At 46.2% G+C, this 57,179-nt stretch carries 57 protein-coding genes, 1 pseudogene and 2 riboswitches (1 of these 60 running past the window's edge); of the genes and pseudogenes, 42 read left to right on the top strand and 16 right to left on the bottom strand.

The annotated features are described in order from the left end of the window. The 5 genes in view from AC6EJC_RS00290 to AC6EJC_RS00270 are tightly spaced (at most 44 nt apart) and all read left to right on the top strand, a layout consistent with a single transcriptional unit that may run on beyond the window. Positions 1-828 carry the 3' portion of an N-acetylglucosaminidase gene (locus AC6EJC_RS00290; protein WP_444952214.1) on the top strand. It extends 528 nt beyond the left edge of the window, so only the last 828 of its 1,356 coding nucleotides appear in the window; the start codon falls outside the window, past its left edge; its stop codon occupies positions 826-828. Positions 829-872: 44 nt separating this feature from the next. Beyond that, positions 873-1,913, top strand: coding sequence for a hypothetical protein (locus AC6EJC_RS00285; RefSeq protein WP_444952213.1), 1,041 nt, complete (start codon positions 873-875; stop codon positions 1,911-1,913). A 17-nt stretch (positions 1,914-1,930) separates the two neighbouring features. After that, the gene (locus AC6EJC_RS00280) at positions 1,931-3,952 is read left to right on the top strand and encodes a polysaccharide deacetylase family protein (RefSeq protein ID WP_444952212.1); all 2,022 of its coding nucleotides are present in this window, start codon (positions 1,931-1,933) and stop codon (positions 3,950-3,952) included. A 21-nt stretch (positions 3,953-3,973) separates the two neighbouring features. After that, on the top strand, positions 3,974-5,368 hold the full coding sequence (locus AC6EJC_RS00275) for a hypothetical protein (protein WP_444952211.1): 1,395 nt from the start codon (positions 3,974-3,976) through the stop codon (positions 5,366-5,368). Positions 5,369-5,395: 27 nt separating this feature from the next. Continuing rightward, entirely contained in the window at positions 5,396-5,551 is a 156-nt protein-coding gene (locus tag AC6EJC_RS00270; RefSeq protein WP_444952210.1) for a hypothetical protein, read from the top strand. Positions 5,552-5,809: 258 nt separating this feature from the next. Here the strand turns inward: AC6EJC_RS00270 and AC6EJC_RS00265 are convergent, their stop codons facing one another. From AC6EJC_RS00265 to AC6EJC_RS00255, 3 genes are all read right to left on the bottom strand, one after another. After that, a complete protein-coding gene (locus tag AC6EJC_RS00265; RefSeq protein ID WP_254328177.1) occupies positions 5,810-6,154 on the bottom strand; it encodes a hypothetical protein in 345 nt (114 codons plus the stop codon). 194 nt (positions 6,155-6,348) lie between these two features. Next, entirely contained in the window at positions 6,349-6,705 is a 357-nt protein-coding gene (locus AC6EJC_RS00260; protein WP_444952209.1) for a hypothetical protein, read from the bottom strand. Between the two features lie 356 nt (positions 6,706-7,061). Beyond that, positions 7,062-7,349 (bottom strand): hypothetical protein, encoded by a 288-nt coding sequence (locus AC6EJC_RS00255; RefSeq protein WP_230585058.1) that lies wholly within the window; start codon positions 7,347-7,349, stop codon positions 7,062-7,064. Positions 7,350-7,579: 230 nt separating this feature from the next. Here AC6EJC_RS00255 and AC6EJC_RS00250 point away from each other — a divergent pair. From AC6EJC_RS00250 to AC6EJC_RS00200, 11 genes and pseudogenes are all read left to right on the top strand, one after another. Then, a pseudogene (locus tag AC6EJC_RS00250) lies at positions 7,580-8,338 on the top strand (lipase family protein); the annotation flags it as partial. Between the two features lie 37 nt (positions 8,339-8,375). Next, a complete protein-coding gene (locus tag AC6EJC_RS00245) occupies positions 8,376-8,672 on the top strand; it encodes a WXG100 family type VII secretion target (RefSeq protein WP_014278615.1) in 297 nt (98 codons plus the stop codon). 417 nt (positions 8,673-9,089) lie between these two features. Next, complete coding sequence (locus AC6EJC_RS00240; RefSeq protein WP_444952208.1) at positions 9,090-9,434, top strand: DUF2294 domain-containing protein; 345 nt, start codon at positions 9,090-9,092, stop codon at positions 9,432-9,434. 174 nt (positions 9,435-9,608) lie between these two features. Next, complete coding sequence (locus tag AC6EJC_RS00235) at positions 9,609-10,682, top strand: ABC transporter substrate-binding protein (protein WP_444952207.1); 1,074 nt, start codon at positions 9,609-9,611, stop codon at positions 10,680-10,682. Further along, the gene (locus AC6EJC_RS00230; protein ID WP_444952206.1) at positions 10,682-11,611 is read left to right on the top strand and encodes a nucleoside hydrolase; all 930 of its coding nucleotides are present in this window, start codon (positions 10,682-10,684) and stop codon (positions 11,609-11,611) included. Before AC6EJC_RS00235 ends, AC6EJC_RS00230 begins: the two co-directional genes overlap by 1 nt. Positions 11,612-11,638: 27 nt before the next feature. Then, complete coding sequence (locus tag AC6EJC_RS00225) at positions 11,639-12,460, top strand: ABC transporter permease (protein WP_013312457.1); 822 nt, start codon at positions 11,639-11,641, stop codon at positions 12,458-12,460. A gap of 6 nt (positions 12,461-12,466) precedes the next feature. Beyond that, positions 12,467-13,255, top strand: a complete 789-nt coding sequence (locus AC6EJC_RS00220; RefSeq protein WP_013312456.1) for an ABC transporter permease — start codon at positions 12,467-12,469, stop codon at positions 13,253-13,255. 16 nt (positions 13,256-13,271) lie between these two features. After that, positions 13,272-14,330 (top strand): ABC transporter ATP-binding protein, encoded by a 1,059-nt coding sequence (locus AC6EJC_RS00215; protein WP_444952205.1) that lies wholly within the window; start codon positions 13,272-13,274, stop codon positions 14,328-14,330. 29 nt (positions 14,331-14,359) lie between these two features. Beyond that, positions 14,360-16,084 (top strand): adenine deaminase C-terminal domain-containing protein, encoded by a 1,725-nt coding sequence (locus AC6EJC_RS00210; RefSeq protein ID WP_444952204.1) that lies wholly within the window; start codon positions 14,360-14,362, stop codon positions 16,082-16,084. Between the two features lie 578 nt (positions 16,085-16,662). Continuing rightward, positions 16,663-17,139 carry a Dps family protein gene (locus AC6EJC_RS00205; protein WP_444952203.1) on the top strand — a complete coding sequence of 159 codons (477 nt, stop codon included), beginning with the start codon at positions 16,663-16,665 and terminating at the stop codon, positions 17,137-17,139. Between the two features lie 149 nt (positions 17,140-17,288). After that, entirely contained in the window at positions 17,289-18,452 is a 1,164-nt protein-coding gene (locus tag AC6EJC_RS00200; RefSeq protein ID WP_444952202.1) for a nitric oxide synthase oxygenase, read from the top strand. A gap of 25 nt (positions 18,453-18,477) precedes the next feature. Here the strand turns inward: AC6EJC_RS00200 and AC6EJC_RS00195 are convergent, their stop codons facing one another. Beyond that, positions 18,478-18,639 (bottom strand): hypothetical protein, encoded by a 162-nt coding sequence (locus AC6EJC_RS00195; protein WP_444952201.1) that lies wholly within the window; start codon positions 18,637-18,639, stop codon positions 18,478-18,480. Between the two features lie 120 nt (positions 18,640-18,759). On the opposite strand from AC6EJC_RS00195, the gene AC6EJC_RS00190 reads away from it, so the two are divergent. Continuing rightward, entirely contained in the window at positions 18,760-19,218 is a 459-nt protein-coding gene (locus AC6EJC_RS00190; RefSeq protein WP_444952200.1) for a hypothetical protein, read from the top strand. Positions 19,219-19,287: 69 nt separating this feature from the next. Here the strand turns inward: AC6EJC_RS00190 and AC6EJC_RS00185 are convergent, their stop codons facing one another. From AC6EJC_RS00185 to AC6EJC_RS00165, 5 genes are all read right to left on the bottom strand, one after another. Beyond that, entirely contained in the window at positions 19,288-19,725 is a 438-nt protein-coding gene (locus tag AC6EJC_RS00185; protein WP_444952504.1) for an AbrB/MazE/SpoVT family DNA-binding domain-containing protein, read from the bottom strand. A gap of 186 nt (positions 19,726-19,911) precedes the next feature. Beyond that, on the bottom strand, positions 19,912-20,631 hold the full coding sequence (locus AC6EJC_RS00180) for a 3-ketoacyl-ACP reductase (protein ID WP_444952199.1): 720 nt from the start codon (positions 20,629-20,631) through the stop codon (positions 19,912-19,914). Positions 20,632-20,751: 120 nt separating this feature from the next. Next, on the bottom strand, positions 20,752-21,603 hold the full coding sequence (locus tag AC6EJC_RS00175) for a DUF4097 family beta strand repeat-containing protein (RefSeq protein WP_444952198.1): 852 nt from the start codon (positions 21,601-21,603) through the stop codon (positions 20,752-20,754). A 4-nt stretch (positions 21,604-21,607) separates the two neighbouring features. Then, positions 21,608-22,162: a DUF1700 domain-containing protein gene (locus tag AC6EJC_RS00170; protein WP_444952197.1), complete on the bottom strand. Its 555-nt coding sequence runs from the start codon at positions 22,160-22,162 to the stop codon at positions 21,608-21,610. Continuing rightward, positions 22,155-22,484, bottom strand: coding sequence for a PadR family transcriptional regulator (locus AC6EJC_RS00165; protein ID WP_444952196.1), 330 nt, complete (start codon positions 22,482-22,484; stop codon positions 22,155-22,157). The genes AC6EJC_RS00170 and AC6EJC_RS00165 overlap by 8 nt, the downstream gene beginning before the upstream one ends. 381 nt (positions 22,485-22,865) lie before the next feature. Here AC6EJC_RS00165 and AC6EJC_RS00160 point away from each other — a divergent pair, with 381 nt between their 5' ends. Then, entirely contained in the window at positions 22,866-23,399 is a 534-nt protein-coding gene (locus AC6EJC_RS00160; protein WP_444952195.1) for a DUF6985 domain-containing protein, read from the top strand. A gap of 84 nt (positions 23,400-23,483) precedes the next feature. Here AC6EJC_RS00160 and metE read toward each other — a convergent pair whose 3' ends face one another. The 4 genes from metE to AC6EJC_RS00140 all read right to left on the bottom strand — a co-directional run bounded on the left by metE (position 23,484) and on the right by AC6EJC_RS00140 (position 29,538). Further along, on the bottom strand, positions 23,484-25,802 hold the full coding sequence (gene metE / locus AC6EJC_RS00155; protein WP_444952194.1) for a 5-methyltetrahydropteroyltriglutamate--homocysteine S-methyltransferase: 2,319 nt from the start codon (positions 25,800-25,802) through the stop codon (positions 23,484-23,486). A 161-nt stretch (positions 25,803-25,963) separates the two neighbouring features. Continuing rightward, positions 25,964-26,159: riboswitch (cobalamin riboswitch) on the bottom strand. A gap of 173 nt (positions 26,160-26,332) precedes the next feature. Beyond that, on the bottom strand, positions 26,333-26,830 hold the full coding sequence (gene nrdG / locus AC6EJC_RS00150; protein WP_444952193.1) for an anaerobic ribonucleoside-triphosphate reductase activating protein: 498 nt from the start codon (positions 26,828-26,830) through the stop codon (positions 26,333-26,335). After that, positions 26,827-28,776, bottom strand: a complete 1,950-nt coding sequence (locus AC6EJC_RS00145) for an anaerobic ribonucleoside triphosphate reductase (RefSeq protein ID WP_444952192.1) — start codon at positions 28,774-28,776, stop codon at positions 26,827-26,829. Before AC6EJC_RS00145 ends, nrdG begins: the two co-directional genes overlap by 4 nt. A 291-nt stretch (positions 28,777-29,067) precedes the next feature. After that, positions 29,068-29,538 carry an AbrB/MazE/SpoVT family DNA-binding domain-containing protein gene (locus tag AC6EJC_RS00140; RefSeq protein WP_444952191.1) on the bottom strand — a complete coding sequence of 157 codons (471 nt, stop codon included), beginning with the start codon at positions 29,536-29,538 and terminating at the stop codon, positions 29,068-29,070. A 223-nt stretch (positions 29,539-29,761) separates the two neighbouring features. On the opposite strand from AC6EJC_RS00140, the gene AC6EJC_RS00135 reads away from it, so the two are divergent. From AC6EJC_RS00135 to AC6EJC_RS00125, 3 genes are all read left to right on the top strand, one after another. Then, the gene (locus AC6EJC_RS00135) at positions 29,762-30,772 is read left to right on the top strand and encodes a LacI family DNA-binding transcriptional regulator (protein WP_444952190.1); all 1,011 of its coding nucleotides are present in this window, start codon (positions 29,762-29,764) and stop codon (positions 30,770-30,772) included. A 129-nt stretch (positions 30,773-30,901) separates the two neighbouring features. Beyond that, positions 30,902-33,856 carry a glycoside hydrolase family 3 C-terminal domain-containing protein gene (locus AC6EJC_RS00130; RefSeq protein WP_444952189.1) on the top strand — a complete coding sequence of 985 codons (2,955 nt, stop codon included), beginning with the start codon at positions 30,902-30,904 and terminating at the stop codon, positions 33,854-33,856. Between the two features lie 66 nt (positions 33,857-33,922). Further along, positions 33,923-34,420: an Rrf2 family transcriptional regulator gene (locus tag AC6EJC_RS00125; RefSeq protein WP_444952188.1), complete on the top strand. Its 498-nt coding sequence runs from the start codon at positions 33,923-33,925 to the stop codon at positions 34,418-34,420. Positions 34,421-34,507: 87 nt separating this feature from the next. Here the strand turns inward: AC6EJC_RS00125 and AC6EJC_RS00120 are convergent, their stop codons facing one another. Beyond that, the gene (locus tag AC6EJC_RS00120) at positions 34,508-35,599 is read right to left on the bottom strand and encodes a diguanylate cyclase (protein WP_444952187.1); all 1,092 of its coding nucleotides are present in this window, start codon (positions 35,597-35,599) and stop codon (positions 34,508-34,510) included. A gap of 224 nt (positions 35,600-35,823) precedes the next feature. On the opposite strand from AC6EJC_RS00120, the gene AC6EJC_RS00115 reads away from it, so the two are divergent. From AC6EJC_RS00115 to AC6EJC_RS00095, 5 genes are read left to right on the top strand one after another with little or no spacing between them, the layout of a single operon-like run. Beyond that, positions 35,824-37,458 carry a spore germination protein gene (locus tag AC6EJC_RS00115; protein WP_444952186.1) on the top strand — a complete coding sequence of 545 codons (1,635 nt, stop codon included), beginning with the start codon at positions 35,824-35,826 and terminating at the stop codon, positions 37,456-37,458. Beyond that, positions 37,436-38,677: a Ger(x)C family spore germination protein gene (locus AC6EJC_RS00110; RefSeq protein WP_444952185.1), complete on the top strand. Its 1,242-nt coding sequence runs from the start codon at positions 37,436-37,438 to the stop codon at positions 38,675-38,677. The genes AC6EJC_RS00115 and AC6EJC_RS00110 overlap by 23 nt, the downstream gene beginning before the upstream one ends. 26 nt (positions 38,678-38,703) lie before the next feature. Further along, complete coding sequence (locus AC6EJC_RS00105; protein ID WP_444952184.1) at positions 38,704-39,813, top strand: GerAB/ArcD/ProY family transporter; 1,110 nt, start codon at positions 38,704-38,706, stop codon at positions 39,811-39,813. Further along, complete coding sequence (locus AC6EJC_RS00100; protein ID WP_444952183.1) at positions 39,810-40,031, top strand: GerAB/ArcD/ProY family transporter; 222 nt, start codon at positions 39,810-39,812, stop codon at positions 40,029-40,031. The genes AC6EJC_RS00105 and AC6EJC_RS00100 overlap by 4 nt, the downstream gene beginning before the upstream one ends. Continuing rightward, on the top strand, positions 39,937-40,452 hold the full coding sequence (locus AC6EJC_RS00095) for a GerAB/ArcD/ProY family transporter (protein WP_444952182.1): 516 nt from the start codon (positions 39,937-39,939) through the stop codon (positions 40,450-40,452). Before AC6EJC_RS00100 ends, AC6EJC_RS00095 begins: the two co-directional genes overlap by 95 nt. On the opposite strand, the gene AC6EJC_RS00090 is transcribed toward AC6EJC_RS00095, so the two are convergent. Then, positions 40,363-40,680, bottom strand: a complete 318-nt coding sequence (locus AC6EJC_RS00090; protein WP_444952181.1) for a YczF family membrane protein — start codon at positions 40,678-40,680, stop codon at positions 40,363-40,365. The genes AC6EJC_RS00095 and AC6EJC_RS00090 overlap by 90 nt on opposite strands. Before the next feature lie 186 nt (positions 40,681-40,866). On the opposite strand from AC6EJC_RS00090, the gene AC6EJC_RS00085 reads away from it, so the two are divergent. The 6 genes from AC6EJC_RS00085 to AC6EJC_RS00060 all read left to right on the top strand — a co-directional run bounded on the left by AC6EJC_RS00085 (position 40,867) and on the right by AC6EJC_RS00060 (position 46,170). Next, the gene (locus AC6EJC_RS00085) at positions 40,867-41,262 is read left to right on the top strand and encodes a Fur family transcriptional regulator (RefSeq protein ID WP_354450173.1); all 396 of its coding nucleotides are present in this window, start codon (positions 40,867-40,869) and stop codon (positions 41,260-41,262) included. Further along, entirely contained in the window at positions 41,238-42,077 is an 840-nt protein-coding gene (locus AC6EJC_RS00080) for a winged helix-turn-helix domain-containing protein (RefSeq protein ID WP_444952180.1), read from the top strand. Before AC6EJC_RS00085 ends, AC6EJC_RS00080 begins: the two co-directional genes overlap by 25 nt. 146 nt (positions 42,078-42,223) lie before the next feature. Beyond that, complete coding sequence (locus tag AC6EJC_RS00075; RefSeq protein WP_444952179.1) at positions 42,224-42,637, top strand: BlaI/MecI/CopY family transcriptional regulator; 414 nt, start codon at positions 42,224-42,226, stop codon at positions 42,635-42,637. A 3-nt stretch (positions 42,638-42,640) separates the two neighbouring features. Beyond that, entirely contained in the window at positions 42,641-43,501 is an 861-nt protein-coding gene (locus AC6EJC_RS00070) for a M56 family metallopeptidase (protein WP_444952178.1), read from the top strand. A 118-nt stretch (positions 43,502-43,619) separates the two neighbouring features. Beyond that, positions 43,620-44,027: a DoxX family protein gene (locus tag AC6EJC_RS00065; protein ID WP_444952177.1), complete on the top strand. Its 408-nt coding sequence runs from the start codon at positions 43,620-43,622 to the stop codon at positions 44,025-44,027. A gap of 154 nt (positions 44,028-44,181) precedes the next feature. Then, entirely contained in the window at positions 44,182-46,170 is a 1,989-nt protein-coding gene (locus AC6EJC_RS00060; RefSeq protein ID WP_444952176.1) for a methyl-accepting chemotaxis protein, read from the top strand. Positions 46,171-46,386: 216 nt separating this feature from the next. Here AC6EJC_RS00060 and AC6EJC_RS00055 read toward each other — a convergent pair whose 3' ends face one another. Next, positions 46,387-47,367, bottom strand: coding sequence for a DMT family transporter (locus AC6EJC_RS00055; RefSeq protein WP_444952175.1), 981 nt, complete (start codon positions 47,365-47,367; stop codon positions 46,387-46,389). A gap of 180 nt (positions 47,368-47,547) precedes the next feature. On the opposite strand from AC6EJC_RS00055, the gene AC6EJC_RS00050 reads away from it, so the two are divergent. The 10 genes from AC6EJC_RS00050 to cobJ form a co-directional block, all read left to right on the top strand. Further along, on the top strand, positions 47,548-48,405 hold the full coding sequence (locus AC6EJC_RS00050) for a LysR family transcriptional regulator (RefSeq protein WP_444952174.1): 858 nt from the start codon (positions 47,548-47,550) through the stop codon (positions 48,403-48,405). 68 nt (positions 48,406-48,473) lie between these two features. Further along, on the top strand, positions 48,474-49,187 hold the full coding sequence (locus tag AC6EJC_RS00045; RefSeq protein ID WP_444952173.1) for a pirin family protein: 714 nt from the start codon (positions 48,474-48,476) through the stop codon (positions 49,185-49,187). Positions 49,188-49,202: 15 nt separating this feature from the next. Then, positions 49,203-49,541, top strand: a complete 339-nt coding sequence (locus tag AC6EJC_RS00040; protein ID WP_444952172.1) for a hypothetical protein — start codon at positions 49,203-49,205, stop codon at positions 49,539-49,541. 179 nt (positions 49,542-49,720) lie between these two features. Beyond that, the gene (locus AC6EJC_RS00035) at positions 49,721-51,346 is read left to right on the top strand and encodes a spore germination protein (protein ID WP_444952171.1); all 1,626 of its coding nucleotides are present in this window, start codon (positions 49,721-49,723) and stop codon (positions 51,344-51,346) included. Further along, entirely contained in the window at positions 51,346-52,566 is a 1,221-nt protein-coding gene (locus AC6EJC_RS00030) for a Ger(x)C family spore germination protein (RefSeq protein ID WP_444952170.1), read from the top strand. The genes AC6EJC_RS00035 and AC6EJC_RS00030 overlap by 1 nt, the downstream gene beginning before the upstream one ends. After that, positions 52,559-52,783, top strand: coding sequence for a hypothetical protein (locus AC6EJC_RS00025; RefSeq protein ID WP_444952169.1), 225 nt, complete (start codon positions 52,559-52,561; stop codon positions 52,781-52,783). The genes AC6EJC_RS00030 and AC6EJC_RS00025 overlap by 8 nt, the downstream gene beginning before the upstream one ends. Positions 52,784-52,824: 41 nt before the next feature. Then, entirely contained in the window at positions 52,825-53,973 is a 1,149-nt protein-coding gene (locus AC6EJC_RS00020) for a GerAB/ArcD/ProY family transporter (RefSeq protein ID WP_444952168.1), read from the top strand. A gap of 101 nt (positions 53,974-54,074) precedes the next feature. Beyond that, entirely contained in the window at positions 54,075-54,932 is an 858-nt protein-coding gene (locus tag AC6EJC_RS00015) for a uroporphyrinogen-III synthase (protein WP_444952167.1), read from the top strand. A gap of 197 nt (positions 54,933-55,129) precedes the next feature. Beyond that, positions 55,130-55,684, top strand: a complete 555-nt coding sequence (locus AC6EJC_RS00010; protein WP_444952166.1) for an LOG family protein — start codon at positions 55,130-55,132, stop codon at positions 55,682-55,684. A 57-nt stretch (positions 55,685-55,741) separates the two neighbouring features. Further along, positions 55,742-55,926, top strand: a riboswitch (cobalamin riboswitch). 310 nt (positions 55,927-56,236) lie between these two features. Beyond that, on the top strand, positions 56,237-57,179 hold a 943-nt coding region (gene cobJ / locus AC6EJC_RS00005; protein WP_444952165.1), incomplete at its 3' end, for a precorrin-3B C(17)-methyltransferase.

Here is a 57,179-nt window from a genome sequence, read left to right as displayed (position 1 = left end):
CTGTTAAAATTACACAAGCAGCATCCTTCTTGGCGTTTTATAGCGGAAGAAACGAATGTAGATTTTAATAGTTTTCTCAAGGCAGAAATGAAAAATGGACTGGTATGTACCGAAGTGAGCAAATATGGATACTCACCGCCTTGGAGGGACTCGAAGCTTAAATATGATAATGATTATAACGCCGCTTCCCCTAAAGCAGTTTCATATTTTTTAGATCCACGTAACTTTCTGACTGAATCTCGTGTATTTCAATTTTTATCTGGAAAGTATGATAAGAACACCCAAAATAAAGAGGCAGTTAATAAAGTGTTAAGCAAAAGTCTAGCTAATAAAGGAGATGTATTTCTAAAGGCAGGAGGAAATGAGGCGAGTGCAGTATTTTTAGCGGCAAAAGCCATGGTCGAATCAGGAGGTGGGACTTCAACTTTAGGAAGAGGACAGGTTCCAGGATATATCGGATGGTACAATATGTATGGTATTGGTGCGAATGATGGAAATGCACGTATAAAGGGTGCGAAAAAAGCCAAGTCAGAGAACTGGAACTCTGTAGATAGTGCGATAATTGGTGGAGGTAAGTGGATTAATGAGAATTATATTCAAAAGGGACAAGATACTCTCTATAGCTTAAAGTGGAATGTAAATTCATTCAAGAAGAACGGAACTATTAGTAAACAATATGCTACGAATATTATGGATGCTTATACGAAAGCTGACCGTTTTTCAAAAGGTCTTAAAACTGTTGATGCACCTCTTAGTTTTAGGATCCCGATTTATAAAAATATGTCGGACACTGCTTTCCCTGAGCCTACACAACCTTTGTCGAGGTAATCAGGTTATAAAAAATTTATGTTTCGAAAGAAGAGGGAGTGTAATTGAAGAAGCTATTTGTGCTTGTTTTAGTTGTTCTAATTTTTAGTGGTTGTGGTCTGAAGAAAGAAGTTGAGGTAAAGGGCACAGTTTCTAAATCAGCTATATCGACTGCTAGTAGCCATGAGCTAACGTATGATTCAAGCAAAGCTATTGTGCAAGAATCGAATAAATTAGATTTGTTTATTAAGAAAATTCAACCCGCTAATATGAAATTACAAAAATTAATAAAACAGGATATTGATAAGGAAGGTACTTTAGAATTTGTGATTGCTTTTGGGAAAAAATCGGATCATTTAGAATCTATATATGTAGTAAGAAATAAGGATGACCACCTTAAAATAATTGGAAAATTGGATGATCCGATAGTTACAGAGCATATTAATAAGGACGTTAAGGTTATGCATTTAGACCAAACTAAGCGTGATTTCATCGTAGTATATTCCACTAGCGAAGTGGATGAGGCAGAAGGATTCTCTATATTTACTTTAGACCATAACCGAATTAGCAACCTGAATTACAATTATCCAGAAGCAACAGGGCAAGGAATCAGGAAGCTGGAGGATATTAATAAAGATAGTGTTTTTGAGGATGTGAGTTATTACCGTTTTCAGGATACTCAACAACATACAATCATGACGTATCAGAAATTTGACAGGACTGGGCCAGAAAGATCAGAAGTATTATATGGAAATAAAGATAAAAAATTTGTATACCCTACGGTTCCTAAAGATATTATCCAAAATTATTTGGAAGATCATTATCTTATGAATCGCTTCTTGATACACTTGCCTGAGATGGCGAAATTCACTGCTTTGTCAGTAAACCCAAAATATGATTTTGAGGATAGCATAGATTTCTCCGCTATGGACTATACGGGATTAGATCTAGATATAAAAGAAATCGCTTATGAGGGTAATCAGCAGACCTTTTTAGTAAGAAGTAATTCAAATGAAGAGAAAACAGACAAAGGACTTGTTTTTGCGTTGGAGAAACAGTCGGGCAGGTGGAAGATTATGAGCATAGAGGTAAATGATAAATTGTAGAGAGTGTGATACCCGGCATGAATCACTTAAATAACGGTCGTTTATGTTGCATCCTGTTATTGTTATTTTCCTTTGTGGTGCTAAACGGCTGCGTGAAGGAGCCTAGTTCTTCAAAAGTAGAAGCAGATCGTGAGCTTCCTCTTCCCAATAAAGCTGAAGCGATTCTCTATTCGAATAAGCTGGATGCGTTAGTACAAACACTCCGGATAGTCGACGATGAGGAGGGAGACGCTGAAGTCAGAAGGAATAAGATTCAGGAGTTCACACAGGAACTTAATTTGTTGTTAAACGAGCCTAAAAGTGTAGAGATGAAGGATGGAGAATTAGTAGAAAAGTTCGATAACAATCTCACTATCTTAACAAAATCGTTTCAGTTAAAAAGTGGGCAGCTAAACGTTAGGGTTATGAATTATAGAGCACCTAAAACGGTGACAGGTACGATCGGAGATAAATACACATTTATTCAGTGGTGGAGTTCGAGGCAACTTGTACACGCCCAGATAATTGAGGATGGCGGGCCAGAATTGACTACAGACTTTGTGGTTCGAGATTCAGACCAAGGAATACAGTTGTGGTTAGGGGGGCATGTCTCCATATATCACCCAGACCCTGTATTTGTTGATTTGTGGGAGTTGTCTGGACAAAAGTGGACGGAGAAAAGCATAAATGTAGGTAAGATGAAGCTCCCTGATGCGTGGGAACTGAACAGGGATATGAATGAGCCTATTATTTTAGAGAGTCGACAACATGATAGCATGAGTATCGGAGTTTTAGACCACGGCGATGGTTTCTTCATAAACAGTGATGATTCTGAACAGAACCTTATCATTGAGTTCTCCAAAAGTGGAGAAGTCCGTATTGATTCCGAATATAGCACCGCCTTGAATACTCATAGTGAACGGCAAAGCTATGAACTCATTCAAGAGGAATATTCAAAAAATGGGATCGTGATTAAATACCCTCAAATTATAAAACTCAAGGATATTGCAAAGCAGAAATCTTTAAACAAAATTCTTAAGGCTGATGCTTTAGAAGGATTACAAAACTATGCGGATTCCAATTCTGGAGTCCATGTCGAAATTGATTATGAGATCAAACAACAAAGTGAACGATTCTTGAGTGTTCAATATACGGGTATTCATTATGTGAAGGACGCAGCCTATCCTACTCATATGTTTTATACGACGAACCTGGATATGAAGCAGGTTTCAAGAATAAGGTTGAGGGATTTGGTAAAGGTCGAGAAACCTTTTATTGAGCTTATAAAAAGCGGGAAGATTACAGCTGTTCAGCCGGAGCAACAAGGGTTAATGGGTGATTTCACAAAAGATGATTTGATTCAATTGTTAACAAATGCGGATGTAACCAAAGGTTCGCTTGCGGAAGTAGAAATGGAATCGTTTAGTTATTTCACAAATGATTCATTGGGGATGAGTGTACCTATGGCACATGTGGTAGGGGACCATGCGGAGTATGAAATTCGTTTTGCACAAATTCCAGAGAATATTAGGCAAAATGAGGAACTATGGAGTGAGTTAAGTTCCGTTGAGGATCAGTCTGTTTCCACAGTTGGCGGTGAAAAGTTGAATACCGACCAATATGAAATTGAAGAGTCGCAGTCTTTTCAAACTACTTTCGAAGGCTTTGGGAAAGTACGGTTTGTATCGACTCAAGCAAATAAAGATGAAATTCCCAAAAACTACTTTTTTCTATTAGATGACCAAGAGCGAGTTATATATTCATTTCCAGATTTATATGGAAATGAATGGTGGTATGCTGATGAAGGCATAGAAGCAGTGGCTTTCAAGGATGTAAATAAGGATGGATTAAAAGACGTTATCATTATTGCTTATTATGAAACGGGCTCTGGACCAGATGGTGCAAAGCCATTCCCTATAGCAGACATATATTTTCAGAAGAAAAATAAAACCTTTACCACGCTCTCTGCATTAGATGAGGCTCTTAACGATCAGGGACATAATCAAACCATTAAAGATGTCGTTCAATACGTTAGCAAACAACGGATTAACGTAAACTAACCGACAAAGAGGAGCGGTAACATGGGATATCCAATCATCAAGTATAATGGAACGGTTTTATCTCTTAAAAATCCAAAAGTTAAAGTTGTACAGAAAATGAATGAGCATGTGAAGGTCTTTTTGACGGGTGTGTTAACGGGTGCTCAAATGGAAGAGTATACAGATCATATGGAAGCAGGGGCGAAGTTAGTTGTTTCTTATATGAATGACGATCATAAACAGAGTGTGCTATTTCGAGGGCCAGTCACGCAGTTCAGAATCAAGATGGTATCCAATGTAGCTCATTTGGTTGTCGAAGCTCTATCTTATACAAGCCAGATGGATGAAATACCTCATAGACAATCTTTTCAAAATGTAAAGATGAAGCTGCAAGCATTGCTTGAACACGTGCTCAAATCCTATCCCAAAGCCAATTGTACGAGCCGGTTGAAGGATCAACTTTTACAGGAATTTACGATGCAATTTGATGAGACGGACTGGTTGTTTCTGAAACGTATAGCGTCTCGGCTCGGTTGGGGACTAATACCTGATCCGGTTGGTGAAAAACCTCAGTTTTATTTTGGATTACCGGATGGTGTCAATCAGCGTGAGCTCAGGCAGTATAACTACTCCATGACCAGAAAAACCAAACCAGGAGCCAGCAAGGATGACAACCTTTTATATTATAAAGTGCAAACGACAGGGGCTAGAGATGTCCTGCTGCAAATTGGGGCGGAGGTTAAATTTAAAGGGAAAGCATTATACGTCCTGCAATCGGTTGCGTTTATACGCCATAGTGCTTTGTGGCATGAATATGTACTGACTACATTGGATGGAATGAAGCAGGATTTGATTGTAAATGAAAGTATTCGTGGCATCTCGTTAAAATCGAAGGTTATTGGAATCGAGCAGGACCATGTGAAGGTTTTCTTTTATGAAATGGATAAGGTCAAGCCTAACGTCAAGGAAACCTTCGCTTTTCCAACGGCTACATTTTATACATCGGAAGGGAATACGGGATGGTACTGCATGCCGGAGCTGTTTGATTTTGTAGATATCTACTTTCCGACCTCTAAAGAAAAAGACGCTATTGTGACCCATTCGATCCGAAAGAGATCCAAAGGCGGTGACTTTATTAAGGACCCGTCGACGAAGATCTTTATGACCAAGTACCGCAAAGCTATTATTTTTGAGAAAAATGAAATTTTAATCACGGGGAACGACGATGAAGTGGTGATTCGACTGCTGGATGACCATGGAATTGAACTGCGAAGCAAAAAGGATATCCGTGTAAAAGCTGACGGGAACCTGGTATTCAACGCAGGTAACACAATACAGGTCACCGCGAAGGATGCTATCGGTTTAAAATGTAAAACGAGTTTGGTAGAAATGGATGGTAACATCAAAATGACTGGAGAAAAGATAAAGACGCAATAACTAATCCATAGTGAGAGGGTAAAGAATATGGCTAAAGTAACTACAGGAGCAATCGTGAATGAGAAACCGCCTACCCAAGAAGATATGATTCAAGAATGGAAACGTAAAATTAGCAAAGGAGAATATCCTTTTATTCATGTAACTAAGCAAGCACCAAAGGTGAATAGCGTTAAATATGACTAACGACGACTGAAAAAGGCTCCTAAGGGGCCTTTTCTGCAATCATAGTTCAATATTCTACTTTTTTAGAATTCCTACTGTCGATGAACTAAGCAGGTCCTAATACATCTAGGACTTCTTTTTTGGCATTCGATGCGTACTGCATGTAATAGAAAACTCCTACCAGAATGACAAGTGATATTAAGACAAAAAGCCATAGTTGTTTCTTTTTCAAGTTGAAGTATTCTCCTTAAAATTGAGCTAAATATGCTATACGCTTTCTTAGGAATAAGGTGCATTCTTATCTATAACCTTACTATCAATAAACCAATCCGGTCCCGTAACATTGACGATTTCTTTTGAGTCCAAATCATAGGATATCCTAATTAAGTCTGTATCGTTTCCTTTTATATAGCCGTAAAGATGTACTCTTGCAAAGACACTGTTTTCTTCAATATTGTAATTTTTTAATACGAAATCCGTATTGTAGTGAGTTTTAATATATTTGATACTGACAGTAGTAGCAGACTCCACTATCTCTTCCTCTTGAGCGGTAGAAAAACCACAACCGTCCAGAATGGTTAATATTATGATGAGAACTGTGCAACATTTAAGGATTGTGTTCATTTACGCAACATTCCCCTAACATGCTATTTATAATTTAATGTGAACTACAACCAGAATGCAGTGAACAATGACTTGGTTCTTATTTTTGTTGCAAATATCTCTCAGTAACAGGAAGTATTATAATGATACTATTTCCTCATATTTAGGAAAAAATCATCTGTAATGGGACTAATTATTTGAATACAGACTTGATTTTAGAATGGCGGAACAATCTTATTAGGATTCCTACTGTCGATGAACCAATCCGGTCCAGTCACGTAGAGCACCTCTTTTTTCTTATAGTCGTAATTTATTGAGATTGTCTGGCCTTCATGCCCTTTTATATAGCCACGGAGATAAACGGTAGAGTTAACGTAACTGCCAATAAACTCTTTATTTTGGTAAATATACTCGGCATTATAATACTTCTTAATGTATTTTTTTCCAATAAGTATGCCAGATTGGATGTATGCTTCTTTTTCTATATTCGCTGTATATTGCATGTAACAAAAGATTCCTACAAGGATGGAAAGTAATATAAGGATACTCCCCCAAACCTTTTTCTTCTTCAAGTTGAATTCTTCTCCTTATTATCTCCTTTTATATACCCAGAAACATTATTGCTTTGTTTGTTAATAATAGAATAGCTCATTATAGCCAATATAAGGATTAGCTCAGTACAACTTCTAAATATTGTGTTCATATATGCAAATTTCTTCTAACATACAGTTACAAAGTCCTAATCGTTATTAGGTATGAACCACGACCAGAAATGCAGTAACCAACGACTTTATACTTATTTTCATCTTCAACTATACCGCAAGTAAACAGGAAGTATTATAATGATTTCACTTCCTTAGATTGGAAAAATATATTCTTGAACTGGAATGAATCATATGTGCTTTTTTTGGCATACAAATCTTGATATTTAAAATGGTGGAACATTCTTTTTAGGGTATCGACTGTCAATGAACCAATCCGGTCCGGTTACACTAAGCACTTCTTTTTTTTCAAAATCGTAAGCGATAGATATCGATTGATCTTCATGTCCTTTTATATAGCCGATTAGATGAACCGTATTATTAACATAGCTACCTACATAGTCATAACTCTTAAATATGAAATCAGCCCTATAGTATTTTTTGATGTACTCTTTTCCAATAGGTATACCTGTTCTAACGGCTTCTTCTTTTTTTATATTTGATGCGTACTGCATGTAATAGAGAGCTCCTACTAGGATGAAGAATAAGATGAGAGCAGTAACCCAAATTTTTTTCCTTTTCAATTTTTAGATGCTCCTTTTTTGAAAGTATCAACTTTTTCTAACTTTATAATATATTAGGTGATTAGACAAGGTGGGGTAATAATTGCAGTATATTAGTGAAAAAACATACTGGAAGATAGCAGATGAGGCTTACCTATTGGATATTGATCCAAAGACTTCATATTGGGAGTGATTATAAGACTGCCAATGTAGCCAAGTTTACTATTCCTGTTTCAATTCCCTTGGAAAGAAAAACCGAATTGGAAAGACTTTTTCTTGGCCCCAAGTGGACTCCTATTGTTTATGTTCCGATTACATTGCCTATGATACAGCAAGATGCATTCACCAAATTCTATAATTCTGTATTAGGTGGAGAGAACACTCATAGCATGGGAAACTTTACGTTTGATGAAAATGGCAATATCAGCAATCCACTGTACACCATGGACGGTCAATTGGTGGAAGGTAACCCACGGGTGCAGGCATACGAACAAAGGCTGGCAGCGGAGGCGGAATTCAAAGAAGTCATGGGCGATTTGGTTGAACGCTACGGTGGACAAATGGGTGCCTTCGGGCAGTTTGCTGCTACTGCACTGGGTGTGAATTTGATGGGAGCAGGACAACAAGATGGTCGCGCTAATGGTGGGGCATATTTTGTGGGCAACAAAAATGGAGGCACAATTCAATTAACACCTGAGGAGCTAAAGCATGCGGCTAACCAGATGCGTTCCAGCCTGCATGGATTTTCTAGCGATACCCGAGCATCCATCCAGTTATTTCAGGCTCATGTCGGAACAAGTGAAAGTCAGTCTTTGACCCCGCTGGCACATAGTGCGACGGCAACGTTGGATCGGATTAATCGCTGGTATCAGGAATCGATTACCGAGATAGCAGAATATATAGATCGCAAGGGCCAGGAATTCACGATGGTGGATCAGTAATAGATCAGCTGTAAGAACACAACGGGAGGCAAAAGAGATGAGCAGAATATCTTTGAGCCTGGGGGATCTGCGTAGGGCTGTACAGCAGTGCGAGCAGCTAAAGCAAAGACTTCAGCATCAGGAGCAGCAGATGAGAAATATATATGGTCGTCTGCAAGACTGGAGGGGCGAATCGGCTGCTGAATTAACACGTAAAATGGAGACGTTTCTCCAAGGCACAACTGTACGAATACAGGAATTGGACGATCATAAAGAGCAGTTGAAACGTTATATTCGGAAAATGGAAGAAGCTGATCGACGGGAAGAGAGACGCAAACGGGCTGCACAATGGTAATAAAAGGCTCAACCCATTACAGTTAGCTACATAATATAAAAAAACGTACACCATGGTTACTCCAGCGGGGTACGGTTAAATGTGTTTAAATAAAATTACGTATATAGTAGAAGAAAAAATATAGTAGAAGAAAAAAATTATTCTCCCGGAATGGCGACGATAACGCCTTTGTAGTCTGCTGCTTCACTTTCCAACTGTTTGGAACCTTCATCAAGGGATATACCGGAAGAAGTCGTTGTTATCTTAGACGAAAAAAGTGTAAAAATGTCGAAAAGCTACAAAGTTCGACATATTGTTCGCTTTTTCGCGCCATATGTTATTGAATTAGGGATTCTGTTTGCTATTTATCGTATATTTATGTATAATCTATCGTGTTGAAAGATTGATTGTACGTAATATGCTGATGAGGGTGGGTTCATGACGCTGCTCGACAGTAACGAAAGCAAGAAGCGAATGTGTCAGATTTACAACGAAATTTCAAAGGAACTGTTCGGCTTCGGGACCACGCTGTTGCGGGCCACCGTTGAGAACAACATTGTTACCTTTGTGGCGAAGCACCGGCGTTCTCCACGCTCGGCGGCATTGGAAGTGGAAGCCCCCGGCTTGAAGCTGGAAGTGGACTTCCGAATGTCCATGCTGTATAAGAAGAGACTTCGCGAGAAGCTGATTGAGGATATGGAGCTCGATATAGAAGCTTTACTGCGCGATTATGATTCAGCAACGCAGTGGGCAATTACGAACATCATACTGAAAGAATCCTAATAAAATTGGATATTCGGCTTTTCGCTTCGGATCTATCTGAGGGGAGAACCTGTTATAACGCGCAGCGGGATCAACTTATTCTTTGTTTACGAAGAAAAGTATTCTTGTTTTACAAGAGTACTTTTCTTTTTTGTGTCATAAGGTGTACAGAATAAAAAACAGGGGGAGTTTCATATGAAAAAATGGTTTAAAGGATTTATGGCTGTGACCTTGGCATCTGTGGTACTGGCAGGTTGCGGCAGCAATGCTACTGGCGGTCAAGCAGATGGAAAAGATGGCTCAGCTGATGGGAAAAAGAAACTAGTTATTTCTACATGGGGCTTTTCCGAGGACTTTTTTAACAAAGAAGTGTACGAGCCTTTTGAAAAGGAACATAACGTTGATATCGTTGTAGAAATTGGAAATAATGCAGAACGGTTGAACAAAATCAGTCAAGGCAGCACAGACGTCGATCTGATTTATCTGTCTGATTATTATGCTCAACAGGGAATTCAACAGGGGTTGTTTGAGAAGCTGGATCGCAGCAAGGTGCCAAACCTGAATCAAATTTATGATATTGCCAAAGCACCGCTGGGCGAGGAGTATGGTCCTGCTTATACGGTTGGGCGCCTCGGTATTGCCTACAATCCGGAGCTGGTGAAAAAGAACGTGACCTCTTGGGCTGACCTGTGGGGCAATGAGTTCAAAGGAAACGTGACTCTGCCAAATATTACGGCGACTGCCGGACCGATGATGGTAGATGCAGCCTCCAAGGTAGCGGGTAGTAAGGAGTTTAATGAAGACCAAGCCTTCGGGAAACTGAAGGAGCTGAGTCCGAATATCGTTAAGTTTTATAGTAAAACGTCCGAGTTCGTCAACATGTTTAGTCAGCAGGAAATTGCGGGCGGTCCGATTATGGAAATGTACTTCAAAGATTTGCAGGCGGCTGTGCCAGGAGCGAAATTTGTAGCCCCTAGTGAAGGTGCTTACGCAGTAATGAACACGATTAATGTAGTGAAAGGCTCTGACCAGAAGGAGCTGGCTGAGGAATTTATCAATTGGCAGCTGAGCAAGGAAGTTCAAGAAAAATCAGCCAAGGCAAAGGTTGATTCTCCGGTGAACACGCAGGTGGTACTGTCCGGTGCGGATACAGAAGGAATTACGTACGGTACAGATGTAGTGAATAAGCTGACCAAGCTGGATATGAAATTCGTTAACGATCATATCAAGGCATGGACAGATCGCTGGAACCGGGAAGTTGCACAATAATGAAAAAGGTCATATTAGATGTAGATACGGGCATTGATGATGCGTTAGGTATTTTACTAGCGGCCCAAAGTGGTCAGCTGGATGTCAAAGCGATTACTACAGTATGCGGTAATGTTTCACTTAAACAAGCAACATTAAACACATGCAAAATCCTCGACCTTTTGGATAGACCGGATATTCCGGTTTATCGGGGGGCGGAGGCTCCCTTAATACGTAAAGGTCTGCACGAGCACCGTGTCCATGGAGAAGATGGCATCGGAGGCGCATTGAGTGGAGTAGTCCCAGCTATGTCTGCGTCCGAAGGTTTTGCACCGGATATCATCATTGATACAGTGATGGCTCACCCGGGGGAAGTGACGCTGATTTGCACCGGACCGCTCACGAATCTGGCGCTGGCGCTGCTGAAGAGTCCCGAGCTGACGGATCACGTCGATGCGGTCATTTTTATGGGCGGTGTGATTCACGGGTGCGGCAATATTACACCTGTAGCAGAGTACAACATGTATGCTGACCCTGAAGCCGCACGGATCGTATTTCATGCGGGATTTGATCGATTGATACAGGTAGGCCTGGATGTAACACGGAAGGCGTTGCTGACGGCGGATCATATTGCTCGTCTGACCCGTCCGGCCATTCGTAATTATGTAGCTGAAAGCACGGCCGTTTATACCAAGCGTTATGAAGAACGCAACGGGGTAAAAGCGTGTGCGCTTCATGACCCGCTTGCCGTGGGTGTCGCGTTGAATGCGAGGTTAGTAGATACCTCACTGTTGTATGTCGACGTGGAAACCTCCAGTCGCATATGTGACGGACAAACGGTGGGCGATGTGCAGAACCGCCTCAATCATAGTCCCAATATGAGCGTGTGCGAACAGGTGGACAGCGAAGCTTTTCTGGAGCTGTTTATCCAGGTGCTGAACAAGGAATAACATTTTGATAACCGCAAGGAGCTACCCATGAAGAAAACATACTTGTATTGGCTGCTGCTGCCAGGTCTGCTCTTTCTGGCGGTGTTCATGGTCATTCCGATTGTGTTGACGATCGGTTCGACCTTCGTACAGAACAGCTCATTCACCCTAGAAGGCTATCTCCATTTCTTCAAGGACCCTTATTTTCTGAAAATATTGCTGACTACGCTGGAGGTCAGTGTCGTAACGACCCTCGTATGCGTATTACTCGGTTTCCCGACGGCTTATTATATCTCGCAAAAGGCCCCGCGTCGTAAAGGAATTTTGTTAGCGCTGGCCATCTTTCCCTTGTTGACGAGTCCGGTGGTGCGGTCATTCAGCTGGATGGTCATTTTGGGTCGCAAGGGGCTCTTAAATAACGTGCTAATCGGTTTAGGACTCGTGGATGAGCCGCTGAATATTTTGTACACCCCGGCAGCGATGATTATTGGTCTGGTTCATTTGTTTTTACCACTGATGATTATTTCACTGATTGGTGTACTTGAAAATATCGACGGTGATCTTGTCCATGCTGCTCAGAGCCTCGGGGCCTCCAGATTCAGCGCATTTCGTAAAATTGTATTCCCGCTGTCTGTTCCGGGTCTGATCATTGGAAGCATTCTTGTTTTTGTAGGCAGCCTGACTGCATATACAACACCAGCACTGCTTGGAGGAAAACAGCGGGTTATCGCTACATTCTTGTATCAGAACGCGATGACGCTAAACGACTGGTTTTTAGCCTCTGTTATTGCAACAATAATGATTGTTATTACATTTATCGTGGTCGGTCTCTTAAATAAGGCGGCCCATAAACTCAATCCGAAGGGGTAGGTGGATATGCGGGAGAAACATTACGGACTAGGCTTCTTTAGCCTGCTGGTCTTCATCTTTCTGCTCGGTCCGCTGTTGATCATATCGGTCACTTCTTTCGAGCCGGGCACGGTATTAAAATTTCCTCCGCAAGGCTTTTCCTTGCGCTGGTATGAAAATATTTTTGAAGTCGATTTGTTTATGTCCACGTTCAAAACGTCAATTGTCGTCTCTCTGCTAGGCAACATCTTGGCGCTGCTGATCGGTATGCCTGCCGCTTATGCGCTTAGTCGTTTTTCGTTTCGCGGGAAGGATGCGCTAAATGCTTTGTTCCTCTCCCCGTTGCTTATACCAGGTATTGTGCTTGGTTTTACACTGCTGCGTTATCTGATCATCGTTTACCATTTGCCAGTATACGCTGGACTGCTGATCGGACATACGGTGATTATGCTGCCGTTCATTATAAGGGTCATTGCATCCAGCTTGTCTAACTTTGATTTTGCGATTGAGGAAGCAGCGCTTAGTTTGGGAGCTGGACGGCTGGAAACCTTTTTCAAGGTGGTTCTGCCCAACATCCGCTCAGGTATTATTGCGGCTATCCTGATTGCCTTTCTGGAATCATTCAACAATGTCGACATTTCCGTCTTCATGACAGGACCGGGCTTCAGCACCCTGCCTATTCAAATGCTGACTTACGTCGAAAATTATTTTGACCCGACGATTGCGGCGATTTCGGTTATGCTGATGATTTTGACCGGTATCCTGATGTTCTTGATTGAACGACTGATGGGATTGTCTTACTTCACTAAAAGGTAATGGAGGCTTCAACCTTATGGCACTGCTTACTCTGGATCGCGTATCGGTCGCTTATGACAACCAACTGATCTTGCAGGATTTCGATTTGCAGCTCGAACGGGGGCAATTGCTCTCGTTGCTCGGACCGAGTGGTTGTGGCAAAACGACCACACTTCGTCTCATCGCAGGATTTCTCGAAGCTAAACAAGGAACATTTTTGTTTGGCGATAAGGATTATACTCGGGTTCCGGTAAATAAACGGAACTTCGGGTTTGTATTCCAAAGTTATGCACTCTTCCCGCATTTGTCCGTTTTTGATAATGTTGCCTTTGGTCTGCGGTTACGCAAGGTAAAGGAAGATGATGTAAAACGTCGCGTTATGGCTATGCTGGATACGGTTAGCCTGGGGGGCTTTGAAAAGCGCTTCCCCGGTGAATTGTCAGGTGGTCAGCGTCAACGCGTCGCGATAGCGCGAGCGCTTGTGATTGAACCCGATCTGCTGTTGTTTGATGAACCCCTGAGTAACCTGGATGCTAACCTGCGTGTAAATATGCGTGTAGAAATCCGTCGTATTCAACAGGAACTGGGCATCACCACCGTGTATGTATCGCATGATCAGGAGGAATGTTTTTCAATTTCTGACCAGGTTGCGATTATGAATAAGGGGAACATCGAGCAATTAGATGCCCCATCGACCATTTTTAAATATCCAACTACCGAATTTGTCGCCCGTTTTATCGGGTTTAATAATTTTCTAAGCTTTGACGAGCGTACTGAAGAAGGAGAACATATTCGATTGAATACAGGTGATCTTACGTTCAGCGTAGCGCGTAATCAGGGTACAGTCCAGCCGGGTGCTCGTCAGGGCGCTATTCGCCCAGATGATTTGATCATTCGAACAGAAGGCAACGAGACAGGGGAAAATGAGCTTCCCGGTATCATTAAGGTAAGTACTTACCTGGGGCGTAGCTATCAGTATGTGGTAGAAACAGCGAAGGGAAACTTTACGGCTAATCAGGAAATGGATACGCCTTACCTGAGCGGTCAACGGGTTACCCTGCATTTTCCGGCAGATAAAATGGTGCTGGTCCAATAATCAGCGGGTTCAATGAAGGAGATTACATCATGCGTGCAGACAAAATGATTTTACAAGTTAAGGTGTATAACAGTTATTACAAGACGTTCGAGGAAGGCAATGTTGCTATACTTGACGGCAAGTTTATGTATATCGGGCAGCGTGGTCTGGAATCTTTTGAAGCTGCTGAAATCGTGGAAGGGCACGGGAAGTATATGATTCCCGGTCTGATCGATATTCATCTACACATCGAAAGCACAATGGTGACACCGGCAACCTTTTCCTATGGGCTAATTCGCAATGGGGTGACTACGATTGTACCGGAACCGCACGAAATGGCGAATGTTTTCGGATTGGAAGGCATTCAGGAAATGATGGAAGCCAGCAAGGATTGCGTGGCTGATATGTTCTATGGCATTCCAAGCTCTGTCCCGGCGACGCCTTTGGAAACCTCAGGGGGCGAGATTGATATCCCCGAGATTGATGCGCTGTTGCAAACGGGTGAGATGATCTGCCTGGGTGAAATTATGAACTACGTGGATGTGATTCGTGATCCGGAGAGCAAGACGAATCGCATTTTACGCCATGTTCGTGAGCACTACCCGGAGCTGATTATTGAAGGCCATACGCCGCAGCTGCTTGATCTGGACCTGCATCAGTTGATCTATGCGGGAATAGGCTCAGACCATACTCATCAAAGCATTGAAGGTATGAAGGCACGGATGGCCGCCGGGATGTTTATTGAAATCCAGGAAAAATCCATGACCCCTGAAGTGATGGACTATCTCATTCAGGAAGATGTGGCACAACATTTTTGCTTCGTAACGGATGATGTGATGCCGGATTCTTTCGTAGAGCGAGGGCATCTGAACCATATTGTAAGTAAAGCAATCGGGATGGGAATGAAGCCTGAGGATGCCATTTATGCAGCTACGTATACTCCTGCTTCACGGATGCGTATGCATGACCGCGGGACAATTGCACCGGGGAAAATAGCTGACTTTGTACTGCTATCCGATCTTGGCCAGTTTGATGTGGAGCAAGTCTATAAGGACGGACACAAGGTATTTGATAAATTCGAGGAATACCATCAGGAATCGGTAAAATGCTGCTTCCCCGCCCATTTTTATCAAAGTGTAAAGCTCAATCCGCTCACCGAGCAGGATTTTACTGTAAAGATGGATGTAGCTGATGGCACACATCAATGTCGTATTATGATAGTCAAGGATGGGTCAACTTTTACGAGCGAACGGATTGCACCTGCACAAGTGGAGCAGGGTGAACTGATATGGGAACATGGTGAACATGGACTCATCGCTACGTTTGAGCGGTATGGCAAGAACGGCAACCGTGCTTACGGTTTGATCGGGGGAGATACGATTAAACGTGGGGCAGTGGCAACCACCTATTCGCACGATAACCATAACTTGCTGGTCGTAGGGCATAACAAGCAAGATATGATATTGGCTGCGAATACGGTTCTTTCCAGCCAAGGCGGCTTTTGCGTAGTAGAAAATGGCAAGGTGCTGTCCCATTTACCGTTAACGGTAGGCGGGATTTTAACAGAAGGACCGCTAGAAATGGTTGCTGCCCACGTGAAGGAACTGCGTTCAGCCTTACTATCGCTGGGTTACCGCCATTACAATCCAATCATGTCACTGAGTACTCATTCTTTGCCAGTCAGCCCGGCTTTGAAAATTACCGATCACGGCTTGATTGATGTTAACGCGGGCAAGGTTGTACCCTTGATTGTGGACCTTTCAGAAATACAATAATAATAGTAGAGTTGGCCCCTTGTGGGTCGGCTCTTTTTTGTCGTGGTTAGGTGATGAGGTAGGTTATGAATTTAAAAGCCGGGGCCGGGGAAACCGTTGAGTCGGGCAATCACGCCAATTTGTCCTGCATGGTAAGCCTCATGAGTGTAATGATGGAACAACCATTTTCAGCGATTAACATCCCATGGGTTGTATTTACAATAGCATATCACGAGTTAAATGGATTTTGTCTTTAATACGGACGCTTTAACAGACAAAATTAACATCTTCTAAACTCCTAGTGATGTAACCTATATATAAGACGAACGAGTCTTGATTTGATTCTGGATATCCGATTGCATGTAGAGTTTGCTTACAATCAAATTCACGTAATCTTCATGATTAAACTCTAATAAAGCCTTGCAAAATACTGGCACAGTGTTATAATTAAAACAGGATTTAGATTAAGTCTAAATTAATTGTTGAATATTTATTGGATTCACGCATGGGATTTAGAAGAAAATCAGACACTACTGCTAGCGAGTATCCAAGCGTCACTCCAACTATATTATGAATGAAAACGAGAGGGGATTTTACACATGAGTACATTAAATCATACGAACGCACCTACACAAGAGGCTATTCAAGAATTGCATAAGGCTTTGAACCGTCAGGTGGCTACCTGGTCTGTGTTGTACACGAAGCTGCATTATTTCCACTGGTATGTAAAAGGACCTAAATTCTTCACACTGCATGCTAAATTTGAGGAGCTTTACAATGAAGCAACAGCTAATCTAGATACGATTGCTGAACGTTTGTTGGCTATTGGCGGTCGTCCTGCTGCGACCTTGAAGGAGCATTTGCAACTGTCAGCCATTCAGGAGTCCGCAGGTGAGCAGACAGCTGACGATATGGTGAAGTCCGTTGTTGCCGATTTCAGAACCATAACTGTTGAACTGGCTAATGGTATGGAAGCAGCGGATGCGGCACAGGATAAAGCGACAGAGGATCTTCTTAATGGCTTGAGAGAAGCGATGGATAAACATATCTGGATGCTTAGCGCATATCTGGGATAAGGTTTTGGTAGAGATTTCCATGGATATGGAGATCAGGTGAACAAGATACACATCCCGTTGGTTCCAACCTGCCACTGGAGTATAATGACGAGTAGGCGTGGAAGACCATGGCTCATAAGGAAGTGAGCTACCGGGATGGGGTGTAGCTTATGGAAGTGAAACAACAGCTATTGCATGAGGCAGAGCAGTTTATATATACATGTTATGAGGAGCTGGGCCGAAGCCGCGATGAAGCGGAAGCCCGGCTTCTTGATATTCGTCACGACATAGAGACTAGTGGAACGTATGATCATACTTACGAAGAGCTGGAGCATGGGGCACTTATGGCTTGGCGCAATAGCAATCGCTGTATCGGTCGCTTGTTTTGGGACAAGCTTTTGGTCAGGGATGCACGCGACGCGTCAGATGCGACGGAAGTGGTTCGCGAGTTATTGGAGCATATACACATAGGAACGAATGGCGGTAAAATTAAGCCAACGCTTACTGTATTTCGCTCCTCCAAGCCGGGGCAGCCGAATATTCGTATCTGGAACCATCAACTCATTCGTTACGCTGGATATGAAACCGATCAAGGGGTAATCGGGGACCCGATCTCGGTGGATTTTACCAATGCTTGTAGGGACATGGGCTGGCAAGGAACGATGACTCCTTTTGATATATTGCCGTTGGTGGTGGAAGCGGGCGGGCAGCCTCCCAAGCTCTTTGATATTCCTAAACATCTAGTGATGGAGGTAGACATTGAGCATCCGGAACTCTCGGGTTTCGCTTCTCTGGGATTGCGCTGGTATGCCGTGCCCATGATTTCGGACATGACGCTGGAGATTGGCGGTATCATCTATACGGCGGCTCCCTTCAACGGCTGGTATATGGGAACAGAAATCGGCGCCCGTAATTTTGCGGATACCTTCCGCTATAATATGCTGCCACAGGTGGCTAAGCTGATGGGGCTGGATACGACGAGCGAAACAACGCTATGGCGTGATCGGGCACTGGTGGAATTGAATATTGCTGTGCTGCATTCTTTTAAGAAAGCAGGGGTCAGCATTGTCGACCACCATACCGCAGCGGCACAATTCAAGCTGTTCGAGGAACGGGAAGCCAAGGCTGGGCGCGCGCTGACAGGCAATTGGACATGGCTGATCCCGCCGTTATCTCCGGCAACAACGCATATTTTTCATAGTTCCTATGATAATCGGCTTGTGAAGCCGAATTTCGGAGTTCAAGAGAAGCCGTATATGTCGAGACAGGCTAATACAGCAACAGATACAGTGCTGCAGCAGAAGACGCAAGGCTGCCCTTTTCATTCGGGATAACAACGGGGAGGGTCTAATTGCTGGATCAGGACTCCAGTTTATCCCATGCAACGATAAATAGGGTAGCCAGCGGCCCTATTAATAGTGAGAGCAGGAACCAGTTTAACCCGCTCCGATTTTTGGTCTGTGCCAAGCCGGCATTAATAAGGGCAAGCGTTCCCCAACCTATATAATAATCTTCTGACATGGTATTCTCCTTTGTAAAAGGGTATAATATCGTACTGTGTATTGTATGAACACATCCATGATTTCATAAGTTTAGAGTAAATATAACTTTATATATCCTGGTTTGAGGAGCGAAGCTAAGTTGGAAAGAAATCAGGCAGAGCGCATTGTCGCTGAGCTTTTGGAACGGGCTGCTATAGGCGTGACAGTCAAGCTGGAGAAACGTTTTCCTGGTGGACGGCTGATTGGGGGCAAGTATGCCATGAATGCTCACGCCATTACCATGTATACAGACGTTATTGAAACACAATGTTTACAGATGTTCGGCAGCGTTGATCGAGTTGAGGAGTATTTTAAGGTTGTGCTTGCGCATGAGATCGGGCACGCCGCCGATACTGAATTAGTGGGCCTTTCCGATGCGTTGGAGCAAGAGAACGGGATAGGGACCCGGCAACGGCTTGCGCTGCAAATTGAAGAAAACGCATGGAACTATGCGCTTAGACTGGTGCCTGAAATAGAAGCAACGTTTATTTCTGCCGTAATAGACGAGTCCTTGCTGGCCTATCGAGTCCCGGTTATGGAGCAGTCTGACATTGCGTGAGGGTTATGATCCGAGAGCCGCCAGGCTCTTTTTTTGTTGATTAGAACAAGCGAGGTCGGACCGAATGATTCAAAGGAGTAGCTTTTTAAGCTGCGACACGCGTCCCTGAGACAGTTCGAGCATTTCGGCTAATTCTTTTTGAGATACATTAGGGTGCTCCTGCATGAGCTGTTTTAGTTTATTCAGCAGTTCATTCTGATTTCTGTAACTCCTTCTTTTCTTGGGCTGGACAGGACGTGCTTCACTCAAATGACTGGAAGGATTATCGCTTTTCAGGTTTTCAATACAACTCTTACATATCAGATGATCCCTGAAATAGCTCAAATGATCTACGGCACCACAAAAGTAACAAGAAACCCCCGTATACTTGCGAATCATCAGTCCCTCTGGTGTAATAAAAAAATCGAGGGCATCTCCAATGTTAATATTCATAGAATTACGCAGTTCCTTGGGTAGCACAATACGGCCCAAATGGTCTAATGGTCGTGTCATTCCTGTGTTCTTCATCATTTTTCCCCTTTCTTGAAATGCGCTTATGGTTGCAGGAATTGTATGTTATGTATGCTGGAAGTACAAAGCGCTTATATTACAGTTTGTTTTGGTATAGCTATGCTAAAAAAAAGCTCCGGCATGACGAACAATTACGTCTGCCGGAGCATTGTACAGCCAATGAATCTAGGATGTCATATCGAATTACTGTGGGTTGGTTGTCCAAATACCGGCTACTTTTAATTGAACCCGTGGTGGCAGCTTCAATGCGGCTAATGTCAGATCCGCCAAATCCTGCGGCTGAAGCATGCGGTCCTCGTCACCAATAGGCAATCCCGCGTTTGCCGCCAGTTCTGTATTGACAGTGCTTGGAGTCAGCGCGGTAACGCGAATGTTGGATTTGCGAACTTCCTGCATCAGTGCTTCCGTGAAGCCCATCAAAGCAAATTTGGATGCGCAATATGCCGAGCCTGTTGCAAAACCTCGTTCTCCTGCCGTGGAGGAAATATTAATAATGTTTCCGCTCTGTTGTGCTAGCATGCTTGGAAGAGCAGCGTGTGTGACATAATAGGTTCCCATCAGGTTTACGCGAATAATACGTTCCCACTCTTCGGGGTCCATATCTGCGACTGTACCAAAGGTAGCGATACCTGCATTGTTGATCAAAATATCGACGGTACCCAGCTCGTGCTCCAGTGAAGCTACAGCGGCAGTGGCCTGTGCGCGATCCGATATATCTGCAACAGCACTCACCACTTTCACACCGTATGTACTCCCCAGCGAATCCTGCAGCTTTTGCAGGTCAGTCAATGTGCGTGAAATTAATCCCAGGTTAACGCCTTCCTTGGCCAAGGTTTCGGCAATTGCTTTACCGATTCCTTTGCTGGCTCCTGTAATAATGGCTGTTTTATTCTTCAGTTCCATCCAGTCTCCTCCTTATCATTACATAACGTGGTTGTGCATCTGAGCACATGGTTACATTATACAAGGTTAAACTCCTTGAACCAAACTTCGCCTCCGATGAGGTATTCATTTAAAGGTCTCCTATTTGGAAATATAAATATCCCCTGAGGTGGTTTCGACCTTCATCACGTTCACGCCACCGGGAACAGATTCGGGAGTATCTATACTTCCAGAGTCAGAGTTGACATTATAAATACCTTTAAAATCGGGAGCCTGCTTAATCTTCACGTCACCGGAATAAGAATTCACTTCCAAGTTGGCTACGGCGCGTTGTGTAATATTTGTATTCCCTGAGGTTAGGGAAACAAGGCCATTACCGCTATAATCGCGGATGGTGACATCTCCTGAAGTAAGCTTCAACTCCATATCTGCAGTAAGCTGACTGGCTGTAAAATTGCCGGATGTTAACTTTGCGACCAGATGGGTACTCTGGAGGTTTGTAATCTCGACAGTGCCTGAAGTAGCGGTGATGGAAGTATTTTTCACGGAGGCATCTTGAAGTTTTACATTCCCTGAATGTGCATCTACCTGTAGGCCAGTTAGTGTTTCCCCGGAGGGCATCTCTACGGTAATCGTTTGATCCAAATCAGGGGTGATCGAAAAGAGTGCCAGGGAAGGGGCCGGCTCCGATTGAATGGTAAGCTTGCCGTTCTCAATTCGGGCATTATGAATCTGGTCGGCTACTTTCGACTGAACTTCTCCACTAATGCGTACCGTACCTTGGTCACCAGAGCCAGAAGTAAACAAAATAGAGACATCATCAGAACTGTCCACTTTCAGGTCCTGTAGCTGACCACGTGTGAACGTCCATTGTTTATTAATAGCTGTTGTTTCCTTCATTACTTGTTGATTCCATGAGGCACCGTAGGCCACCATTCCGGCTGCACCGATGACAATGCACAGGCCTGCTGCAATAAACCACTTTTTATTCATATTGTTAGTAAGCTCCCCTCAGGGTAGTCTGATTCCATTTCCAGTATCGCACTGTGCCCTTTACCATAAGGGATAGGAGATAACGTACCCCAGGCAACAGTAATAGGCCAATACCCGTCAACGTGATGGAAAAAAAGAATTTGGCCGGGTAAAAGGTGCTGTTTAGCTCATAATCGGTAACAGCGAGAAGGGGGGCTGCAATGAAGCTGACCGCTACTGCGGCCAATGAAGCCCATACCGCCCATAGGGTGGCCATAATCGGGATGGAGATCAACAAATTGAGAAACATCAGCCCTAAGAAAGTAAAAAGATTGCGTGCGAAGCTTCCCTGGCGAAGCGGAGGAGAAGAAGCGTTCCAGACTGCATTGGGATCATCTAACGCTTCTCGGGCAATATCCTCTGGATTACCCAGCTCAATGGCAATCTCACTTTCGCTTTTTCCATTTACCAACCCATAGTCAAAATGCTGGCTCAAATCACTAAGCAGCTCATTGCGTACCTCTGCAGGGAGAGGAGAAAGACGCTGCTCCACCTCTGTAAGAAACTGTTTTCTATTCATCGGGATTTCCTTCCTCCAGTAGGCTTGCGACATGATGGACAAAATCATTCCATTCCCGTGTAAGTATTTTTGTATAATGGCTGCCTGTATCGGTCAGGCGATAATATTTGCGGGGAGGACCCTCGGTCGATTCCTGTAAATAAGTTGTGCAGTATCCCTCTGATACCAGACGGCGAAGCAGCGGATATAGGGCTCCCTCGGCTACTTCAATATGACGTGAGACGGCTTGAGCCAACTCATAGCCATAACGGTCTCTGCGTCCAATTAGAACTAGAACGCACAGTTCAAGTACCCCTTTCTTGAATTGGATGTTCACATTCACGAGCGGTGCTCCCTTCCTGGTTGTAATCAATGATTCATAGGTGTCGTTCGGATTAAGGGGAAGAAACGTGTGTTTGTGCATAATTTGTCACGGGTACTAATTATAGAACAGTAGTCAGGTATAATTTAACATCATGTACTGATTAATGCAAGGTACTAAATTTTTAATAATAAAATTTTCGTGCCAAAATGGGGTGGTTTTCTTGGTTGAGGACTTCAATGAATAGCGAATGTTGTAGAATAAAGTAGTTTTATTTGGAAATATATCGAATTCTGGATGAATGTACAAATGGGATGTTGCTTTAATTTCATTCATTAAAATGATAGATTGTAAAGTATTCAATAGGGTTAAAGATTACATTTTATGAAGAGGTGGCAAAGGATGGACTGGAAACACTGGTATATGGAATTGGAGCAGGATGATGAGACTTGGGATGTATCGGAGGAGATCATTCTGCGTGGTGTGGTGCCTCTCTTTTTTTGCGGACAGCAGTCAGAAGTAGAAGTCGAATTTATCGTGGGAGCCGACTCCGAAGAACAGGCACAGGCTATAGAAGAACCTACAGAGCTGCAGAAAAAGACATGGGAGCAGTATATGGCTTATTCGCCGGCTATCCATCCTCAAGTGTTAGAGTCCATACACCATCATTATGTTGGCATAGTGGAAAAGTACCGGAATGCTTACAGCTCATGGGGAGAAGACCCGGATGAATATGCGCCTTATGTGGAGCAACCGGAACAATTGCTCGATCGATTACAACTCGTGTCTATACTGATATCCGACTCATCGGAAAAGGATGAACTATATTTGAATTTTAGTTGTTCCTGGGATCGAGAACATGGCTTAGGCGTACATATGAAACAGATGAAAATGGAGCATATTCAAGGCGCGTATACATTATATGACCTGGAATAAATCCCCCTCCCGTCTTTTAGCAGAAAGGACGGAAAGGGAATAGGATATTGTGAAAATGCTGGCGCGATTCGATACGATTAAAAATCAGTTGGATACAGCCAGCGCATCTCGGGCTGCTTGAGCCGCCTGTACCATTTGCCGTAACGCGGCGACAGATTCCTCCTTGGTGCGGGTTTTCAGACCACAATCCGGATTAACCCAGAACAAATCTGATGGTAGTACGCGCAGGGCACGCTGGATCATACTTAGCATTTCTGATACATCGGGAATGCGCGGGCTGTGGATATCGTACACGCCCAGACCGATGCCTTTGTCGTATACCTGATCCTCAAAGCTGACAATCAGTTCTCCGTGGCTTCGCGAGGTTTCAATAGAAATAACGTCGGCATCCATGTCTGAAATGGACTGGATCATATCTTGAAATTCGGAATAGCACATGTGCGTATGGATTTGGGTCGCAGGCTCAACGGTGGCCGTGGTCACAAGGAAGGCTTGAACGGCCCAATCCAGATAGGCTTGCTGCTGTTCTTTTTTCAACGGAAGCCCTTCGCGAATTGCGGGTTCATCGACCTGAATCATGCCGATGCCCGCTTGTTCCAGTGCCTCTACCTCTGCCCGTAATGCCAGAGCCAACTGTAAAGCAACTTGACTGCGTGGAATATCATTACGTTCGAAAGACCAGTTCAAAATGGTCACAGGGCCTGTAAGCATTCCTTTAACCGGCTTGGAGGTTAACGATTGGGCGAATGCCGTTTCTTCCACAGTCATGGGCTGATCGAACGATACGTCTCCGTATATAATCGGTGGTTTAACACAGCGGGAGCCATAGGACTGCACCCATCCGTTTTGCGTAAAAGCAAAGCCTTTCAGCTTTTCGCCAAAAAACTCAACCATGTCGGTTCGCTCAAATTCCCCGTGAACAAGCACGTCAATGCCAATGTCCTCTTGAATATCAATCCATTCCTTGATTTGCTGTTGGATGAACGTCCGGTATTGCTCGGCAGACCATTCTCCTTTGCGATAGTGCAGGCGGGCCTTGCGGATCTCGGCGGTTTGCGGGAAGCTACCAATGGTCGTCGTAGGCAGTGGAGGCAACTTCAGCTTATTTTGCTGAATCACACGACGCTCGGCGAAAGGAACGCTGCGTAACAGAGGCTCTTTTGCCAGCAGGTCGGCCAGATCGGCAGATGTCTGTACCCGTGCCGCTGAGCTGTTGAAGCGGGCTACCGCATCTGCACTTTGCTCAAGCTTGGCGAGTGCAGATGGATCGCGCTTGCCAAGTGCTGCCGTCAGGGCGGCGATTTCCTCGAGCTTTTCATCGGCAAAGGCCAGCGCTTGCACCAGCTCCGTGTCCAGCTTGTGCTCTGCTTCCAGACTGACCGGCACATGCAGCAGACTGCATGATGGCTGTACGATAAGCTGTGCGGCAGTTGTCTGTTCCGCCAACTGACCCAGCAGTGCAGCCACAGCGTTCAGGTCGCTGCGCCATATATTGCGCCCGTCAATGATACCAGCGCCCAGCGTTTTCCCCTTAGGGAAGCCATGTTGCAATATATGCTGAAGATTTTCGCCATCATCATACACAAAATCAAGACCCAGCCCCTGTACCGGAAGTGCGGACAGACGCTCATAATGATCCAGGCTGCCAAAGTAGGTTTGCAGCATTATATTTAAGGTGGGTGCAGCTTGGGTCAAAGCTTCATAGGCCTCCTGAATAATGTCCAAATCCTCTGCCGGGAATGAGGTAGTCAGGACAGGCTCATCCACCTGCACCCACTGAACGCCTTCCGCAGCCAGCTCAGACAGGACGCGGGCGTACAGTGGCAGGAAGCTTCGTACGATGGCGGCCAAATCCTTACGATCATAGCCTTTGGACAGGGCAACGAACGAGTAAGGACCGATAATGACGGGTTTACCTTCAATGCCCAGCTCCTGTTTTGCTTCACGATAAGCCTGCAAAGGTTTATTTTCAGTGAGCACCGGGAATGCATTTGCCAATTCGGGGACAATGTAGTGATAATTGGTATTCATCCATTTGGTCATTTCACTGGCGGTAGCTCCCTTTTGTCCACGAGCGATCCCGAAATATACGGACAGAGGGACCGGGCTTGCAGGACGATAGTTGAACCGTTCGGGTACCAGACCGAACATCACGGATGTATCAAGCATGTGATCGTAATAGGAGAAGTCCCCGACAGGAATGCGATCAATTCCCTTGTCACGCTGCTTGCTCAGATGCTCCAACCGTAATCTTTTCATCTCGATCTGCAGTTCGCCTTCGCTAATGCTGCCGCTCCAGAAGCGTTCCAGTGCTTTCTTCCATTCCCGGTTTCCGCCGATACGCGGATATCCCAGATTACTGCTAATCAAGCCGGATAATTCAGGCCATTCGATAATGGACATCTACTTTTCCTCCTAGCGGGTAGCCAGTTTATTTTTACGTACCAAAAAAGGCATTCTGTCCCCAAGGTTAAAAATAAGTAGGGGAAAGAATGCCTCCGTGATTAAAAAATCAAAAAATACGGCGACTGCTCTTAACACCTCCCTATCTTCCGTAGGTACTTGCGATGTTGTTGAAATAGGCAGGTCTCCTGACTTACGGATCATGACTTTCAGCATCCCTTCCCGGTCTGTGGACCAGTGGATGTATGAACAGCTGAAAATTCCCCGTTTACAGTGGCGGGACCGCGCCGGATTTGCACCGGCTTCCCTTTTAAGTCTGATCTGAAAAGAACAGACACCTATCTCCAAGCTATGCAATTAAGGTATGACGAATATTTATGCACTCGTATACTTGTTCATCATCATAAGTGAAACTTACGGGATGCGCAATAGAAACTCAGCGGAATCGATTAATTACACACAAAAAGACAAGTCTTCCCTGTAGGGGGGACTTGTCTTAGATATAGCATCTTACTGAGTAGAACATCGCCTTAAGCCAATGAAACGGTGTAACCTGCCTGAATGCTGGCTTTCACATCTACCAGACGCTGGTTGCGACTGCCCCGGAAGGGTAGAGTCAGATCCTTTTGCTGTTCTACAAAACGACCGTCCACAATCACGTCGCACAAAAGCGCTAGCTCCTGACGCTCCTGATCCGTAAGCAGATCTTCATAGACAAAGCCAGTGTAGGCCCACACGGTTCGGTCGGGACAGGCCGCGCGGAAGTCACGCACAAATTGCGAGCATTCTGCTGCTGAGAAAAACGGGTCTCCCCCGCAGAGAGTCAGTCCGTCCAACAACGGATTATCCATGATGTCACGAATGACTTCTTGTTGTCGTTGCGCTGTGAATGGCTCACCTGCACGGAAGCTCCACGACGCTGGATTAAAGCAGCCGGGACAGGCATGACGGCAACCGCTAATGAACACGACGGTGCGCAGGCCGTATCCTTCGTTCAGAGATTCTGGAATATAGCCGCACAAATTCACTTATGCTTCACCCGGTCGCGAACTTCGGCCTGCTTTGCGGCATTAAAGCGAACGGTATAGTCTCCTGTCAGATATCCAGTTACCCGACGCAAGCGCTGAAAGTGTGTGTGCTCCTCATCTATGCCACATTGGGGACAGCTTGTCCCGATTATCCCTTCATAACCACATTCCGTACAACGATCTACCGGATGGTTGATGGAGAAGTAGCCAATGTTCTGTTGGAGCGCGTACTGAACAATTTTAAGAAACGCTTCAGGGTTATTCCGCGCGTTACCGTCCAGCTCGATGTATGAAATCGCACCAGCGTTACATAGATTATGGAACGGAGCTTCCAAGCTGATTTTACGAGCAGCCGGGAGCGTGTAATACACGGGAATATGAAAAGAATTCGTGTAATATTCTCGATCATTTACCTCAGGAATAATCCCGAAATCGCGTTGATCCAGTAATGTGAACTTACCCGACAGACCTTCGGCAGGCGTAGCGAACAATGTAATGTTTAGATTGTGGTACTCACTCATTCGATCGCAATACACGCGCATGGAAGTGATGATTCGCTGTGCTTCACGGTATACAAAATCATCCTCCCCGTGGTGTTTTCCGTATAGTGCTTTCATGCATTCAGCCAGCCCGATAAACCCGATCGAAAGCGTACCGTGCTTTAGTACGCTTCCCACCTTATCATCTGGCTCCAGTTCTTCTCCACCTTCCCATACTCCTTCGCGCATCATAAAGTCCGAGGCTTTGGCCGGCTGGCTGGTCTGGATATGATAGCGATGGATTAGACCATCCACTGCAATTCGCATAACCTCTTCCAGTCTGGCATCAAAGCGATCACGGTCAGGTGTCTGGCGTTTGCCTGTACAAATACCATACTCAATGCCAAGCCGCACCAGATTAATGGTATTGAAGGAGAGATTGCCCTTGCCGCTCTGACGGTTTCTGCCGAAACGGTCAGCAATGGTGCGGGTACGGCAACCCATCGTCGCAATGATGGTATCCGGGTCATCAGCGCGGTAATAAGGCAGGTTGAAGGTGGCATCCACATTCACAAAATTGGGATACATTCGTCTGCTGGAGCATTCTACCGCCCGTAAGAACAAATCGTAATTGACGTCGCCCTCTGCCTGGTTGATTCCTTTTTTGCATTGGAAAATATGCTGTGGAAAAATAGGAGTTTCCCCGCTGCCCAAGCCGCGAATGGTGGCCTCCAGCAGCGATTGAGTAACAAGCCGTCCCTCAGCAGACGTGCACATACCGTAATTCAGTGAAGTAAACGGAATCTGCCCACCCGCCCGACTGCTCATGGTGTTCAGGTTATGAATGAGCGATTCAGCGGCCTGCCGGGTTTCTGTTTCCGTTTCTTCGCGTGCGAATGCGTATGAACGAGGGCAGACTTCTTGCAAATGGGTATTGGCTATATGTAGTTCGTCGTCAGACAGACTGGATTCTATCTCTTCCCCAAACAGTCGGAGTCCCTTGCGCAGATGCTTACGGAAGGACCGGGCAACGTATGGGGCAAGGTCCCAATCTATTTTATTGGCGGACACACCTCCGAATTGGCTGTTTTGCTGAGACTGGAATATGATGGCGACCAGTGCCATAGCGGACATAATCGTTTGCGGTGTGCGCACAGAGCCGTTGCCTGTATTGAAGCCTTCTCGCAGTAAACGACCAAAAGGGATAAAGATACAATTCGTAGTTCCGAGCACATATTGGTCCAAATCGTGAACATATACATATCCGTGGTCGATAGCGTCCGTCAGTTCAGGCGGAAGCACACGCAGGCGCGCATACCATTTGGCATACTCAGAGCCGAGTTTGCTCATTTTGCCGCTGAACGACTCTCCATTCAAGTTTGCATTCTCCCGCAGCATGTCCAGATCTTGTGCCCCAATGACCCGCTCGCCGATGTCGTATAATTGCTGTTCCTCCAACACCTTCATCGTAAAACCCTCCATATAGTAAAATATATATATTTTTCACAAAAACAACATATTGATGATATCTTGTGTTAACCAATTGTTTCGATCTATATATTGTATATACGTATAGAATGAGAGTATGTGACTATTGTCACATTGATAAGGGAGGAAGTACAAAAAAGCCAGGTATAGAGTAAGGGACACATCCGCAGATATGCACCTTACTCTATACCTAGCAATCGAAGTTACGACGGAAATGATTAGGATCGTGGGTACATTGTATATGATCTTGGGATATAGTTTTTAGAAGGTTTAGAGTAGCTTTTTCAACTGGGACACCCGGCCTTGGGAAATATCGAGCATTTCGGCATACACTTTTTGTGGCAGGTTCGGGTGTTCCTGAATCAGCTTGCGGAGCTTTTTTACCATTTCACCTTGCTGCACTCTGGATTGCTTGGGCTGCCAGGTTGTGTTGGTTCGGATCGGTTTGGTATGTTCTTGAGCTTGGATGGCATCGGTGCTCGTGGCATGCACATTTTCATCAGTCTTTAATAACTGGATGCAATCGGCGCAAATAAAGCTGTCCCGAAAATACGTTAAATGATCAACTGCGCCGCAAAATTTGCAGGAGACTCCAGTGTATTTTCTTAATACAAATCCCTCTTCATTTACGAAAAATTCAAGCGAATCACCGATATTGATATCCATTGTGGTGCGCATTTCCTTAGGGAGTACAATTCGCCCCAATTGATCCAGAGGCCTTGTCATTCCGGTATTTTTCATTAGCGCTTCCTCCTTCAATGATATATCCTGATTATACCAAAAAATATTATTTTTAGCTTTGTATATTGAAGGTAAAATACAATTTTTTTTTTGTCTTTGCCACGATAAATAGAACTTCATACATACGCCTCAATCACACGTATTGCCGGAGGCAGAAGATGGTTTATAATATAAAGATCGACTGTTTTCTTTGAAGTGATCTCAACTTATAAGGAAGATGACTATGAAAAGCAACAAAATCTCAATGAAGGAAATTGCACGATTAAGTGGTGTTTCCATAGCAACGGTTTCACGGATCATCAATGAAAACGGGCGTTATTCGGACGAGACCCGGCAAAGAGTAATGGACATTATAGATAAATATCAATATGAGACGAACAGTATTGCTAAAAGCTTGCGTATGAACAGATCACAGACGATTGGTGTGCTGGTGCCCGATATTAATAACGAATTCTTTTCGGTGATTGTGCAGGAAATAGAGAGTTTCTTTTTCGATCTGGGCTATTCCACGATTATTTGCAATACAGCCAAGAGCGCTGAAAAAGAAAAAGAATACTTAAAAATTTTGGATAGTAAAATGGTCGATGGTCTGGTGTGTATATCGGGTCAGGAGGAAGTGCTGACAGATGTTTTAAAACGGAAAGTGCCTATAGTTTGTATTGACCGGCGTCCCAAAATTGATTCCAATGTTGCTTTTATAGCCTCTGATCACTATGCTGGCGGATTCATAGCAACCGAGGAGCTTATTCGAAAAGGATGCCGCCGTATTCTGGTGCTGACCAAACAGCAAAACCTTTCATCCGTTAATGAACGATTGAACGGTTTTAGTGATGCAATGCTGAAGCACAATCTGGTTCTTGGTAAAGAACAATATGTGACGATTCAGAGCGATCATAACAATTTGGATGCAGCTAAACAAAAAGTACAGCAGTTAATTGAAAACAAGATGAAGTTTGACGGAATTTTTGCTACCAATGACTGGTTAGGACTGGGAGCCTTGCTTGCTTTGCAGGAAAACGGGATACAAGTTCCCGGTGAGGTTAAAATTGTAGGCTTTGATAATGATACGATTTCCAAGTACTGCAATCCTCCTTTGACGACCATCAATCAGGACAAGGCGGCTCTGGCTAGTAAGGCTTGCGGCATTTTGCTGGAGATGATTGAAGGAAAGACGCCGAAGATTGAGGAACATCAATTGTTGCCTGTTAATTTGGTGGAGAGACAGACGACTTAATTCCACTCGTTAGTCAATATAGGGGTATTTCGGCATTGTTGCCGGGATACTCCTTTTTCGCTATGATATATAAAACGCTTTCATCATAACCTTTTTATATATTTTAATTGTGCTAAGGAGATGACGGATATGAGTCATGAAACAACGGGTATCGAATATCTATTTCAAGATCCGAAGATTCATCTGGACGAGCGTGTACGGGATCTTGTGTCGAGACTAACCCTGGAGGAAAAAGTTGAATCCATGCTGCAATATCAGCCTGCCATTGACCGATTGGGGATCGCGGCCTACAAGCACGGTACGGAAGCGGCACACGGTATAGCCTGGCTGGGTGAGGCGACTTCATTTCCTCAGCCTGTGGGATTGGCCTGTACATGGGATACGGAACTAATGCGTCAAATCGGCTCTGTTATTGCAGATGAGGCGCGTGTCTACTACCGTCGTGATCCGAAATTAAACGGTCTGACCCTGTGGGCACCTACGGTGGATATGGAGCGTGACCCAAGATGGGGGCGCAACGAGGAAGCCTACGGCGAGGACCCATATTTGACGGGAGAACTGTCGAAGGAGTTAGTCAAGGGAATACAGGGGGATCATCCGGTATATTTGAAAGCGGTTGCGACATTGAAACATTTTCTGGGTAACAATAATGAAGTGGATCGGGGAAGCGGCTCCTCCAGTATAGATCCACGAAACCTGCGAGAATATTATCTAAGGACCTTCGAGAAGCCTTTTACGGAAGGCCGAGCCCAGTCGATGATGACTTCTTACAACCTGATTAATGGAACGCCTGCTACGTTATATCATGGTGTTAACGATATTGTCAGAGGCGAATGGGGGATGGACGGCTTTGTCGTAAGTGATGCGGGTGATGTCATGGGGATTGTCAACGATCATCAGTATTATGACTCCCATACGCCAGGCGTGGCCGAATCTATTCGGGCGGGAATTGACAGCATTACGGATGATGCGGAGCTCTCCAAGCAGGCGATTCGTGAAGCTTTAGCGCAAGGAACGCTGCAAGAAGAAGACTTGGATCGGGCATTGTTCCATACGTTCCGTGTCCGTTTTCGTTTGGGGGAATTTGATCCGGCGGCAGACAATCCCTATGCCTTGATCGGAGAAGAGGCTCTGATGACAGAGCAAGCCCGTGAATTGTCGTTGCGTGCGGCGAGGGAACAGATCGTACTGCTCAAAAATGAGCATGAACTCTTGCCACTAGACCCTGCGCAGTGCGGCAAGGTAGCGGTGATTGGTACGCTTGGTAATGAGGTGTACCGCGACTGGTATTCCGGTACGTTACCCTACCGGGTTACACCGCTGGAGGCGATTCGCGCCAAGCTGGAAAGCGAGGATGCGAAGGAACGCGTCGTGTACCGCGATGCCAAGGATCGTGTGACCTTGACGGCGGCGACTGACGGGGCGAAGCTCACAGTCGATTCTTCCGGCGATATGCGCCTGTCCCAAGATGGAGAACCAACGGTATTAACCATGACGGATTGGGGCTATGGCAGTATAACGTTGACTGATGAGCATCTGGGTACCTATGTGACGAGCGATGAGGAGACGCTTCGTGTGACAGCTGAGGAAGCGTATGGCTGGTATGTCAAAGAGGTCTTTGGACTGACTCCTGTTGAACAAGGAGAGCATCTATGGACAACATGGAACGGCAAGCCAGTGATCGCGGGAACGGAGGGTTCATTAAAGGTAGTGCAAATCGCAAGTTCCGCACTTAACGCCATAGCAGGTAACGAGACGCTACCTTCGACAGCTTCAGATCTAGACCATACAACTTTCCGGATAGAGACGGTGTCGGATGGCTTAGCGGAAGCGATAACCGCTGCGCAAGCAGCAGATACAGCAATTGTATTCGTTGGAAATCACCCGCTTATTAACGGAAAGGAAGAGAATGACCGCCCAGGCTTGGAACTAGCAGGTGCCCAGCAACGGCTTATCGAGGAAGTGTATCGCGCCAATCCGAATACGATTGTGGTTCTGACGGGCAGCTATCCATTTGCAATCCCTTGGGTTCAGGAGCATATTCCGGCTATCGTATACACGTCTCATGCGGGGCAAGAGCATGGTACGGCAATAGCGGATGTGTTATTTGGAGATTACGCACCAGCGGGGCGTCTGAACATGACCTGGGTTCAGAGCGAGGATCAATTGGGAGATATCAAAGATTATGATATTATTCGCGGCGGCCGTACCTATCAATATTTTGAAGGTGAACCCTTGTATCCGTTTGGCCATGGGCTAACGTATTCGCCATTTGAATATAGCGACCTGCGTACGGATGCCCATAAGGATAACGAAAAACCTATTGCTGCACTGGATGCTGCGGATACTCTCCAGGTGTGGGTAGATGTGATGAATCGGGGCGTAGCTGCTGGCGAAGAGGTTGCACAACTATATGTACGGCCCGGAGCCTCACGAGTAAAGCGACCGTTGAAGACATTGTGCGGATTTCAACGCATTCGCCTAGAGCCAGGTGAGAGGCGAACGGTTTCTTTTACGATTCGGGTGAAGGATTGGGCGATTTGGGATGTCACACGGGATTGCTATTGCGTTGAATCGGGTGAATATACACTGCTGGCGGGCGCTTCCTCAGCGGATATCCGATTGGAGCACCCTGTGTACGTTCGAGGCGAAGTTATTCCACCACGCCAAGCTGGACAAAGTATCCGCGCTGAAAACTTTGATGATTGCTCCGACATCCTGCTGGATGAAAGCAAGGAGCAAAGGGAGGCCTGTGTACGTCCGCGCTCACCTCAACGTTCCGGTTGGATTGCCTTTCATGGCGTAGACATGAATACGGTGAGTGGGGTCGAGCTTCGGTGCCGCGTGTCAGGCAACAGCAGCGATGCAGCAATTGAACTCCGTTTGAATGCGCCAGACAGCAAAGCTGTGGCACGTATGAACGTGGGCAATACAGGAGGGGCACAAGCATGGGCTACGCTCTCCGAAGCGGTGGGTTCAGTCTCTGGCACACGTGATGTATACCTGTTGTTGAGTGGGGAAGTGCGGCTAAGTCATTTCACTTTGGGTGCTAGTGCTACAGCGGATTCCGGCTTTCAGGCTTGAACTTACTTCTGACATCACGTACAATGCATTCAACGAAGTTTCTACAGCTTAGGGGTGTCATTTCATTTGAATAGTGATAAAAGACTACGCACCGCAACGCCCAAATGGCTTGGGGTGGCGGTAAAGGCGCTTGTCTATTTGGAAAAGCACGGAGAACTCTGTGCCAGCGGTTCTATTGCCCGCTCCATTGACTGCGAAGTCACTTTGGTACGCAGGGTGCTGACGCGACTTGTACAGGCAGATTTGATTGCAGCACGCGAAGGTCGAGAGGGAGGCTATGTGCTTACCCGTTCGGCGGACCATATTACACTTGCCGATATATACCACGCCGTTGAAATATGTGATCCGATTTTCCCGGGTATGCTGGATGAGCCGCAAAGTAATCCTTTATGTAAGGATGTGGCTACCGCCATTTCAGAGATCGTAGCCGAGAGCAAGCAGCGGATGCTGGAAGTATGGGAATCCCATACACTGGCTTCGCTCGCCAAGCGTACAACGCTTGTGGTGGGGAACTGCAGTCATAATGAAGGTAAGGATGCCAAGCCTCCTTCCAAAAGGGACTAACACATTTTCATTCAAAATGATAATAGCCGATACGACTCTCAAGAGAGGGGTGTATCGGCTATTTTTGTGAAATAGTTATGCCTCAAATTATATTTCATAGGAGCAAACCCGGTTACGTCCTGCATTTTTAGCTTCGTATAGTGCTTTATCCGCCTGCTCCAGCAGGGCCGCCCCGGACATATCTTCTCCGGTACCAGGAAAGGTCGTCACGCCGATGGACACTGTGACTTTAAGAACAAGTCCGTCCGCTAAAATAAAGTCGTACTGATTTACTCCACTAAGAATCTGATTAGCAATGCGTAGCGCTTGCCGAAAAGCACAATTCGGCAAAAGCACGGTGAATTCTTCTCCCCCGCTGCGAGTGACTACATCATTAGGACGACATTTTTCCATTAAAATCTGCCCAAGCTGGCGCAGCACTGCATCTCCTGCGGCATGTCCGTAGGTATCGTTTACTTCCTTGAAGTGGTCAATATCCAACACCAGTACAGATAAGTGCTCATGACGTTGACGAGCTTGAGGAAGCTGCTCTTCCAATGAATATTCAAGCTGTCTTCTGTTGCTCAAATTGGTGAGATGGTCTGTGTAGGAAGTACGCTCCAGACGAAGTAACAGCTCATTGGAGGTATTGATGGACTCAGCAATGAGGTACAGAAGACATCCGCCAACCATGGAAATGAAGAACTGGAGCGGATAAACGTGCAGAACATCATCAAGATTTTTCAAATTAATCATAAGGGGACAGAATATAATGCCCAAAGCAAAAACGTTCATAATAATCAGCTTGGGTAAACGTGACCAGGACAGATGTGACAGCAAAGCGCAACCCAGACCGACGAACATCATAAAAATGGCACCTACGATGGCTTGAGTGTTGATACCAAACAGCAATAATCTACCTACACATACAAATAGGGTAGCCATGAGTGCTGCCGGACCGCCCATGTAAGTCGCGGTAGCTACGATGGCCAGATGGCGAAGATCGGCAATCGTATTAAATCCCACGGGGATTGAGTAGTACATCAAGACAATGCCGTAGCACCCAAAAAGAGCGCCTCCGATCCAATGTATCTTACGCTTCAAGGTGTGCAGACGGATTTTATATCTTTGTGATATGAGGCCAGTTATGTACAAAAAGGTGACAAGGATACAGGTATTTACAAAAAACGTACTGAACAAGATGCTAACCCTCCCGAGAGGCATATTTCTTCATTTTATCAAAAAAACTGACATTAAGCTTGAAAATGAAGAATTTATTGAAATTTATTACGCTGGTGCGCTTATAACGTTTCGTCCTTACATTTAGTGTATAACTGGGAATAGATTGAGCATACTCCAAACATACAAGAATTAGGAAAAAAAGGTGGCTTCCAGTACTGCCACTTTGGAGATGAGGTTTGCTCATGATTCGCTATCCCTATCGCAAACATAATAAAAAGCCGGGTGCGGACAAGAAGAATGGAAGTTCTCCACGTTTTTTTAAGATCGAGGCTCATTTGGATACCAACTTGCAGCAAATTAAGGAATTGACGTCAAACAGCCCAGACTTCTTGATCCGCCGCTTTAATCTGGGACTGAAAGCGGACGTTCCTGCCGCGATTGTATTTTTAGATAGTATGGTCAAAACAGACACAGTGAATGAGCTCGTCATGAGATCATTGTTTAGCCGCCCATCCGCTGAGTTGGCTGCTGAGGTAGAGAGTCCAGAAGGGCTTTTCAGTCGGATACAGAGCCATGCACTTGAACTAGGTGAAGTGAAGGAATGCGATGATTGGAATTCCATGATGGAACAACTCTTGATGGGAGATACGATTATTTTACTGGAGGGCTGTAAAAAGGCCATTGCGTGCGGCACACGTGGAGGAGAGGTGCGGGCGGTCAACGAGCCTTCCACACAGTCTGCCGTCCAGGGACCGAAGGACGGATTTGTGGAATCCCTGTTCACGAATATCTCTCTTGTACGCCGACGGATTAAAAGCTCCGATCTTACGATGGAAATGTTCAAAGTGGGAAGCACGTCCCTCACGAATGTGGCCATACTGTATATGAAGAATATTGCAGATGCAAGTGTCGTAGATGAAGTTCGTCAACGGGTAAAATCCATCAATATTGATGCAATATTCGAAGCCGGCATGGTGGAAGAGATGATACAGGACAACAATCTTACACCATTTCCAACGATCTATAACTCGGAAAGACCAGATACGATCAGCAGCAACATCATGGAGGGACGGGTGGCACTCATTGTGGATGGAAATCCATTTGTACTGGTGATGCCTACCGTATTTTCCCAATTTTTTCAGAGTTCTTCGGATTATTCGGAGCGTTATGATATGGCGACTGTCGTCCGACTCATCCGGTATATCAGCTTTATTATTCTGATTTTGGGACCTTCACTCTACATTGCCTTAACGACGTATCATTATGAAATGATACCGACCCCACTACTCATCAGCATACTGGCACAGCGGGAATCCGTTCCTTTTCCGGCTTTTTTGGAGGCGTTTATTTTGGAGATCACCTTTGAAATCCTGCGTGAAGCAGGTATTCGAATGCCGCGTGTGGGTGGACAGACCGTATCTGTCATCGGTGCGCTTGTATTGGGACAAGCGGCTGTGGAGGCAGGAATCGTCACCCCGCTGCTCACGATAGTAGTAGCACTTACAGGGATTGCCAGCTACGCGATTCCGGCTTATAACATGGCGGTGGCCGGGAGACTGTTCAGGTTTGTTTTTATGATATTGGCGGCGTTTATGGGGCTGTATGGCATTACATTGGGGTTGATTGCGCTGATCGCCCATATGAACAGTCTGCGTTCTTTTGGAGTGCCCTACATGGCCCCTTTCAGTCCCTTCGTGCTGGAGAGTCAAAAGGATGCCGTATTGCGGCTCCCATTTTGGATGATGCGGAAACGTCCTAAAAGTATCGCATCTACGAATCAGAAACGAATGAAGGATGGAAGCGGAATTTCCCCTTCCAATAAAACTTCACCGATGCAGGAGGGGGGCGTTCAGGGTGCATCAGGGGAAGGGGAATGAACGGAGAACAATAACCCTCAAGTGGAGAGTGTGGATTCTGAGTTTGACGGGGCTGTTATTGATGCCACTTCTATCTGGCTGTTGGGATTCCGTGGAGCTGAATCAGAGGGCAGTAGTAGCGGCTATAGGTATTGATGAGGATGGGGAGTCGGGCTATGCGGTTTCCCTGCAGGTAATCGTGGCAGATGAAATAGCTGGAGCTAAAGCGAGAGGAGCCACCCCTGTCGTCTTGTATCAGGAAAAGGGCAAGAATCTGTTTCAAGCGATCCGTAGAGCTTCACAGAGGGTTTCGCGGATCATTTCTCTGGCGCATACCAGACTGGTCGTTATTGGAGAAAAGCTGGCACGGGCTGGAATCGGCGATACGCTGGATTTTCTGGAAAGGTCTACAGAAATCCGGCTGCCGGTGAAAATGATGGTGGCACGCGGTAATACTGGGAAGGATGTGCTGGCAATCATGACCGCGATCGGCCGTATTCCCGCCAATGATATTTCAGGAAAGCTGGAAACATCGGAGCGTTTGTATGCCGGGGATTACGCGGTGACTATCGACGATGTCATTCGCAGCATGTCCAATAAGGGTGGCGGTCCTGTGCTGACGGGCATAGAGGTCGATGGGAATTTGGAGCAGGCCCCAAGCAAGAATAATGTGGACAATATTTTACCGAAAGCAATTGTTCATATTAACGGAATGGGGGTGTTCCAAAAGGACCGGCTTGTCCGCTGGTTGGACGATGAACAGGCCATTGGACTGTCTATGATCAACAACAAGGTAAAAAGTGCCCAAACAACATTGAACTGCGGTAAGAATGAGGAAACTATTGGCATCGAAACCTTGTTCTCTGAAACCAATATACACACTCAGATGGAGCAAGGGGAGCCTGTTTTTGTGATTAACTTAAAACAGACCGGGGCGGTACAGGAAGCCGAGTGCCCGATTAACTTGCAAAGTTCGGAGGCGATGAAAAGATTGCAGGAGCAATGGACAGAGGAGACGAAAAAAGTGATCACTTCAACAGTCAGGGAGGTACAGCGTACCCGCAGCGATGTAATAGGCTTCGGCCTTGCGCTGGAGAGGAGTCATCCTAAAAAATGGGAAAAACTCTCTTCCGAATGGAGACGTTATTTTGCGGAAAGCACCGTCCGTATTCAAGTGACTTCTGTACTGAAACACACGCAGTCGCGGACTAACCCATATTCCAAGGGGGAATCAGACTAGTGGAAATAGAACAAGGAGGGAAGGCCATGAAAAAGACACAGATGGACGCAAAAGAGATGATCTCTCTTATGGTGCTGTTTGAGATGGGCACATCCATGATGTCTATTCCCGGAAGGAATGCGGGGAAGGATGCATGGATCGCCATCCTCATTTCCACGGTTTTTGGGGCAATGCTTTTTGTATGCTATGGCAGCCTTCACCGACGCTTTCCCGACTTGCTCATGACGCAGTACTGCAGAACCCTTTTGGGCAAGAAAGCAGGGAGTGCGCTTGCTTATATATATATCGTGTTTTTTCTTTACGGCGGAGCACGGGATCTTCGGGACACGGGGATACTGATTGCCGACCGGACACTTCAGCATACGCCGTTGACAGTCATCTGTGCCTTGATGATTGGACTTGTGATGTATGTGATGCATCTGGGAATCGAGGTTGCAGGCCGGACGGCCATCATCATGTTGATTTTGCTGCTGCTGCTGGGCCTGGCTACGAATATATTGATTTTGTTGGCAGGCATTGTGGATGTGGGCAATATATTGCCCATAGCCGAGCATGGCTGGCAGCCGATATGGCAAGTTGTTTATTCGCAAGCCGTGATGCTCCCGTACGGCGAGATGGTTACGTTTGCTATGATCCTCCCCACATTAAAAAAGGGCTACCGTGCCAATGGGGTAGGGGTGACCGCTGTATTGTTGGGGGGGCTGCTCCTGTCTGTTGTTACATTGTCCAATGTGCTTGCACTGGGAGAGAACGTGTTCAAACGGACGAATTACCCGCTGCTCTCGATGATCAGTAAGGTAGAAATATCCGATTTTATCGACAGGGTAGATGTCATCGGCGTCATGACCGTTATTATTTTTGATTTTTTCAAAATCTTCATCTTCTATTATGCGGCGGTTAAGGCTGCGGAGGATGTATTAAGAATATCTTACCGTAAATTGATCCTGCCATTTGGGCTGATCATGCTCGTTTCTTGCGTATTGATGGCTCTGGGCTATCAACACCATCTTGTAATAGGCGAATTTGTGCTGAAATGGCTGTTTCCGATATTTGCCGTGTTTTTTCCTTTCTTGCTGCTTATCGTGTCATGGCTGAAAAAGACTCGGAATAAAAAAGGAGAGGAGAATGCGTCGTGAGTCATCGCCTTGCCGACAAAACATACATCAGTACTGGGCAAATGCTCATTCCGATGTTCCATTTTCTTCTGGGAAATGCGGTCATTATTAATATGGATAATGAATATGAACGGAATACATGGATTGCCCAGATTATCGCTATGGCTGTCGGGATGCTATTGTTCCGAATGTACACCTACACGGCAGAAATGTTTCCCGGCGGGCATCGTTTTAATTGAAGTCGCAATATTAAACGCAACCGCACTGGGTACGGATATAACGGAGCGCTCTATCTTTCCATTATTAAGCACATTTGCGAATATACAGCTTTCGGAATACGTGCAACGTCCCGATGTCATTATACTGATGTCCGTTATCATCGGCGACTTTTTTAAAGTGGCTCTGTTCTTTTATGCAGCCGCGATAGGGATATCTGATATATTTGGTTTACCATACCGAAAAACGCTGCTTTCCTGCGGTATTCTTGTTTTACTGTGGTCCCAGATAGGAACGCCAAGCCTGAGCGAGCATTTTGAATTTGGGCGACAGTCCCTAATTTATATTCATCCACTATTTGTTTACATTTTCCCTTTTCTGTTCTTTCTGATTGCTCTGGTGCGAAGAAGCAGAGTTAGAAGAGGGAACTCTCAGAAAACGTGACCATCGTGAGAAAATGAAGCGAAATGCGTGTCCAATTTGCTTTTTGCCCGCGGTTACAAAGAGCAACAGTAGCATTCCTGCCAGGACGATATATTCCGATGGTCGCATGGTGCGAAAAGCCAATGAAATAGGCTCCCAAGGATGATGAACACCAAATAGCCAGTTCACCAGCAGATTGGTTCCGAGCATGAGTATCATAAAGAGTGTGAATATCCACAGCACTTTCATAAAATATCCCTCCGATGTGTATGAGCTGAGCATGTACCATGTATACATTGTGTTGCAAAGCGGCTCAATTTATCCGATCCCATTGACTTAAAATAAATTAAGATTTATACTTATTCTAAATTGATTTATTATTGTGATTACTAGTTAACAATAAATATAATCTGCATTAGCTAAGGGAGATGCGGTATGAGAACTTTAAATTTAACCTCACAGCGCCAAGCGGTATACGATGTGGTTCGTGAAGCCCACGATCATCCTACTGCGGCCGATGTTATGAATCGGTTAATGGAGCGTGGGTATAATCTGGCCTATGGAACGGTATATAATTCGCTGCGTTATTTAACCGATAAGGAATTAATTCGCGAGTTGAAGCTGGGGGAAGCTGCCAGTCGTTATGACGGACGGATGGATGATCATCAGCATATTATTTGTCAGGTATGCGGCCGAGTAGATGAAGTGATGAGTGAAGTCCCACACGATTGGATTGAGACGGTTGCGCATGAAACGGGATACACTATTGCCCATGCCCATGTCGTATTCGGAGGAGTGTGTAAGGAATGTCAAAGCAAGCGAATCAGGTAACGAATCGTTTCAAAGTGGCTGACATGCCTAGACGGGTGAAGGGCAGTTGGACATCGATGTTATCCGCGCCCTCTACACCTACGGTGCAGACCGTTCCTTCCAATGAGCCTTTGTATTGTCCGACCACACGCCGTATCATCCTGATCAGTTCGGTACCGGGTGTAGTTCACGGATTGGTGCGTACGTTGTCAGATGCGTGTTTTGATGTGATGGTTTTCCATCGCTGGGAGCCTGAAGTGCAGCGTCATCTGGGAAGTGATCTGTTGATTTACGATTTGACCGCTACCGAACCACGGAGTGAATTACTGGATATCCGCAATCGTCTTGAGGTAGAACACATGAAAGACACACCAGTTATGTATGTGGTTCAGGATCGGATGTCTGTACGTGCGCATGAGCTGCTTCCTTCGGAAGAGGTGCTGGTGTGGCCGCTGGCTTCCAATCATATGGTGCATGATATCGAACGAATGATTGTACGTCATCCGGTGGTTTCTCGTCAGGCAGCGCAAGCTAGCCATCGCACAGTGTTCAAGGACATCTGGATTGACCGTGATAAAATGTTGGTATATAAAGAAGAGAGTCAATTGAACTTGACCAAAACAGAATACGATTTGCTGTTGAAGCTGATTGATGCTCAAGGCAAAGTGATCTCCCGCGAGCAAATGATGCACGATATTTGGGAGACGGATTTTGTTGGCGGCAGCAACGTTGTAGATGTGCATGTCAAAAGTTTGCGTAAGAAGCTGGATGATCGACCTGCGGAGCCTGAATATATTGCAACCGTAAGAGGTGTAGGATACAGATTGGCAGATTGAACTGAAAGTTATTAATGCCGATGAATTTCCGCCGGATGGAGACATTCGGCGGTTTGTATATGATTCTATGAAGAAACTGACATTAGGTGTGACGGTTGACTTTATCAGGATATATACACTACAATCGGTAGTGTGAGGTGCTTCTTATGAAACGACTGAATTTTAAAGCTGGCGAAACCGGGCTTAACCGATTTTTCGGACCTCTGGAAGCCAAAATTATGGATATTTTATGGTCCACTTCGGATCGGAGTATCAAAGAAGTGCAGACCGCGTTGGAGGGGGACCGGGACTTTAACTTCAATACGGTAATGACCGTGATGAACCGTTTAGTGGAAAAGGGAATACTGAGTAAGAGTATACGTGGGAGAACGTCTTTATATCGTCCAGTTTTAAGCAGGGAAGAGTTCATGGATGAGCAATCCAAGGGACTGAGTCACGAATTGGTGGATGAATTTGGTCCGCTTGCTGTCAATCATATGATTGATGCTCTGGAGGTGGCCGATCCGATGTTGATCGAACGTCTGGAACAAAAAATTAAACAATGGAAAAAGGATATGTAGACGATGTGGAAAACACGTTCTAAATTACTGTTTACAGCAGGCGCCTTGATTTCGGGTTTCGCCCTTATACAGATGGGTATGTACGCCGGGCAGCATGTTTTCGGCTGGAAATTGAATTTTAACGTGTTTCAAATTTGCAGAAGTTTGTTGCAGAACTACGGAATCGGCTACATGGTGGATGCGCTCAGCGGGCTGGTTTTCCTTACCTTCGGTATCGCCGGAGGAGAAGCGGTCAGACAGTGTATGGCTACTAGAGCGGCTTTCCGCAGACTGCACCGAATGCGTGACCTGCCCTTGACCGAAGCACTGGGTGAACGATATCGTGAACTTGGGGCCGACCGAATTTGGGTCATTGATTATGCCAAGCCTGCCGCCTTCACCATGGGATTATGGAAGCCACGCATTGTATTGTCCTCTGCACTATTGTCCGTACTGGACAAGCACGAGGAAGAGGCGGTCATATACCATGAAGCCTATCATATGAAACATTATGATCCGTTGAAGACCTGGCTGCTGCAAATGTGTGCTACACAGCTATTTTACTTGCCGGTGCTGCGTCATATTACCAATCTTTATAAGACGGCCCGTGAGATTTTGGCTGATAACGAAGCGATTCATCGAGCCGGTTCACCGGTTGGGATTGGGAGCGCATTGCTCAAGCTTCTGAGTATGACGCCAGCTAATGCCCGTCTGGTAAACTCCGCCGCTTGTTCCTCGTTTGCAGAAACATCCATTAATTATCGTATCTCACGTATTTTAGACCCTCAGCAAGAACCAGTCATCCCAATGCCTTGGCGTTCGATTATGTTTTCCAGCTATGTGCTAGTGATGTTGACGCTTATGTTTGCACTGGCGTTAATCTAGTTTGGCAAGATGTTTCCTTACGGGTGGCGCTTTTCGCGCTCCCGATTCTCGATGTGTAGTACACTACACTATGTAGTTTATTGCATGATTTTTATAAAACTTAAAGGGAGATGAGCAGATGAATCAAACGCTTACGAATATTGGATTATTGTTGGTACGAATCTTTACAGGGGTTATTTTCATCGTTCACGGCGCACAAAAGTTTCAGGGATTAGACGGAACCTCCGGCTTCTTCCAAAGCATTGGACTCCCTGGCTGGTTGGCCCCTGTGGTCGCTACGGTTGAGCTGGTTGGAGGTATTGCACTGGTTCTGGGAATCGGAACGCGACTGGCTGGAGCAGCATTGACCATCGTTATGATCGGTGTATTGCTGACTGCTAAAAAAGGACAGCCTTTTGGCTCGATTGAATTTGATCTGTTGATTCTGTTCACCAGCCTTCAGCAAGCACTTGTCGGTGGACGTTTTCTGGCAGTGGATCAGTTATTTGGCCGTAAAAAGGCTGAAAACAGTAACGTACAGGTCTAAATGTTCATATAACCGCGTCCTTAGTCTCAAAGGGCGCGGTTTTTGTTTTTCTCCTTTGTGAAATTTTATTGTAAATCATTTGCTACTTTCAACCGATATAACTAACACGGAATGTAATTCAAATATATCGTTTTATGAGCAAAGGGGAAAAAACATGGCAACAACGCGAAAGAGAAAAACTATATGGACACTCAGGAACAAGCTAAGTTTAGGCTTTTTGCTTGTTTTGCTGATTCCGAGCTTAAGTATTTCCATTGCGACCTATAAATCATCATATAATGCTATGGAAAAACAGCTCCACAGCAGTGCGAATCAGGGGGTAGTGACGGCTAACTCAATTATTGAATACGCAATCGCCAGTAAAATTAAAGATGCGAGTTATTTGGCGGAGCGTCTGGACGGCTCGATGATAGATGGTCGAAATAGCCCTTTGATTCAGCCCAAGCTGATCCAATACAAGGGTTTGCACGAAGATGCGATGGATGTTTTTGTCGGTACACCAGAGGGCTTGATGATCCGGGGGGTGCCCAAGGAGGATGAAGGGACATTTGACCCTCGCACACGACCATGGTACATAGAAGCGATGAAGCAGCCCGGTAAGGTTGCAATTACGCCTGTGATCATCAATTCATCGGGTATTCCTGTTGTCGTAGTATCTCAGACGCTTTCGGACAAGTCTGGGGTTATCGGGATTTCTCTAAATCTGGAAAGTGTACGTAAACTGGCCTCCATCAAAGTGGGCCAGGAGGGGTATATCATCATTTTGGATCATACGAAGAAATTTGTAGTCCATCCTACGGCTAAAGCGGGCTCATCTCCTCAGGAGAATTCGCTTGATACGTTGTATACTGCGCCGAGCGGGAACTTCAATTATATGCATGAAGGTCGCGAGAAATATTTGACCTATGTAACGAATACGGATACCGGTTGGAAAATTGCAGGTACCTTCTATCAATCCGAGATTAGCGATGCGACCGCTGCCATGCGTTATGTAACCATTTTCGTGCTGGCTGCCTCATTGGTGATTGCGCTTATCGCGATTTTCCTGATTACCCGTTCTGTTTTGGTACCGATTCGTAAGCTGCAAAAATCAGCAGAACGAATCAGTGAAGGAGATTTGACGGGCGATTTGGAAACTGGAAAAACGGATGAGGTGGGCGAATTGTCTTCTCACTTCCAAACCATGGTCGACAGTTTGCGTACGATGATTCGAAGCGTACACGAAACGACAGATCGGGTAAGTTCTTCAGCGGAGGAGCTGGCTGCGGGTGCAGATCAGACAACCCAAGCCATTGAGCATGTCACCATTGCTATCCAGGAAGTAGCTGTAGGCAGCGAACGTCAGTTGCAAAGCGTCAAGCAAGGCTCCGTAAGTATGGAGGAGCTGGCTCAGCAAACAGCGAACGTATCCGAGCGAATGGTGGGCGTATCTGAACATGTAAGGAGAAACGCCGAGTCTGCTCAGGAGGGGAGCAAGGCTGCTACGCAGGCTGTACAGAAGATGCATGATATCGACGAGACCGTTAACGATCTCGGACAGGCCATGGACTCCCTCAATGAGCGCTCCGGTGAAATCGTGAATATTATCAGCGTTATATCCGGTATTGCCAAACAGACGAATCTGTTGGCATTGAATGCGTCCATTGAGGCCGCACGCGCCGGGGATCACGGTAAAGGATTTGCCGTGGTCGCTACGGAGGTGCGTAAGCTGGCTGAGGAATCTGCGAAATCGGCTACCTTGATCTCGGAGCGCATTGAAGCGATGCAGGTGGATATGAACCATGCTCTGGGCGCTATGCATCAAGCGCGGACACGGGTGACGGAAGGTATTGATTCGGTAAGCATGTCCGAGCAATCCTTTGCGGAAATCAGCCAGGCCGTGGAACGAGCAACGGAGCATATCAATGACATTACCGGAGTGACCCAGGGAATGGCCCGTGGTGCAGCGGATGTCGTGGGTATTATGAGCGATATTTCCCATATTTCTGACGAGGCAGCGAGCAACACCGAGTCGATCTCTGCGGCCGCACAGCAACAGCTCGCTTCCATCGAGGAAATTGCTTCTTCCTCAGCGGACTTGAGCCAAATGGCAGAGGAACTACGCGAACTGGTTGGACGTTTCAAGATTGAAGGAAAATCATAAATGAGGATTTCGCAAAAATCCAATAAGCGACTTCCAACGAACAAGATATAGATCGAAGTGGATTAGTTCGTCTATATCTTGCACTTCAGAGCGACTGAAGTCGAATTTTGCAAAATCCTGAAATGATAAAAAGCGCCCGGATACAGGAGGTTATACTCCGTATCCAGGCGCTTTTTTTGATGTTTATACCATAACTTCTGGTTTGCAGGGTTAGAATCATCGTTGGAACGACTTGCGGCGATCCAGACGGAAACGGACACCCCGTGAGCTGTTGGAAGGACGCAGGGAACTTCTCTGAAACATATTGTTCAGCACCAGTGCGAAAATAACCAACACTGTCCCGTACAATTCAAACCGGCTAATGGCATAACCTTGGAAGTACATGAGTACCAGCGTGGTAATCGGTACAAAGTTAATAAATAGAATCCCGTTGAGTGGAGACAGCTTTCGGATTCCGGCATTCCAGCTAAGCAAGGCGCCTAGCCCCGGAAGCAGGATCATAAAGCTCATTTCGTATTTGACTGACCATACATGCTGCCAATCCGGCACCGCAATCCAGTTGAAAGCAGAGGCAAATGTGACGACTACGAAAGAAACGAGAGTTCCGAGCAGGCAGGTCAAGGTTGAGTACCGAAGAGTGGACCATCCTGCAAAATGGCTACCTCCCATGGAATATACGACCCATCCGACGACGCCTACGAAAATAAGCAGCAGCGGCAGTAAATGTTGTCCGGCAAGCGTAAAAAAGGTCCATTTACCGTTCGTGATCACAAGTAGTGCCCCAGCCAGTGCAATCACCATGCTGATTAATGTATATTTCGGTGGCATTTTACGGGTCATGATCCACACCATTGCAATGGAAATCATCGGCATTAGTACTTCCATTATAGAAGCTACAAGGGTACCTGCTGCCCCCATCGCGTGCTGTCCCTGGAAAACGGCCATATTATAAATGGTAAATCCCATCGTCCCAAAGAACAACAACGTCTTGCCCTTGCCCTCAAAGCGAAATGCAGTCCGTCCCTCTTTGAGCCACAATAGCACGATTAATATGAGTGTAACCGAGAAATAGCGTAAAAATGAAAAGTACAGTGGATTGATGTGTTGTAATGCAATGTGCGAAACCGGAAACATCGCCCCCCAGGACATACTGGCGATCAGGCATAATAAAGATCCGGTCATGATTTGTCTGTTCATGGTGTACAAAAGCTCCTCCTTGCCGGTCTCAGCGGACATATCTTATGGACACATCATAAAGGATAGGAAGCTGTTGGTAAAATGATTGAAAATAAACATTATGATCATTTAAAATGATAATAAGTGACAAGGTGCGTCAATTTTGATGGCCCTTGCCCTTCACAATAAGGGGGAGCAGTAGTGGATCTGAACGATTTAAACATTTTCCAGACGGTGGCTGCTCATGGCAGTGTTAGTAAGGCAGCAGCCGAGCTTAACTATGTCCAGTCCAATGTAACGGCCAGAATCAAGCTACTGGAAAAGGAACTGCAAACGCCTTTATTTTATAGACATAAGCGGGGTATGATTCTCAATGCCGAGGGCAAGCGTCTGCTGCAATATACGAAAAGCATTTTATCGCAATTTGAGGAAATGAAACATGCGTTTCAGAACACTTCTGCACCTTCGGGGGTGCTGGAGATTGGCATTGTGGAGACAGTAATTGCCCTCCCGGCAATTTTACATGCTTACTATAGCAAGTACCCGGATGTCGAATTGTCCCTCAAGGCCGGGGTTACGGAGTCTCTGGTGCAGGAGGTCGCAGAAATGCGGCTGGATGGAGCCTTTGTGACCGGGCCGGTGAAGCATCCCCTCATTGAACAGTTTGATGTATTTCAGGAAAAGCTGGTCCTCGTATCCCAAGGAGATGACTTTTCCGTTGAAGATCTTACAACTCGTCCGCTCCTCCTATATAAAAAAGGCTGTGGCTACCGGGGACGGCTGGAAACCTGGCTCAAGATGGAGGGCATTATTCCTAAGCAGATTATGGAGTTTGGGACATTTGAGACGATTATCGGCAGTGTGGCGGCCGGCATTGGAATGACGGTTTTTCCCGAATCTTCCATCAGCGGGCTGGTGGCTCAAGGCCTTGTGTGTGGTCATGCGGTGCCTGAGCCGTACAATGAAGTAACAACAGTGTTTATCCGCCGTAAGGAAGCCTTTGTTACCAGTACCTTGCAGTCTTTTATAGATGAGATAATCACTCAGACAGAGGCGTAGCTTTATCGCTTGGGCTCGGGTACAATGAGAGGGATTTGATTCATTTTTCATCCTGAAGGAGGGCTATTATGTTTACAATATATCCGGCTGCTTCCCGATTCAGCTTCGATAAGGGATGGCTGCGGGGGAGTCACAGCTTTTCATTCGCGGAGTATCAGGATGAGGACAATACAGCGTTTGGCCCTATGCGTGTATGTAATGACGATGTCATCACACCGGGACGGGGCTTCGGAGCGCATCCGCACAGTGATATGGAGATTGTCTCGATTGTGTTGTACGGCGAACTGCGTCATGAAGACAACCGTGGACATGTGGCGGTAACCCAATTTGGAGGCATTCAGCGAATGTCAGCGGGGCACGGCATCATTCATACGGAGCACAACGCTTCGCAAACGGAGGATGTCAGTCTGCTGCAATTGTGGTTTAGCCCGCACACAAGAGGACTGGAACCGTCATACGAGACTACAGCGTTCAACCCTGAGCGTCTGCACGGTCAGCTTCTACCTGTCGTTGCCGGGAAGCGTGTTCCGGGCACGGAGGGCGAAATAGCTGCCATCAACCAGGATTTAACGATTTATTTAAGCAAGCTTCAGCCCGGAGAACCAATAGAATTCACACAGGCCGAGGGACGGCGCGTGTTCTTGTTCGTCATCGAAGGCTCGCTGCGTGTGAACGGTGAACATATTCTGCAAGGGCGCGATTCAGCTCGTATTGAGCAGGAACCGAAGCTATCCCTGGAAGCAGAAGAGTCTGTTTTTTATATGCTGATTGATTTGCCCTAAAAGGAGGTGCGCGCAATGGCGCAGCAGGAAACTTGGCTGATCAAGCATGCCGTCACAGGGCGTAGCTTTGCTGACAGCCGCAAGCAGGTTTTCGATTGCCGTTTGGAATTGGCGGACGGCGTGTTTCGCTTCACGCTTCAAGAGTTGTCGCGTGAGGCGGCGGAGGCGATTGTGCGTTACAGCGAGGAGCTGAACGTATTTCGTTTTGTAACGCCGGCAGATGACGGACCTGTGGTGAAGCATTGGTATTACGTCACCCCGGAAAGCGTAAAATATAATGATCAGACTGGTGGGCTTACGTTCGAAGCCGGTTCTGAGATTGAATACCATCCCGAAGAGTATTGGGGAGATTAATCATTCCTTTATAATAAATTTTCGGATGTATCATGGATTTTCGAAGGCTCTGCATCATTGCAGAGTCTTTTTGTTATCTGTTCGACATGTTGAGTTTATTGGATACATAATCCTTTGCAGGCTGGTACATCCTATATGTCATATTACCTGTTCGGCTCATTCGTAAAGGGGGAATAACGATGAAGAAAGGACACTTTCCCAAGTTGCCAAGATTGCCGTGGAGCCGAAGAGCGGTTCCGGCCCCGGACCGCAAGCCACGAGATGCCCGTGTTCTCAAGGGACTGCCTGAGCCTTCGTGGCTGGAACAGCCGTTGCGAACCAGTCTGGAAGATAATTTGACCGCACTGCGTGATATTTTTAAGGATTGTTCTGATGTTGTCTACCGTGAGCTAATGATTTCCCCTGAACGCAAAGGGTTGTTGGCTTATTTTGAGGGTACGGTAAAATCGGAGGATTTGCAGGATCATATCCTGCGGCCTTTCATTTTGGGCATGATGCTCAAGGACCCTGAAGTGAACGGCAAATTGGAGCCGCTGGATGAAACGCGTATCTCCATGTCTCAGACCAAAACGATGGATCAATGGAAGATGGTATCGGCAGCGATACTGGACGGCAATGCCGCCTTGTTCGTAGAGGGTACGCCGCGTGCGTACATTTTCAGCGCCAAGGGAGGTGTCCGCCGTGGAGTGGAGGAACCGCAGACCGAAGCGGTTATTCGTGGGCCGCGTGAGGGCTTCACAGAGACACTTCGCGTTAATACGGCACTTCTGCGATTCAAGTTGAAGACGTCGATGCTCAAAATGCAAAGTATGACCATCGGGAAGGAAACCCAAACCAGTGTCGTGATTACCTATGTCGAAGGAATCATAGATCCAAAACTGGTGGAGGATGTTAAAAAAAGGCTCAGTGATATCAAAATTGATGGTGTGCTGGAGACCGGATATATTGAGGAACTGATTGAGGATCATCCGTTTTCACCGTTTCCGCAAATGCAATACACGGAACGGCCTGATACCGTCACTGCACAGTTACTGGAAGGACGTTTTGCTATTTTTGTGGACGGAACGCCCTTTGCTTTGATTGGGCCAGTGACGATGTGGCAGATGATGCAAGCGAGCGAAGACTATTATGAGCGTTTTTTCATCAGTAATATGGTGCGAGGGATTCGGTTTCTTTTTCTCGTAATGGCTCTCTTTCTGCCAGCATTATATGTAGCGGTTACGACCTATCATCATGATATGCTGCCGACGACGCTCATATTGAGCATTGCGGCGGCTCGTGAATCCATCCCTTTTCCCGCACTGGTGGAAGCGTTGATGATGGAGATTTCTTTTGAGGCATTACGGGAAGCAGGGATTCGCCTCCCCAAAACCGTCGGTCAGGCCGTCAGTATCCTCGGCGCGCTCGTTATTGGACAGGCCGCAGTACAGGCAGGGATCGTATCGGCGCCCATAGTCATTGTGGTGTCGCTCACAGGTATTGCTTCGTTTACCATTCCACGTTTTAACTTTGCTATTACAATTCGTCTGCTGCGGTTTCCGATCATGCTGATGGCGGGGATGTTTGGACTGTTTGGGATCATTATTGCCACAACGCTGGTCGCCACACATTTAACCAAGCTAACGTCGTTTGGCGTGCCTTACATGAGTGGATACAGCCCATACAACCATACGGATCAAAAGGATATCATTGTTCGTGCACCTTGGTGGAAAATGATCAAACGTCCTTCATGGATCAGAAAAGACAACAACAAACGGGAAAAAGAAAAGATGAATGGGACGCCGACAACCGAGGAGGGATGGTGATGAAGCCCCAAGGCTCTGATACAGGGAAAATACGTAAACTGGCCGTGCTCAGTTGTCTGCTGCTCTGTTCTGTTCTTTTGGGAGGGTGCTGGGATCGCCGTGAGGTGAACGATGTGGCCTTTGTGATGGGCACCGGGATGGATAAGGAAGGGGATCAATATCGGGTTACGATGCAAATTGCGCTCCCCGGACAGCTCGGAGCTTCGGGAAACACAGGAGGCGGGGGAGGCACAAGCGGGACGAAGTCCTATTATCTGGAGTCCAAGATAGGCCCAAGCTTTCGGGGAGCAAGCGCCGAGGAACAGCGAGGGGTTTCGCGAACGCTGAATTACTCCCATCGCCGGGTGCTGTTGTTCGGCGAGGCACTGGCGCGGGAAGGGATCGGCAATATGATGGATGTATTGGCGCGCGTCCCACAGAACCGTTTATCATCTCTCGTTGTCATAACGAAGGGATCGGCGCTGGAAGTGCTGCAGGCGGATGCTCCGATTGAGCAGTATCCGGCAGAAATGGTTCGCGAGCTCAACTATTCCTATATGGAAAACCCTCGTTCAATTAAGCTGCTGTTGAATACGATCCTGCTGGATGGTATTGATCCGGCTGTGCCGGTCATGTCATTGGTGAAGAATGGTCCAGCCAATCTGAAGGACAAGAAGACGAATATTCAGGTCGACGGGCTGGCTGTATTTCGCAAAGACAGGGTGACTGGCATAATAGATAATCATTTAAGCCGATTTTTGCTTCTGGGTATGAATCAGGCCAAGAATACGGAAATTTTTGTACTTCCACCCAAAGGAAAAGGTTACATTTCCGTAGATCTCATCGAAAATAAGGTCCATATCGAACCCAATATTCGGGGGGATGAGATTCGGATGACCATTCATATAAACTGCAACGGGAATGCAAAAGAGAATGAGACGACTTTCGATATTTCCAAAGAGGCAAACCTGAAGTGGCTGGAACAGCAGGTTGCCGAGCAGATCAAGAAGGAACTGGGAGAGGCTGTTCGTGTTATTCAGCAAAAGTATCATTCGGATGTGCTTGGTCTGGGCCGGGTTATCATTACAAGTCGCCCTGATGAATGGAAGCGGATTAAACCCCAATGGGATCGTTTGTATCCCAAGGCAGAGGTCACCATAGATCCGGTCGTACACATCGAAAATATTGGTGCAATCACCAAGCCATTCGGGGTCAAAAAGGAGAACATTCAGAATGAATAAGGTATTTCTGCTGCCATTGGTGCTGGCTATTCTCTTCATGTATCTGATTGACCGCAAAAGTCTCAACGCTGCACCTGCCGTCAACCGATGGATCTCACGTGTATTGTACGTAATTAGTATTGGTATCTGGATCTACGGAACATCGACAAGAAGTTCCGTTTATGTGGCTACATGGCTGACCCGTTTTATTGACATGTGGCTCCCCCCTACGTTGTAACGTGTAATGGATGCCTGTGGGCCAAAAGGAGATGTACCTTTATGAAACAGTTCACAACCAGACAAATCGTGTTGCTTGGTGTATTGCTGCAGGCCAGTATTACCCTTGTACATGCTCCCGCCCAGGCAGCAGATTACGCAAACCAGCATGCTTATTGGACTTGTATGGTTGCCGCCATTGTGCTGTGCCTGCCGATCTATGTGGCGCTTAGAATTAGGAGACGTTTTCCAGATCAGGATATGCTTCAGGCCATAGTAAGCTCTTATCCCGTACTGGGACGCATGCTGCTCTCGGTGTACCTTATAATTTTCCTGATTATATTTGCAAGGGATTTGAGAATTATTACGGATTTGGTACAGGTTACGCTGTTGCCGTTGACCCCAATTGTCGTGATTTCTCTGATTATATTGTTAACTTTAGTGTTTATGGCTAAAGGTGGAATTAGCACTATCGTGAATATGACGGAAGTTTTTGTTCCGCTGATGATCCTGACGCTCTTGACCATGCCGCTTATTTTCGGGCGTAATATGGATTTTGCGGTACTGAGACCGTTCTTGCATCCAGATGTAGGTGGAGTGGTCAAAGGGAGCTGGCGCATGCTTGGTTATATGGCAGACATTATGATGTTGCCCTTTGTGATTTTGGGAAAAAATTATAGTCCACGGAGCGCGTGGCTTGGGCATCTGACTGGAACCGTTTTTTTGGTTCTGATTGTGTTACTGGCAGAGCTGGTTATCGGTGTCCCCATTTTGTCACGACTGTTTTATCCTTCGTATGAACTGGCGCGTCAGTTGCAAGTGACCGATTTTCTGGATCGGTTCGATTTATTTGTGGGCGCTCTTACCGTGCCGACTCTGCTTACGAAAATGGGGTTTGATCTGTACGTCATCAGTTTGACTGTTAAGCGTATGTTTGCTCCAGCCTGGGGGAATTTGATTGTTTGGCCAGTTGGTTTGTTGGGTTACGTCTGTTCCTTTATGCTGTTCTCTAACATTGTACAAATATATGAATTCATCCGGGAGTGGACCGTGGTTATGGTCATGTTCTTTGTCTTCATGCCATTTGTGTTATGGCTGCTACTCCGACCCAAACGTAAAGAAGAAGGCGGCGGTGATAAGCCATCCGGCGAAAAGCAGGATAACAGACAGAAAGACCAGTTGGGGGGCGGAGAAAGACAGGCAGATTTATAAGATTACTATATCCATCAAAAAAGTAATTTTTATTTGTCTTTTAGCCCTCTAATTGTATACTTGATAGAAAGGATTACGACTTCTACAAGGGAGGGAACAGGATGGCACAGCGCATGGCAGGCAAGAGGATCGCCCTTGCTGGTCCCCGTAAAGCAGACGAAATGGCACTGTTGGTTGCAAAAATGGGGGGCGAGCCAGTGCAGCGTCCGGCCCAGGGGACGGTTTTTCTGGATGATATCGAGCTGCGCAACGCCGTTGTATCGTGGGTGAAGCAGCCGCCAGACTGGAACATTTTTACGACAGGCATGGGCCTGGACGCACTGTTCGATATGGCTGAGGATATGGGGGTGGCAGAGCAGATTATAGAGCTGCTCCAATCCTCGAACATTGCAGCGCGGGGCTACAAGACGGTCAATGGACTCAAAAAGCGTGGCTTCACACCAGCTGTACGGGATGAGGACGGAAGTTTGACCGGGTTGACGCGGGCCTTTGCCCCATATGATCTGAAGGGCAAGGAAGTGCTATTGCAGCTACACGGTGATCCGGCCCCACGGCTGGTGAAGTGGCTGGACGAGCAAGGCGCAATTACCCGGCAGGTGCTTCCTTATAAGCATATACCGCCCGAGGAAGAGAATTTGCAAGCGTTGCTGCAAGATATCGTAAATCGTAAGGTGGATGCCGTTACGTTCACGAGCGGTCCGCAAATCCGCTTTTTGGCTCAATATGCCAGAGAGCAAAATCGAATCGAGGATTTACTGGAAGCTTTTCGTGAGGATGTGATTGCTGTATCGGTAGGCAAGGTGACTGCGCAGTCCATATTGGAGGAAGGGATTGAACGGATCGTGTTTCCGGTAGAAGAGCGCATGGGCGCGATGATGGTGGAACTGGGAAGATATTTTGAACATAGCGATTCGGTGCATGGCTTTGGTCTGGAGATAGTGAAGCGGTCATTGAAATGAGATAGAAATTATAAATGCAGTGTGCTAAAAAGAACTTATATTTTCTGATACAGAGTAAAATAAAGATAAGGGCCTACGAGGTCTTTATCTTTTTTTGTTGGACATGCATCGACAAAGTTTTTTGTTATAGCGAAAATATTTATCTAATATAATGAATAAGTTTCGATGCATGATACTAGGACAGGAGCTGAGACGTTATGAATTCGATTTGTGTATTTGCCGGGTCCAGACCTGGACATTCATCGGTATATCTTGAGGCGGCAGGTAAGCTGGGGGAAGCCATGGCTCGACATCATTTCCGTCTGATCTATGGTGGCTCTAGCAGGGGGCTGATGGGTGAGGTTGCGGATGGAATGCTGGCGGGTGACGGTCAGGTCACCGGCATTATGCCCACCTTGTTATTTGATGCAGAGATCATTCATCGGGGAGTTACCGAATTTATTGAGGTAGCGAGCATGCATGAACGTAAAGCGGCAATGAGCGAGATGGCTGATGCGTTTATTGCCCTTCCGGGTGGATTGGGAACCTTTGAGGAGCTGTTCGAGGTATTGTGCTGGGCACAAATCGGCATTCATCGCAAGCCCATTGGGCTACTGAATGTGAATGGATATTTTGACCCGTTAGTAGAAATGGTACGTCATAGCGTGCAAGAGGGGTTTGCGGGGTCTGAGCATCCAGCGCTACTGAGTATCTCTGCGGACCCGGATGAATTGCTACATATGTTAAAAAATAAAGCAGAGAACTTGAAATAAAGCGTTTTTCGTGCTTGCACAACTGATTGAGGCAAGGTTATGATAAGACCCATAATCAAATAGCGGACAGACAAGGTGCCTTTGCGGTTGAGCAAAGGGTAACAGGGAATCGGGTGCAAGTCCCGAGCGGTCCCGCCACTGTAAGGAAGAGGATTCTTTTAAATGGTCACTCGTGAAAACGGGGAAGACGAAAGAATCTGTTGATGCCAAGCCAGGAGACCTACCTTGATCTGTATGCACCGTTAACCTTCGCGGAGAGGATGGGTGTACGAAATCAGGAAATCAGGCACACGTTGCTTTTTCCATGTTGGTTACAGGTTTGCGTGGATATGAACGTGCAGCAGCGTTTGAAGCGTAAACAAAACAGATGGAAAGCAGCGGCAGTTTGGAGGGAGACGAACTGTCTTCTTACGCTGTTTGTTCGTCTGATGAGAGATGCGTACATAGGAACCCCATCCGGGCAGGATGGGGTTTTTTGAGTTACAGGATGTCCACAAATCATTGAGATAGATAGGAATAGCTGCCCTGAAAAGGATGAATAGGAGGAGCACGATGAGCCCATTAGGAAAATTGCTGGTGATTGGATTTGGACCAGGAGATATGGAACATATCACAAAACGGGCGCTGGATGCGCTGGCCGAAAGTGAGGTCATTATCGGCTACAATACCTACGTTGATTTGATCCGTCCGTTGTTGAACGGACAGGAGATTGTACGCACAGGGATGACAGAGGAAGTGAGCCGTGCGCAGGAGGCGGTTCGTCAAGCAGAGATGGGCAAGAAGGTAGCCGTCATTTCCAGTGGGGATGCGGGTGTCTATGGCATGGCAGGGCTGGTGTATGAAGTGCTGATGCAAAAAGGGTGGCGTCGCGAGGACGGGGTTGAGGTCGAAGTCGTGCCGGGGATCTCGGCTATCCAGTCCTGTGCTTCGTTGTTGGGGGCGCCGGTTATGCATGATGCTTGCACGATCAGTCTGAGTGATCATCTGACCCCGTGGGAAACGATTGTGAAGCGTGTAGAAGCTGCGGCTTCGGCTGATTTTGTGATTGCATTATACAACCCGCGCAGTGGTCGGCGTACACGCCAGATTGTTGAAACTCAATCCATTTTGCTGCGTTACCGCGATCCACAAACTCCAGTCGGGCTGGTGAAGAGTGCTTATCGTGAACGTCAGCAAGTTATCGTAACGACGCTGGAAGATATGCTGAACCACGACATCGGGATGCTGACGACCGTAATCATCGGTAATTCCTCGACGACGGTGTATGACGGCTTAATCGTGACGCCGCGCGGATATCAGCGCAAATACACGCTGAATGCGACCGAGCAGGCGCTCAAGCCGCATCAGCGTCTCCGCACGGAAGCGGAGCCGTGGTCGCTGAGCGCGCAAGAGGATCGCGCGCTGGATACACCGCAGGCAGGCGCAGCTCTGGCAATGCCCGGCGGGCCTTCCGCGAGCGGCGCTGCAGTTGAGATCGGGAAAGCGTCGTGTAGGG

The organism is Paenibacillus sp. TY11, from assembly GCF_059772165.1.
The sequence above is the reverse complement of the archived record's forward strand: the minus strand, read 5'-3'. Positions and strand labels throughout refer to the sequence as shown.

What these genes read in the sequence shown, in the direction of transcription:
- AC6EJC_RS00280 (WP_444952212.1), top strand. Translation starts at nt 1,931, where the DNA reads ATGAATCACTTAAATAACGGTCGTTTATGTTGCATCCTGTTATTGTTA.
- AC6EJC_RS00275 (WP_444952211.1), top strand. Translation starts at nt 3,974, where the DNA reads ATGGGATATCCAATCATCAAGTATAATGGAACGGTTTTATCTCTTAAA.
- AC6EJC_RS00270 (WP_444952210.1), top strand. Translation starts at nt 5,396, where the DNA reads ATGGCTAAAGTAACTACAGGAGCAATCGTGAATGAGAAACCGCCTACC.
- AC6EJC_RS00265 (WP_254328177.1), bottom strand. Translation starts at nt 6,154, where the DNA reads ATGAACACAATCCTTAAATGTTGCACAGTTCTCATCATAATATTAACC.
- AC6EJC_RS00255 (WP_230585058.1), bottom strand. Translation starts at nt 7,349, where the DNA reads ATGCAGTACGCATCAAATATAAAAAAAGAAGAAGCCGTTAGAACAGGT.
- AC6EJC_RS00245 (WP_014278615.1), top strand. Translation starts at nt 8,376, where the DNA reads ATGAGCAGAATATCTTTGAGCCTGGGGGATCTGCGTAGGGCTGTACAG.
- AC6EJC_RS00240 (WP_444952208.1), top strand. Translation starts at nt 9,090, where the DNA reads ATGACGCTGCTCGACAGTAACGAAAGCAAGAAGCGAATGTGTCAGATT.
- AC6EJC_RS00235 (WP_444952207.1), top strand. Translation starts at nt 9,609, where the DNA reads ATGAAAAAATGGTTTAAAGGATTTATGGCTGTGACCTTGGCATCTGTG.
- AC6EJC_RS00230 (WP_444952206.1), top strand. Translation starts at nt 10,682, where the DNA reads ATGAAAAAGGTCATATTAGATGTAGATACGGGCATTGATGATGCGTTA.
- AC6EJC_RS00225 (WP_013312457.1), top strand. Translation starts at nt 11,639, where the DNA reads ATGAAGAAAACATACTTGTATTGGCTGCTGCTGCCAGGTCTGCTCTTT.
- AC6EJC_RS00220 (WP_013312456.1), top strand. Translation starts at nt 12,467, where the DNA reads ATGCGGGAGAAACATTACGGACTAGGCTTCTTTAGCCTGCTGGTCTTC.
- AC6EJC_RS00215 (WP_444952205.1), top strand. Translation starts at nt 13,272, where the DNA reads ATGGCACTGCTTACTCTGGATCGCGTATCGGTCGCTTATGACAACCAA.
- AC6EJC_RS00210 (WP_444952204.1), top strand. Translation starts at nt 14,360, where the DNA reads ATGCGTGCAGACAAAATGATTTTACAAGTTAAGGTGTATAACAGTTAT.
- AC6EJC_RS00205 (WP_444952203.1), top strand. Translation starts at nt 16,663, where the DNA reads ATGAGTACATTAAATCATACGAACGCACCTACACAAGAGGCTATTCAA.
- AC6EJC_RS00200 (WP_444952202.1), top strand. Translation starts at nt 17,289, where the DNA reads ATGGAAGTGAAACAACAGCTATTGCATGAGGCAGAGCAGTTTATATAT.
- AC6EJC_RS00195 (WP_444952201.1), bottom strand. Translation starts at nt 18,639, where the DNA reads ATGTCAGAAGATTATTATATAGGTTGGGGAACGCTTGCCCTTATTAAT.
- AC6EJC_RS00185 (WP_444952504.1), bottom strand. Translation starts at nt 19,725, where the DNA reads ATGAAGAACACAGGAATGACACGACCATTAGACCATTTGGGCCGTATT.
- AC6EJC_RS00180 (WP_444952199.1), bottom strand. Translation starts at nt 20,631, where the DNA reads ATGGAACTGAAGAATAAAACAGCCATTATTACAGGAGCCAGCAAAGGA.
- AC6EJC_RS00175 (WP_444952198.1), bottom strand. Translation starts at nt 21,603, where the DNA reads ATGAATAAAAAGTGGTTTATTGCAGCAGGCCTGTGCATTGTCATCGGT.
- AC6EJC_RS00170 (WP_444952197.1), bottom strand. Translation starts at nt 22,162, where the DNA reads ATGAATAGAAAACAGTTTCTTACAGAGGTGGAGCAGCGTCTTTCTCCT.
- AC6EJC_RS00160 (WP_444952195.1), top strand. Translation starts at nt 22,866, where the DNA reads ATGGACTGGAAACACTGGTATATGGAATTGGAGCAGGATGATGAGACT.
- metE (WP_444952194.1), bottom strand. Translation starts at nt 25,802, where the DNA reads ATGTCCATTATCGAATGGCCTGAATTATCCGGCTTGATTAGCAGTAAT.
- AC6EJC_RS00145 (WP_444952192.1), bottom strand. Translation starts at nt 28,776, where the DNA reads ATGAAGGTGTTGGAGGAACAGCAATTATACGACATCGGCGAGCGGGTC.
- AC6EJC_RS00140 (WP_444952191.1), bottom strand. Translation starts at nt 29,538, where the DNA reads ATGAAAAATACCGGAATGACAAGGCCTCTGGATCAATTGGGGCGAATT.
- AC6EJC_RS00135 (WP_444952190.1), top strand. Translation starts at nt 29,762, where the DNA reads ATGAAAAGCAACAAAATCTCAATGAAGGAAATTGCACGATTAAGTGGT.
- AC6EJC_RS00130 (WP_444952189.1), top strand. Translation starts at nt 30,902, where the DNA reads ATGAGTCATGAAACAACGGGTATCGAATATCTATTTCAAGATCCGAAG.
- AC6EJC_RS00115 (WP_444952186.1), top strand. Translation starts at nt 35,824, where the DNA reads ATGATTCGCTATCCCTATCGCAAACATAATAAAAAGCCGGGTGCGGAC.
- AC6EJC_RS00105 (WP_444952184.1), top strand. Translation starts at nt 38,704, where the DNA reads ATGAAAAAGACACAGATGGACGCAAAAGAGATGATCTCTCTTATGGTG.
- AC6EJC_RS00090 (WP_444952181.1), bottom strand. Translation starts at nt 40,680, where the DNA reads ATGAAAGTGCTGTGGATATTCACACTCTTTATGATACTCATGCTCGGA.
- AC6EJC_RS00085 (WP_354450173.1), top strand. Translation starts at nt 40,867, where the DNA reads ATGAGAACTTTAAATTTAACCTCACAGCGCCAAGCGGTATACGATGTG.
- AC6EJC_RS00080 (WP_444952180.1), top strand. Translation starts at nt 41,238, where the DNA reads ATGTCAAAGCAAGCGAATCAGGTAACGAATCGTTTCAAAGTGGCTGAC.
- AC6EJC_RS00075 (WP_444952179.1), top strand. Translation starts at nt 42,224, where the DNA reads ATGAAACGACTGAATTTTAAAGCTGGCGAAACCGGGCTTAACCGATTT.
- AC6EJC_RS00070 (WP_444952178.1), top strand. Translation starts at nt 42,641, where the DNA reads ATGTGGAAAACACGTTCTAAATTACTGTTTACAGCAGGCGCCTTGATT.
- AC6EJC_RS00065 (WP_444952177.1), top strand. Translation starts at nt 43,620, where the DNA reads ATGAATCAAACGCTTACGAATATTGGATTATTGTTGGTACGAATCTTT.
- AC6EJC_RS00060 (WP_444952176.1), top strand. Translation starts at nt 44,182, where the DNA reads ATGGCAACAACGCGAAAGAGAAAAACTATATGGACACTCAGGAACAAG.
- AC6EJC_RS00055 (WP_444952175.1), bottom strand. Translation starts at nt 47,367, where the DNA reads ATGAACAGACAAATCATGACCGGATCTTTATTATGCCTGATCGCCAGT.
- AC6EJC_RS00045 (WP_444952173.1), top strand. Translation starts at nt 48,474, where the DNA reads ATGTTTACAATATATCCGGCTGCTTCCCGATTCAGCTTCGATAAGGGA.
- AC6EJC_RS00040 (WP_444952172.1), top strand. Translation starts at nt 49,203, where the DNA reads ATGGCGCAGCAGGAAACTTGGCTGATCAAGCATGCCGTCACAGGGCGT.
- AC6EJC_RS00035 (WP_444952171.1), top strand. Translation starts at nt 49,721, where the DNA reads ATGAAGAAAGGACACTTTCCCAAGTTGCCAAGATTGCCGTGGAGCCGA.
- AC6EJC_RS00030 (WP_444952170.1), top strand. Translation starts at nt 51,346, where the DNA reads ATGAAGCCCCAAGGCTCTGATACAGGGAAAATACGTAAACTGGCCGTG.
- AC6EJC_RS00025 (WP_444952169.1), top strand. Translation starts at nt 52,559, where the DNA reads ATGAATAAGGTATTTCTGCTGCCATTGGTGCTGGCTATTCTCTTCATG.
- AC6EJC_RS00020 (WP_444952168.1), top strand. Translation starts at nt 52,825, where the DNA reads ATGAAACAGTTCACAACCAGACAAATCGTGTTGCTTGGTGTATTGCTG.
- AC6EJC_RS00015 (WP_444952167.1), top strand. Translation starts at nt 54,075, where the DNA reads ATGGCACAGCGCATGGCAGGCAAGAGGATCGCCCTTGCTGGTCCCCGT.
- AC6EJC_RS00010 (WP_444952166.1), top strand. Translation starts at nt 55,130, where the DNA reads ATGAATTCGATTTGTGTATTTGCCGGGTCCAGACCTGGACATTCATCG.